General features: G+C 62.4%; 58 protein-coding genes and 1 tRNA gene (2 of these 59 cut by a window edge). 25 read left to right on the top strand and 34 right to left on the bottom strand.

Annotated features, from left to right (window positions below):
* From ubiB to NIM87_RS06485, 5 genes are all read left to right on the top strand, one after another.
* Positions 1-1,092: the 3' portion of a 2-polyprenylphenol 6-hydroxylase gene (gene ubiB, locus NIM87_RS06505; protein ID WP_254673820.1), read on the top strand. 453 nt of this gene lie to the left of the window's left edge; only the last 1,092 of its 1,545 coding nucleotides appear in the window; its start codon lies off the left edge, out of view; its stop codon occupies positions 1,090-1,092.
* Positions 1,093-1,186: 94 nt separating this feature from the next.
* Positions 1,187-1,786 (top strand): hypothetical protein, encoded by a 600-nt coding sequence (locus NIM87_RS06500; protein ID WP_254673819.1) that lies wholly within the window; start codon positions 1,187-1,189, stop codon positions 1,784-1,786.
* Positions 1,783-2,235, top strand: a complete 453-nt coding sequence (dut, locus tag NIM87_RS06495) for a dUTP diphosphatase (RefSeq protein ID WP_254673818.1) — start codon at positions 1,783-1,785, stop codon at positions 2,233-2,235. The genes NIM87_RS06500 and dut overlap by 4 nt, the downstream gene beginning before the upstream one ends.
* Positions 2,180-2,932, top strand: a complete 753-nt coding sequence (locus NIM87_RS06490; protein WP_254673817.1) for a DUF2259 domain-containing protein — start codon at positions 2,180-2,182, stop codon at positions 2,930-2,932. Before dut ends, NIM87_RS06490 begins: the two co-directional genes overlap by 56 nt.
* On the top strand, positions 2,922-3,653 hold the full coding sequence (locus tag NIM87_RS06485) for a HesA/MoeB/ThiF family protein (RefSeq protein WP_254673816.1): 732 nt from the start codon (positions 2,922-2,924) through the stop codon (positions 3,651-3,653). The genes NIM87_RS06490 and NIM87_RS06485 overlap by 11 nt, the downstream gene beginning before the upstream one ends.
* A 32-nt stretch (positions 3,654-3,685) precedes the next feature.
* Here the strand turns inward: NIM87_RS06485 and fabB are convergent, their stop codons facing one another.
* Together fabB and fabA are read right to left on the bottom strand one after the other, a co-directional pair.
* Entirely contained in the window at positions 3,686-4,912 is a 1,227-nt protein-coding gene (fabB, locus tag NIM87_RS06480; protein ID WP_254673815.1) for a beta-ketoacyl-ACP synthase I, read from the bottom strand.
* Between the two features lie 112 nt (positions 4,913-5,024).
* A complete protein-coding gene (gene fabA / locus NIM87_RS06475; protein ID WP_254673814.1) occupies positions 5,025-5,531 on the bottom strand; it encodes a 3-hydroxyacyl-[acyl-carrier-protein] dehydratase FabA in 507 nt (168 codons plus the stop codon).
* A gap of 173 nt (positions 5,532-5,704) precedes the next feature.
* Here fabA and irrA point away from each other — a divergent pair, with 173 nt between their 5' ends.
* The 6 genes from irrA (at position 5,705) to NIM87_RS06445 (ending at position 9,434) form a co-directional block, all read left to right on the top strand.
* On the top strand, positions 5,705-6,151 hold the full coding sequence (gene irrA, locus NIM87_RS06470; RefSeq protein WP_269467930.1) for an iron response transcriptional regulator IrrA: 447 nt from the start codon (positions 5,705-5,707) through the stop codon (positions 6,149-6,151).
* Between the two features lie 97 nt (positions 6,152-6,248).
* Positions 6,249-7,085 carry an arylamine N-acetyltransferase family protein gene (locus NIM87_RS06465; RefSeq protein ID WP_254673813.1) on the top strand — a complete coding sequence of 279 codons (837 nt, stop codon included), beginning with the start codon at positions 6,249-6,251 and terminating at the stop codon, positions 7,083-7,085.
* A 3-nt stretch (positions 7,086-7,088) separates the two neighbouring features.
* The gene (locus NIM87_RS06460; protein ID WP_254673812.1) at positions 7,089-7,685 is read left to right on the top strand and encodes a YdeI/OmpD-associated family protein; all 597 of its coding nucleotides are present in this window, start codon (positions 7,089-7,091) and stop codon (positions 7,683-7,685) included.
* The gene (locus NIM87_RS06455) at positions 7,682-8,233 is read left to right on the top strand and encodes a DUF1697 domain-containing protein (RefSeq protein WP_254673811.1); all 552 of its coding nucleotides are present in this window, start codon (positions 7,682-7,684) and stop codon (positions 8,231-8,233) included. Before NIM87_RS06460 ends, NIM87_RS06455 begins: the two co-directional genes overlap by 4 nt.
* Positions 8,234-9,136, top strand: a complete 903-nt coding sequence (locus tag NIM87_RS06450; RefSeq protein ID WP_254673810.1) for a ribokinase — start codon at positions 8,234-8,236, stop codon at positions 9,134-9,136.
* 139 nt (positions 9,137-9,275) lie between these two features.
* Entirely contained in the window at positions 9,276-9,434 is a 159-nt protein-coding gene (locus tag NIM87_RS06445; RefSeq protein ID WP_254673809.1) for a hypothetical protein, read from the top strand.
* 26 nt (positions 9,435-9,460) lie between these two features.
* On the opposite strand, the gene NIM87_RS06440 is transcribed toward NIM87_RS06445, so the two are convergent.
* Entirely contained in the window at positions 9,461-10,429 is a 969-nt protein-coding gene (locus tag NIM87_RS06440; RefSeq protein WP_254673808.1) for a GlxA family transcriptional regulator, read from the bottom strand.
* Positions 10,430-10,544: 115 nt separating this feature from the next.
* Between NIM87_RS06440 and NIM87_RS06435 the strand changes: the two genes are divergently transcribed.
* Entirely contained in the window at positions 10,545-11,348 is an 804-nt protein-coding gene (locus tag NIM87_RS06435) for an alpha/beta hydrolase (protein ID WP_254673807.1), read from the top strand.
* 42 nt (positions 11,349-11,390) lie between these two features.
* Here the strand turns inward: NIM87_RS06435 and NIM87_RS06430 are convergent, their stop codons facing one another.
* Positions 11,391-12,332: an SH3 domain-containing protein gene (locus NIM87_RS06430; RefSeq protein ID WP_254673806.1), complete on the bottom strand. Its 942-nt coding sequence runs from the start codon at positions 12,330-12,332 to the stop codon at positions 11,391-11,393.
* Between the two features lie 180 nt (positions 12,333-12,512).
* A complete protein-coding gene (infC, locus tag NIM87_RS06425; RefSeq protein ID WP_254674082.1) occupies positions 12,513-13,049 on the bottom strand; it encodes a translation initiation factor IF-3 in 537 nt (178 codons plus the stop codon).
* Positions 13,050-13,203: 154 nt separating this feature from the next.
* Between infC and NIM87_RS06420 the strand changes: the two genes are divergently transcribed.
* Entirely contained in the window at positions 13,204-13,965 is a 762-nt protein-coding gene (locus NIM87_RS06420) for an alpha/beta hydrolase (protein ID WP_254673805.1), read from the top strand.
* On the opposite strand, the gene NIM87_RS06415 is transcribed toward NIM87_RS06420, so the two are convergent.
* The 4 genes from NIM87_RS06415 to NIM87_RS06400 are packed head-to-tail and all read right to left on the bottom strand — an operon-like array spanning position 13,962 to position 17,300.
* Positions 13,962-14,615: a GNAT family N-acetyltransferase gene (locus tag NIM87_RS06415; RefSeq protein WP_254673804.1), complete on the bottom strand. Its 654-nt coding sequence runs from the start codon at positions 14,613-14,615 to the stop codon at positions 13,962-13,964. The two genes, NIM87_RS06420 and NIM87_RS06415, sit on opposite strands and share 4 nt — an antisense overlap.
* Positions 14,612-15,478 carry an SDR family oxidoreductase gene (locus NIM87_RS06410; protein ID WP_254673803.1) on the bottom strand — a complete coding sequence of 289 codons (867 nt, stop codon included), beginning with the start codon at positions 15,476-15,478 and terminating at the stop codon, positions 14,612-14,614. Before NIM87_RS06410 ends, NIM87_RS06415 begins: the two co-directional genes overlap by 4 nt.
* A complete protein-coding gene (gene queG / locus NIM87_RS06405) occupies positions 15,478-16,605 on the bottom strand; it encodes a tRNA epoxyqueuosine(34) reductase QueG (RefSeq protein ID WP_254673802.1) in 1,128 nt (375 codons plus the stop codon). The genes NIM87_RS06410 and queG overlap by 1 nt, the downstream gene beginning before the upstream one ends.
* Before the next feature lie 14 nt (positions 16,606-16,619).
* Complete coding sequence (locus NIM87_RS06400) at positions 16,620-17,300, bottom strand: glutathione S-transferase family protein (RefSeq protein WP_254673801.1); 681 nt, start codon at positions 17,298-17,300, stop codon at positions 16,620-16,622.
* Positions 17,301-17,417: 117 nt separating this feature from the next.
* On the opposite strand from NIM87_RS06400, the gene NIM87_RS06395 reads away from it, so the two are divergent.
* On the top strand, positions 17,418-18,230 hold the full coding sequence (locus tag NIM87_RS06395) for an undecaprenyl-diphosphate phosphatase (protein ID WP_254673800.1): 813 nt from the start codon (positions 17,418-17,420) through the stop codon (positions 18,228-18,230).
* A 6-nt stretch (positions 18,231-18,236) separates the two neighbouring features.
* On the opposite strand, the gene NIM87_RS06390 is transcribed toward NIM87_RS06395, so the two are convergent.
* From NIM87_RS06390 to NIM87_RS06345, 10 genes are all read right to left on the bottom strand, one after another.
* The gene (locus NIM87_RS06390; RefSeq protein ID WP_254673799.1) at positions 18,237-18,506 is read right to left on the bottom strand and encodes a BrnA antitoxin family protein; all 270 of its coding nucleotides are present in this window, start codon (positions 18,504-18,506) and stop codon (positions 18,237-18,239) included.
* Positions 18,490-18,774, bottom strand: coding sequence for a BrnT family toxin (locus tag NIM87_RS06385; protein WP_254674081.1), 285 nt, complete (start codon positions 18,772-18,774; stop codon positions 18,490-18,492). The genes NIM87_RS06390 and NIM87_RS06385 overlap by 17 nt, the downstream gene beginning before the upstream one ends.
* Before the next feature lie 17 nt (positions 18,775-18,791).
* Complete coding sequence (locus tag NIM87_RS06380) at positions 18,792-19,421, bottom strand: LolA family protein (RefSeq protein WP_254673798.1); 630 nt, start codon at positions 19,419-19,421, stop codon at positions 18,792-18,794.
* A 131-nt stretch (positions 19,422-19,552) separates the two neighbouring features.
* Entirely contained in the window at positions 19,553-19,951 is a 399-nt protein-coding gene (locus NIM87_RS06375; RefSeq protein ID WP_254673797.1) for a hypothetical protein, read from the bottom strand.
* Between the two features lie 36 nt (positions 19,952-19,987).
* Entirely contained in the window at positions 19,988-20,536 is a 549-nt protein-coding gene (locus tag NIM87_RS06370; RefSeq protein ID WP_254673796.1) for an ATP-dependent Clp protease proteolytic subunit, read from the bottom strand.
* Positions 20,537-20,674: 138 nt separating this feature from the next.
* Positions 20,675-23,380 (bottom strand): DNA translocase FtsK, encoded by a 2,706-nt coding sequence (locus NIM87_RS06365; protein ID WP_254673795.1) that lies wholly within the window; start codon positions 23,378-23,380, stop codon positions 20,675-20,677.
* Between the two features lie 173 nt (positions 23,381-23,553).
* Positions 23,554-24,912 carry an ammonium transporter gene (locus tag NIM87_RS06360; RefSeq protein WP_254673794.1) on the bottom strand — a complete coding sequence of 453 codons (1,359 nt, stop codon included), beginning with the start codon at positions 24,910-24,912 and terminating at the stop codon, positions 23,554-23,556.
* Between the two features lie 20 nt (positions 24,913-24,932).
* The gene (locus NIM87_RS06355) at positions 24,933-25,271 is read right to left on the bottom strand and encodes a P-II family nitrogen regulator (protein ID WP_254673793.1); all 339 of its coding nucleotides are present in this window, start codon (positions 25,269-25,271) and stop codon (positions 24,933-24,935) included.
* Between the two features lie 326 nt (positions 25,272-25,597).
* Complete coding sequence (locus tag NIM87_RS06350; RefSeq protein WP_254673792.1) at positions 25,598-26,977, bottom strand: ammonium transporter family protein; 1,380 nt, start codon at positions 26,975-26,977, stop codon at positions 25,598-25,600.
* A gap of 28 nt (positions 26,978-27,005) precedes the next feature.
* Positions 27,006-27,344, bottom strand: coding sequence for a P-II family nitrogen regulator (locus NIM87_RS06345; RefSeq protein ID WP_220305464.1), 339 nt, complete (start codon positions 27,342-27,344; stop codon positions 27,006-27,008).
* Positions 27,345-27,634: 290 nt separating this feature from the next.
* Here NIM87_RS06345 and NIM87_RS06340 point away from each other — a divergent pair, with 290 nt between their 5' ends.
* The gene (locus NIM87_RS06340; protein ID WP_254673791.1) at positions 27,635-28,855 is read left to right on the top strand and encodes an FAD-dependent monooxygenase; all 1,221 of its coding nucleotides are present in this window, start codon (positions 27,635-27,637) and stop codon (positions 28,853-28,855) included.
* A 112-nt stretch (positions 28,856-28,967) separates the two neighbouring features.
* On the top strand, positions 28,968-29,507 hold the full coding sequence (locus NIM87_RS06335) for a hypothetical protein (protein ID WP_254673790.1): 540 nt from the start codon (positions 28,968-28,970) through the stop codon (positions 29,505-29,507).
* 10 nt (positions 29,508-29,517) lie between these two features.
* Here the strand turns inward: NIM87_RS06335 and NIM87_RS06330 are convergent, their stop codons facing one another.
* Genes NIM87_RS06330 through NIM87_RS06320 form a run of 3 tightly spaced genes read right to left on the bottom strand, consistent with a single transcriptional unit; the run spans position 29,518 to position 31,363 of the window.
* Positions 29,518-29,742 carry a Trm112 family protein gene (locus NIM87_RS06330; protein ID WP_254673789.1) on the bottom strand — a complete coding sequence of 75 codons (225 nt, stop codon included), beginning with the start codon at positions 29,740-29,742 and terminating at the stop codon, positions 29,518-29,520.
* Positions 29,742-30,410, bottom strand: coding sequence for an LON peptidase substrate-binding domain-containing protein (locus tag NIM87_RS06325; protein WP_254673788.1), 669 nt, complete (start codon positions 30,408-30,410; stop codon positions 29,742-29,744). Before NIM87_RS06325 ends, NIM87_RS06330 begins: the two co-directional genes overlap by 1 nt.
* An 11-nt stretch (positions 30,411-30,421) precedes the next feature.
* A complete protein-coding gene (locus NIM87_RS06320) occupies positions 30,422-31,363 on the bottom strand; it encodes a thioredoxin family protein (RefSeq protein ID WP_254673787.1) in 942 nt (313 codons plus the stop codon).
* Between the two features lie 196 nt (positions 31,364-31,559).
* Here NIM87_RS06320 and NIM87_RS06315 point away from each other — a divergent pair.
* A tRNA-Gly gene (locus NIM87_RS06315) sits at positions 31,560-31,634 on the top strand.
* Positions 31,635-31,808: 174 nt separating this feature from the next.
* Entirely contained in the window at positions 31,809-33,326 is a 1,518-nt protein-coding gene (locus tag NIM87_RS06310; RefSeq protein ID WP_254673786.1) for an alkaline phosphatase D family protein, read from the top strand.
* A gap of 44 nt (positions 33,327-33,370) precedes the next feature.
* Here the strand turns inward: NIM87_RS06310 and NIM87_RS06305 are convergent, their stop codons facing one another.
* From NIM87_RS06305 to NIM87_RS06280, 6 genes are all read right to left on the bottom strand, one after another.
* Positions 33,371-34,426: an ABC transporter ATP-binding protein gene (locus tag NIM87_RS06305; RefSeq protein ID WP_254673785.1), complete on the bottom strand. Its 1,056-nt coding sequence runs from the start codon at positions 34,424-34,426 to the stop codon at positions 33,371-33,373.
* A gap of 12 nt (positions 34,427-34,438) precedes the next feature.
* Positions 34,439-35,518: a Gfo/Idh/MocA family protein gene (locus NIM87_RS06300; RefSeq protein ID WP_254673784.1), complete on the bottom strand. Its 1,080-nt coding sequence runs from the start codon at positions 35,516-35,518 to the stop codon at positions 34,439-34,441.
* Complete coding sequence (locus NIM87_RS06295; RefSeq protein ID WP_254673783.1) at positions 35,515-36,534, bottom strand: Gfo/Idh/MocA family protein; 1,020 nt, start codon at positions 36,532-36,534, stop codon at positions 35,515-35,517. Before NIM87_RS06295 ends, NIM87_RS06300 begins: the two co-directional genes overlap by 4 nt.
* A 4-nt stretch (positions 36,535-36,538) precedes the next feature.
* Positions 36,539-37,312: a carbohydrate ABC transporter permease gene (locus NIM87_RS06290; RefSeq protein WP_408640057.1), complete on the bottom strand. Its 774-nt coding sequence runs from the start codon at positions 37,310-37,312 to the stop codon at positions 36,539-36,541.
* A 112-nt stretch (positions 37,313-37,424) separates the two neighbouring features.
* Entirely contained in the window at positions 37,425-38,366 is a 942-nt protein-coding gene (locus NIM87_RS06285) for a carbohydrate ABC transporter permease (protein ID WP_254673781.1), read from the bottom strand.
* Between the two features lie 3 nt (positions 38,367-38,369).
* Positions 38,370-39,647: an ABC transporter substrate-binding protein gene (locus tag NIM87_RS06280; protein ID WP_254673780.1), complete on the bottom strand. Its 1,278-nt coding sequence runs from the start codon at positions 39,645-39,647 to the stop codon at positions 38,370-38,372.
* Between the two features lie 432 nt (positions 39,648-40,079).
* On the opposite strand from NIM87_RS06280, the gene NIM87_RS06275 reads away from it, so the two are divergent.
* Both NIM87_RS06275 and NIM87_RS06270 read left to right on the top strand, forming a co-directional pair.
* On the top strand, positions 40,080-41,030 hold the full coding sequence (locus tag NIM87_RS06275; RefSeq protein WP_254673779.1) for a LysR family transcriptional regulator: 951 nt from the start codon (positions 40,080-40,082) through the stop codon (positions 41,028-41,030).
* Between the two features lie 74 nt (positions 41,031-41,104).
* Positions 41,105-44,020 carry an FAD-binding and (Fe-S)-binding domain-containing protein gene (locus tag NIM87_RS06270; protein ID WP_254673778.1) on the top strand — a complete coding sequence of 972 codons (2,916 nt, stop codon included), beginning with the start codon at positions 41,105-41,107 and terminating at the stop codon, positions 44,018-44,020.
* A 194-nt stretch (positions 44,021-44,214) separates the two neighbouring features.
* On the opposite strand, the gene NIM87_RS06265 is transcribed toward NIM87_RS06270, so the two are convergent.
* The 4 genes from NIM87_RS06265 to miaB form a co-directional block, all read right to left on the bottom strand.
* Positions 44,215-45,135: a hemolysin family protein gene (locus NIM87_RS06265; protein ID WP_254673777.1), complete on the bottom strand. Its 921-nt coding sequence runs from the start codon at positions 45,133-45,135 to the stop codon at positions 44,215-44,217.
* A 201-nt stretch (positions 45,136-45,336) separates the two neighbouring features.
* Complete coding sequence (ybeY, locus tag NIM87_RS06260; protein ID WP_254673776.1) at positions 45,337-45,825, bottom strand: rRNA maturation RNase YbeY; 489 nt, start codon at positions 45,823-45,825, stop codon at positions 45,337-45,339.
* An 11-nt stretch (positions 45,826-45,836) separates the two neighbouring features.
* Positions 45,837-46,898, bottom strand: coding sequence for a PhoH family protein (locus NIM87_RS06255; protein WP_254673775.1), 1,062 nt, complete (start codon positions 46,896-46,898; stop codon positions 45,837-45,839).
* A 196-nt stretch (positions 46,899-47,094) separates the two neighbouring features.
* On the bottom strand, positions 47,095-48,504 hold the full coding sequence (gene miaB, locus NIM87_RS06250) for a tRNA (N6-isopentenyl adenosine(37)-C2)-methylthiotransferase MiaB (protein WP_254673774.1): 1,410 nt from the start codon (positions 48,502-48,504) through the stop codon (positions 47,095-47,097).
* A 93-nt stretch (positions 48,505-48,597) separates the two neighbouring features.
* Here miaB and NIM87_RS06245 point away from each other — a divergent pair, with 93 nt between their 5' ends.
* The 5 genes from NIM87_RS06245 (at position 48,598) to NIM87_RS06225 (ending at position 54,367) form a co-directional block, all read left to right on the top strand.
* On the top strand, positions 48,598-48,798 hold the full coding sequence (locus tag NIM87_RS06245; RefSeq protein WP_254673773.1) for a hypothetical protein: 201 nt from the start codon (positions 48,598-48,600) through the stop codon (positions 48,796-48,798).
* A gap of 51 nt (positions 48,799-48,849) precedes the next feature.
* Positions 48,850-50,556 carry a sensor histidine kinase gene (locus tag NIM87_RS06240; RefSeq protein ID WP_254673772.1) on the top strand — a complete coding sequence of 569 codons (1,707 nt, stop codon included), beginning with the start codon at positions 48,850-48,852 and terminating at the stop codon, positions 50,554-50,556.
* An 80-nt stretch (positions 50,557-50,636) separates the two neighbouring features.
* A complete protein-coding gene (rpsO, locus tag NIM87_RS06235; RefSeq protein WP_254674080.1) occupies positions 50,637-50,984 on the top strand; it encodes a 30S ribosomal protein S15 in 348 nt (115 codons plus the stop codon).
* Between the two features lie 324 nt (positions 50,985-51,308).
* On the top strand, positions 51,309-53,450 hold the full coding sequence (gene pnp / locus NIM87_RS06230) for a polyribonucleotide nucleotidyltransferase (RefSeq protein WP_254673771.1): 2,142 nt from the start codon (positions 51,309-51,311) through the stop codon (positions 53,448-53,450).
* A 218-nt stretch (positions 53,451-53,668) separates the two neighbouring features.
* On the top strand, positions 53,669-54,367 hold the full coding sequence (locus NIM87_RS06225; protein ID WP_254673770.1) for a L,D-transpeptidase: 699 nt from the start codon (positions 53,669-53,671) through the stop codon (positions 54,365-54,367).
* Between the two features lie 178 nt (positions 54,368-54,545).
* Here NIM87_RS06225 and NIM87_RS06220 read toward each other — a convergent pair whose 3' ends face one another.
* Positions 54,546-55,103, bottom strand: coding sequence for a hypothetical protein (locus tag NIM87_RS06220; RefSeq protein ID WP_254673769.1), 558 nt, complete (start codon positions 55,101-55,103; stop codon positions 54,546-54,548).
* A gap of 225 nt (positions 55,104-55,328) precedes the next feature.
* Positions 55,329-55,934, bottom strand: the end of a protein-coding gene (gene infB, locus NIM87_RS06215) for a translation initiation factor IF-2 (protein WP_254673768.1). It continues 2,178 nt past the right edge of the window; only the last 606 of its 2,784 coding nucleotides appear in the window; its start codon lies off the right edge, out of view; it ends in the stop codon at positions 55,329-55,331.

The raw sequence follows: 55,934 nt of genomic DNA, 5'->3' as shown, positions 1-55,934 counted from the left end.
GCGGTCAAGGTCTTGCGTCCCGGCGTTTCCGAGCGCTTCCACGCCGATACCGACAGCCTTTATGCGGGCGCCCGGCTGGCCGAAACCTTTTCGCCCGCCAGCCGCCGCCTCCGCCCCACCGAGATTGTCCGCACGCTCGATCATTCCATGCGGCTTGAACTCGACCTGCGACTGGAAGCGGCCGCCATTTCGGAAATGGCCGAGAATATTGCCAATGACACAGGCTTTGTGATCCCCGAAGTTCATTGGGATCATGTGGCCCAGAACGTGCTCGTCACCAGCTGGATGCATGGCATTCCCATTCGTGATCATGCCGCGATTGATGCCGCTGGTATTGACCGCAAGGCGCTGGCCACCAAGCTGATGCAGTCCTTCCTGCGCCACGCCATTCGCGACGGCTATTTCCACGCCGACATGCACCCGGGCAATCTGTTTGCCGACCCCAAGACCGGCGACGTCATTGCCGTGGATTTCGGCATCATGGGCCGCATCGGCAAGCCGGAACGCCGCTTCCTCGCCGATATCCTGTTTGGCTTCATCACCCGCAATTATCGCCTCGTGGCGCAGCGCCATTTCGACATCGGCTATGTGCCCAAGCACCAGTCGGTCGATGATTTTGCCCTGGCCATTCGCTCGATTGGCGAGCCTTTGCATGGCCGGACCGCTGCGGAAATTTCCATGGCCAAGGTGCTGGGCCAGCTGTTTTCCGTTACCGACCTCTTTGACATGCAGACGCGGCCCGAACTGGTGCTGCTGCAAAAGTCCATGGTGCTGGTGGAAGGCGTCGCGCGCACACTCGACCCCGAGCTCGACATCTGGACGGTGGCCGAACCGGTTGTGGGCGAGTGGCTGAGGCGCGAAGAAGGCCCTATCGGTCGCCTCGAAGACCTGGCGGGGCATCTCTCCCGGCTTGGCGAAGCGGCAGGCCGCGTGCCCGCATTGATTGCCCAGGCCGAGCTGGCGCTGGCCGAGCACCGGGCCATGGTCAACCGGCCACGGGACGGGCTGATGCGCAATGTCGTGCTGGCGGTCCTTCTGGCCTCACTGGCCTTGCTGGGCGTCCTGATCTGGCGAGCCCTGGGGCTTGGCTGATCGGGCGAGGCGTCGAACGGCTTGTCCGGCGCGGTGAACCAAACATAGAGTGCAGCATCGGGCGGTGCGCGCCGCCCAACACGGGAGAACCGGAATGAGCGTCAAATTTCTGGGCAAGCTGGCGGCGACGACGCTGCTGGCCGCCGGACTTGCAGGCTGCATTGACGTCAATATCGACGTCGCCATCACCAGCCCCACCACCGCCAAGGCAACGATGACCCAGGTCATGAACGCCGATGTCTACGGGATGGTCAAGATGAGCGCCGAGGGTGAAGGAGCCCAGGAAGACGGGTTCTGCGCCGAGGGCACGCTCAACGAGAATGCCGATGGCAGCGCAACCTGCGTGATCGTTGAAGAAGGCAATTTTGCCGATCTCGATCTCGGTCAGGATGAAGGCGGCATGACTTTTACCGAAGCCGGGCCGGGCCTTGTCCGCGTCGCCCTGCCGACCGCCGACATACAGGCCGAGCTGGGCGCCGAAGACGACATGGATGAAGAGACCCGCCAGATGGTCGAGGCCTTCTTTGAAGGCCGCACCATGACCATCGCCATTTCGGGCGCCGAGGTGGTCGACACCAATATGACCCGGACTGCCGATGGCAAACGCGCCGAACAGGTTATTCCGCTGCTCGATTTGATCAATGGCGCTGCCAATCTACCGGCGGAAATCTACGCGGTGGTCCGCGCGCCGTGACGGTCAGGATTGCCCTCAATTGGCTTGCGCATGGCGCGGGCCTGCCCCTGCCGCGCCAGCAGACTGCGGGCGCGGCGGGCCTTGATCTGGCGGCGGCCATTGCCGATGACGCGGTGCTGACCATCGCGCCGGGCGACTATGCCATGGTGCCGACCGGGCTTGCCATTGCCTTGCCCGAGGGCTTCGAGGCGCAGATCCGGCCCCGGTCCGGCCTCGCTGCCCGACATGGGGTGACCGTGCTCAATGCCCCCGGCACCGTCGATGCCGACTATCGTGGGGAAGTCAAAGTGCTGCTGATCAATCATGGCAAGGCGCCATTCCAATTGCGTCGTGGCGAGCGGATTGCTCAGATGGTAGTGGCGCGCGTCAGCGCCGTGGAACTGGTAGAAGTTGATGAACTGGATGCAACTGAGCGTGGAACGGGTGGTCATGGGTCGACTGGCCGCTAGTGCGTTCGCCTTGCTGGCCATGGCCATGCCCGCCCTGGCTGGGGATCGGGCGCTGATCGACTATGTCGGGTTTTCGCAGGACTTCCGCTATTTCGCTTTCGAGGAATTCGGCATTCAGGATGGATCGGGCTTTGCCTATTCCAGCCTTTATGTCGTGGACCTGGACACTGACAGTTGGGTGGTTGGCACGCCCGTGCGCTTCCAGGCCGAAACCGAGGAGACCAGCCTTCAGGCTGTGCGCGACACCGTTGTCGAGAAGGCCTTGGGGCATATGGCCGAGTTCAAGATCGACGTGCCGGTCGAGATTGCCGCGATGATTGGCGACGGCGCGTCGGACACCGATGGCAAGACCATCAAGTTCGGCGCCCCCAGCTATCTGCCCGGCGCCGTCTCGGGCAATTACACGTTGGGACTGACCAGTTTCCCCACCGTGGCCACCAGCCCCTGCGCCGAATGGTTTGACGTTGCTCCCATGGGCTATGAGTTGACCATTGCCGATAGCGGCACCTCGCGCCTGGTGCATCGCGACCAGAACCTGCCGCGCTCGCGTGGCTGTCCGATGGAGTATCGCATCCACAGCGTGGTCATGCCCTTCCAGGGTGCGACATTGAGCAATGCGGTCGCCATCATCTCGGTCTACCCGGGCGGCTTTGAAGGGCCGGACCGTCGCTTCCTGGCCGTTCCCCTTGGCCTCTGACACCCCGCTCAGCCCCGAGGAAACCCGGCGCTATGCGCGCCATCTGGTGCTTAAGGGTTTTGGCGGCGCCGGTCAGCAGCAGTTGAAGGCGGCCCGGGTACTGGTGGTGGGCGCCGGAGGGCTGGGCAGTCCCGCCATCGCCTATCTGGCCGCCGCGGGCATTGGCCAGCTCGGCATTGTCGACCCGGACACAGTGTCGCTGTCGAACCTGCAGCGCCAGGTGATCCACGCCACCGCATCCACGGGCACGAGCAAGGCAGAAAGCGCAGGTCGTTTCGCCAGCGCGCTCAATCCGCATGTCGTGCTGGATCTGCATGCCGAAGCGGTCACCACCGCCAATGCCGAGGCGCTGATCGGGCAATACGATCTCGTGCTGGACGGCACCGACAATCTCGTCACCCGCCGCGCGGTGGCGACCGCGGCACAGTCGCTCGGCAAGCCGCTTGTGTCAGGCGCGGTCTCGATGTTTTCCGGCCAGGTGACGGTGTTTGCGCCGCATCTGGGCGGGCCCAGCCATGACGCACTCTATCCGCCCGAGGCCAGCGACGACGCGCTGCCCTCCTGCGAGCTCAACGGCATCCTGGGACCGGTTACAGGGGTCATCGGCACGCTGATGGCCATGGAGGCGATCAAGCTTATCACCGGACTGGGCAAACCCCTGGTGGGGCGGCTGCTGGTCTATGATGCACGGGACGCGAGCTTTTCGGAGTTGTCGTACTAGCCTCTTTGCTCTCCCTTTCGGGAACAATCCGATCAGGCGTCCGGGTGCTTGAACACCAGGGCGGCATTGGTGCCGCCGAAGCCGAACGAGTTCGACAGCACATAACCCAGATCAACGTCGTCACGGCGCTGGCGCAGGATCGGCATGTCCTCAAAGGCTGGATCGAGCGTTTCGATATTGGCGCTCTCGGCGATGAAGCGGTGCTTCATCATCAGGATCGAATAGATCGATTCATGCACGCCAGTGGCGCCCTGGCTGTGCCCGGTCAGCGACTTGGTGGCCGAGATGGGCGGGCATTTGTCTTCATTGCCGAAGACGGCGCGCAGGGCTTCGATTTCGCGCAGATCCCCCACCGGGGTCGAGGTGGCGTGCGGATTGACATAGTCGATGGGCGCCTTGATGTTTTTGAGCGCCATGCGCATGCAGCGCTCGGCGCCTTCGCCCGATGGAGCGACCATGTCGAGCCCGTCGGAGGTGGCGCCATAGCCCACCAGCTCGGCCCAGATCTTGGCGCCACGCGCCTTGGCGTGTTCCAGCTCTTCGAGCACCAGCACCCCGGCGCCACCGGAAATCACGAAGCCATCGCGGGCCGCGTCATAGGCGCGGCTGGCCTTTTCGGGTGTGTCGTTGAAGTCCGAACTCATGGCGCCCATGGCGTCAAACAGGTCGCTCAAGGTCCAGTCGAGGTCCTCGTGACCGCCGGCAAAAACGATGTCCTGCTTGCCCAGCATGATCTGTTCCATGGCATTGCCGATGCAATGCTTGGACGTCGCGCAGGCGGCAGTGATGGTATAATTGATGCCCTTGATGCCAAAGGGGGTCGCCAGCGTTGCAGAGGCGGTTGAGCCCATGGCCTTGGGCACGGCCAGCGGCCCGATGCGCTTGGGCGACAGGTTCTTGCGGGTAATGTCGGCGGCTTCAACGATGGTGCGGGTGGAGGCGCCGCCCGAACCCATGACGATGCCGGTCATGGGGTTGGAAATGTCGCTCTCTTCAAGCCCCGCATCGGCGATGGCCTGCTGCATTGCCAGGTAGTTCCAGGCTGCGCCCTTGCCCATGAAGCGGGTGACACGGCGGTCGAGCACCTCGAACGGGTCCAGGCGTGGATCGCCCTTGACCTGGCTGCGAAAGCCCAGTTCGGCCTGGTCCGGGGCAAACACGATGCCGGGCTTGGCTAGGCGCAGGCTCTCGGTCACCGCATCGAGCGAGTTCCCGATCGAGGAAATGATACCCATGCCGGTTACGACAACTCGTCTCATCGTGTCCTCGCTTTTAGTCGTTTTGTTCGGTCGCCCTTGGGGCCGGGCGCTTCACTATATAGGTTTGTTTCGTCCGGCATTAAGGCCGAACACGTATTGTTTGTTGCAGTGGTCAGGCGTCTGTGAACAGACCGACGCGCAAATCCTTGGCTTCGTAGATCACCTTGCCGTCGGCCTTGACCCAGCCATCGGCGATGCCGAGCGTCAGCCGGCCCTTCAGGACGCGTTTGAGATCAATGCCATATTCGACCAGCTTGACGTCATCGGTCACCTGGCCGGTGAACTTGATCTCGCCGCCCAATGCCCGGCCCTTGCCGGGCTGGCCGATCCAGGAGAGGAAGAAGCCGGTCATCTGCCAGATCGCATCGAGGCCGAGGCAGCCGGGCATCACCGGATCGCCGATGAAGTGGCATTTGAAGAACCACAGGTCGGGATTGACGTCGAGTTCGGCCCGAACCATGCCCTTGCCATAGGTGCCGCCAGCTTCGTCGATCTGGGTGATACGGTCGAACATGAGCATCGGCGGAGCCGGCAGGCGGGCGTCGCCCTGGCCCGGAAGTTCGCCGCGGCCATGGGCCAGCAATTCTTCGTAGTTAAATGCGTGTTGCCGCTCGGCCATGGACGCTCCCCGATCTCGCTCAAGCCCCGTGTCGTATAGACGAGCCGGGATAGGGTCAAGCCAGCCATAGGGCTCAGGCCTTTGCCCGTAACCGCGCCGCGCTTGTATCGCGGCGTGGGCGCCAGTATAAGAATCCTTCAAAATCGGACCTAATCGACGAGACTTACTCGCCAATGCACGACCGCGACACTGCCGCCCGACCGCTTCCCTCCCGCAAGCCCTGCCTCACTGCGGTGCTGCGGATGGCAGGCCTTCGACCGACCCGGCAGCGCGTTGCGCTGGCCGAACTGCTGTTCGGCGGCCCGCACCGCCATGTCAGCGCCGAGCAATTGCATGGCGAGGCCGACACGGCCAATGTCAATGTGTCACTGGCCACGATCTACAATACGCTGCACCAGTTCCACGAAGCGGGCCTCCTGCGCGAAGTGGCGATTGACGCCTCGCGCTCCTATTTCGACACCGACACCTCGGACCATCATCACTTCTACGTCGAAGACGAGCAGCGCATGATCGATATCCCCGCCGAGTCGGTCGAGTTCAAGGCGCTGCCCAAGGCGCCCGAGGGCATGGAAGTGTCCCATGTGGACGTGGTCATCCGCGTGCGCCGGGCGTCCGCCTGACTTTCTTGCGATCCGATGGTGGGGTCCGGCCAAGAGGTGACAAAGCCTTGGGGCTTGATCATAGTGTGCTCGATTTCAACAGCGATGTGGATGGCTGATGCCCGAAAAGGTCAATCTCAAAGGCTATTTCGAGCGAATCGGCTTTGCCGGTTCGATTGCGCCAACCCTGGCCACGCTTGATCTGCTGCATGCGCTGCACCCTGCGGCCATTGCCTTTGAAAACCTCAATCCGCTGCTGGGCCTGCCGGTGCTGCTCGACCAGCCAAGTCTTGAGCGCAAGCTGCTGACAGACAAGCGCGGCGGCTATTGCTTTGAACACAATCTGTTGTTCATGCGCATGCTCCAGGACCTCGATTTCAACGTGCGCCCGCTCCTGGCGCGAGTGGTCTGGACCAATCCCGAAGGCGTATCCCAACCGCCCAGCCACCTGTTGCTGCTGGTCGAAATCAATGGACAGAACCATATCGCCGATGTCGGCTTTGGCGGCCTGACGTTGACCACTCCGCTCCGATTACGGGCCGATACCGAGCAATCGACACCGCACGAGACATTCCGCCTCACCGGTGGCGACCCGGACTGGACGCTTGAAGTGCGGATCGGGGAGAACTGGCTGCCAGTCTATGTCTTTACCCTCGATACGGTTACCGAGGCCGACATCGCCCCCATCAATTTGGCGCTTTCGAGCGATCCGGCCTCGCCCTTCACCCGGGAATTGCGGGTGGCCCTGGCGCCCAGCGGCAAGCGCCTCAAGCTGCGCAACGGGAGCCTTACCATCCAACCCATTGAGGGCGAGGCCGAGCAGCGCACCATCACCAGCATCGAGGCGCTGCGCGCCCTGTTGACCGGGGAATTCGGCATTACCCTGCCCAGCCACGAGCGGCTTGAACCCATGCTGGCGGCCCTGCTGCCGCCGCAGCCTGTGGCGACCGAGTAGGATATGGCGCCCGTCATCGTCCCGACGGACAAACTGCGCGAATTCGTTGATTTCGATGCGTTCTACGCCTGGCTGGCGGAGAACCATGACAGTGCCGACGAGATCTGGATTCGCATCTTCAAGAAGGCGACGGGCAAGCCGACCATCAGCCCGGTCGACGCCATTCAGGCGGTGCTGTGCTGGGGCTGGATCGACGCCATCAAGAAAAGCTGGGACGAGGAGAGCTTCGTCCAGCGCTATTGCCCGCGCCGCCCAAAGTCGGTGTGGAGCCAGGTCAATCGTGACAATGTCGCGCGCCTGGTCGAGCAGGGACTGATGACCGAACATGGTCTCGTCCATGTCGAGACCGCCAAGGCCGACGGCCGCTGGGACGCGGCCTACAAGACCACGCAAGAGGCTCCGCCGGACCTGCTGGCCGCAATAGCTGCCAGCCCGGCCGCGCAGGCCAAGTATGGCCAGCTCACGGCTCAAAACCGCTTTGCCCTGACGTTTCGCACTCTGTCCCTCAAGACAGAGGCGGCCCGGAAGAAGCGCATTGCCGAGTTTGTCGCCATGCTCGAGCGCGGCGAGACCATTTATCCGCAAAGGGACAAGCCATGAGCCAGGGTTCCTCCTCCGTCTGGGGCGTCTTCCTGCGCGGCATCAACCTGGGCAACCGGCGCATGAAGATGGCCGAGCTCAAGACCTGCCTTGAGGCGGCGGGCTGTTCGGAGGTCAAGACCGTGGCCGCCAGCGGCAATGCGCGGGTGGTCACCCAGGGCCAGCCCGAGGCGATCAAGGCGCGGGTGGAAAAGGCCATCGCGGGTCAGTTCGGCTTTGAAGTGGGCGTCATCCTGCGCGCCAAGGATGAGCTTCAGGCCATGCTCGACGACAATCCCTTCGGCAGCCTCGACCGCAAGGCCGACCTTACGCGCCATGTGCTGATGTTCGACCAGGACCTGCCCGCGGACATTGCTCTCGAGAGCCGGCCCGGCGACACTGAAATCCTGCGTATGGACCCGCGCGAGGTCTATATTGCCGCCTACAAGCAGCCCAATGGGCGCTATACCGAGCATGTGGAAGAGGTGCTCAAGCCGCTTTATGCGAAGCTGGGCAAGGGCAATCTCGACACCATGCGCAATTGGAACACCATCGAGAAGATGCTCTAGATGATCACCGTTTTCGGCTCCACCAATCTCGACCAGATCGGCACCGTCACCCGCCTGCCCAAGCCGGGCGAAACGGTTGCCGGGGGTACTTTTTCCATGGCGCCGGGCGGCAAGGGCGCCAACCAGGCGCTGGCCGCACGCCGCGCCGGAGCCGAGGTGCTGCATGTGTCGGCAGTGGGCGACGACGCCTTTGCCGATCTCGCGCTGGACTTGCTCGACAAGGGCGGGGTTGATCTCTCCCAGCTCCGCCGGGCCGACGCGGCGACTGGCATTGCCATGATCTTTGTCGATGCGGCGGGCGAAAATGTCATCGCCATCCTGCCCGGCGCCAATGGCACGGTCAGCCCGGAGGACGCCGACAAGGGGCTTGCGGGCCTTACCGCCCGTGACACCTTGCTGGTGCAGCAGGAGGTGCCGCAGGCAGCGACGCGACGGGCGCTGGAAATCGCCCGCGAGCGCGGTGCCCGCAGCGTGCTCAATACTGCGCCCTTCCTGCCCGACACGGCAAAACTGGCGCCCCTGGCCGATATCGTCATCGCCAATGAAACCGAGTTTTCCCTGCTCACCGGCCGCCCCATCGACCAGCTCGACGCCGCCATGCAGGATTGGGTCAACCAGACGGGGCGCACCATCGTCGTGACACTGGGCCCTGACGGCGCTCGCGCCCGCACGCCCGACGGCCCCATCGCCGTGCCCGCCCATAAGGTCAAGCCCGTCGACACGGTCGGCGCCGGCGACACTTTTTGCGGCTATCTCGCGGCCGGGCTTGATGCGGGCCATTCGCTCGAAGCCGCGCTTCGTCGCGCCGCCGTGGCCGGGAGCCTTGCCTGCCTCAACCCCGGCGCCCAGCCGGCGATCCCGACCAAGGCGGATGTGGACGCTGTCGGCTTCCAATTGATGTGACACATCCGGTCTGGCGACCAAATCTCCTTGGGTGTTAGGAGGAGGTCGCCATGCGGCATTTCCTGGCTGTCTACACCATGACCCGCGCGGATCTGGCAAAATTCCGCGCCACGCCGCATCCATCGTCAATCATGACGGCATGATCGCGTCGGCCACCAGTGACTTCTGCAGCCATCTGATTGTTGAAGCGGAATATGCCGAGGCAGCCGCTGCGCTCTTTGCCGACCATCCGCATATCAGCACCTTCCCCGGCGATGGCGTCAACATCATGCCCTTTCTTACGGGGCCAGATATCTAGGGTTTACGGGCCCCGGGCCCCCCGCTTCATGCACTCGCCGTGCTGAAGCGTTCGCGATAGGCACTTGCGGACAGTCCAGTCACCTTCTGGAACACCCGCCGGAAGGCCGAGGGGTCCTTGTAGCCAACGTTGAAGGCGATGCGCTCGACCGAGTCCCGGCTGAATTCGAGCTTTTCCCGTGCGTGCCCAATGCGGAGGGCCTGCACATATTCGGTGGGCTTAAGGCCCGTCGCCTTCTGGAAGCGCCGCAAAAATGTCCGTTGCTCCAACCCGGCCCGCCCCGCTAGGGCTGACACGTTGATCTCCTCGCCACTATGGGCCTGCAGCCAGTGCTGCACCTTGAGCACCGATGTATCGCCATGGGTCAGACGCGGCGCGAAGGTTGAGTAATGGCGCTGCTCACGCCCGGCGGGATCGACCAGCAGGAATTTTGCTGCCTCCGCCATCACCGTTGGTCCCAGAACCCGGTGGATCAGCCGCAATCCGAGATCGGTCCAGGCCAGCATGCCGCCGGCGGTGATGATGTCGCCATCCTCGACCACGATATCGCTGGGCGTCACTGACACGTCTGGAAACATGGCCTGGAAGGCATCTGCATAAAGCCAGTGCGTGGTGGCTCGCCGCCCATCGAGCAGGCCTGAATGACCCAGCATGAAGGCGCCGCCACAGACGGAGGCCAAAGTGGTCCCATGCGCGTGCTGCGCAATGAGCCAGGGCACGAAGTCTGCCACGTCGTCAGCCGTCAGTGGATCGGCAAGCCGCCCGGGGATCACCACATAATCAGGCGCGCCGTCGCCAGGCTGGCTGTCGAACACCCGGGCGAGGCCGCTTTCGCCATGCCGCCAATGGGTGGTGCGGATGCGCACCGGTCCACCATGCTGGTCGGCATATTGGTTGGCCACCTCGAAGGCGTCGGTGAGGCCATGGACCGAGGCCATGGCGCAGCCGGGGTAAATCAATAGTCCAATCTCGGTATAGCGAATGGGCTGAGCCATCTTTGTCACTTCCGGACCTGACAATGTCACTTGCAGCAATCGTCGTCTGCATGGGTCGATCCTATTCTTATCCCATCAAGACGAACAAGGGTTCGTCGAGCAAAGGAGATATGACATGACCAAGACCATCGTTCTCGTTCACGGCGCCTGGCTCAACAGCCTCTCGTTCGAACATGTAAAGGCCCGCTACGAAGCCCAGGGCTATACTGTAATCGTCCCCAACTGGCCGTTTGATGACCGCAGCCCCGCCCAATTGCGCGCCAATCCCAATCCGGCCCTGGCCAAGTCCGGCCAGCGCGACATCATCGCTCACTATGAGAAGATCATCCGGGCCCTGCCCGAACAGCCCATCCTCATCGGCCATTCGGCCGGCGGTGTCTTCGTGCAGCATCTGCTCGAACGTGGCCTGGGTGTTGCTGGGGTCGCCGTCAATCCGGCCCCGACTCCCGGCGTGCCGCTCGGTCCCCAGGCCATCATCTCGGCCCTGCCGGTCCTTGGCGATCTCTTCAGCCGCGGAAAGATCAAGCACATGTCGCCAAAGTTCTTCCGCACCCGCTTTGCCCAGACCATTCCGGCCGATCTCGTGGATGCTGAATATGAGCGCTATGTCGTGCCCACCGCCGGCCGCGTCTATTGGGATGGGATCATCAACCCCATCAAGATCGACTTCGCCGGCCAGACCCGCGCCCCGCTCCTCCTTATCGGCGGCGGCAAGGATCTTATTGCCGATGCCTCGATGACAAAGGCGATCTTCAGCAAGCAGAAGAAGGCCAAGGCCGTCACCGCGCTCAAGATCTTTGAAGACCGCTCGCATTGGACGCTGGGCGATGCCGGTTGGGAAGAAGTGGCCGACTATGCCCTCAACTGGGCCGTCGAAAACGCCATCGGCAAGGTGGTCGATTTCAAGTCCGTCGCCTGAACCGACGCAAATCGCAATACAAGGCGGGCCTTCGGGTCCGCCCTATCGTATGTCGGCTGGTCTCAAATAGCTGCTATGAACCCAGCCGGTTCTACCATCCTGAAGCAGGATTGCGTACCAGCCCCCAGAAACACCGGTTTGAACCACGACCGTCCCGCGCTCGAGTTGCGCAATGACCTTGGCCTTGTTGGAAGGCCCCGTCCTGACATTAAGTGCCAAGGCTGTAACCACAGACGCTGGAGGTGGCGCAAATTGCTGGCTTGTGACGGGAGGCGGGACATGTTGCTGGCGTGCGGCGGGCAGTGGAGAATGGTCGGCATGTCCCGTCAAAGCACATCCGACAGGCAAAAGGAGCAAGGATAGGGCCGCCGCCCAGACCTGCCATGGCCGAAGCCGTGGTTTGGGAGGGTAATATCTCACAGGAGATGTCGTAATCGGCCGAGCACGCTCGGATACTGTGCCCACGGGTTGCCGAAGCAGCGGCTGCAAATCGTCCAGCAACGTCGCCATGCCTCGCTGCCTCAATGCGGCGCGCCAAAGTTTCTTGCGCACGCCCTCAGGCTCAAGGTGCTGGTATCGTCCACCAGAGAATTTTGGCCAATCGATTGCTAGGCCCATACGGACCATCTCGGCCCCCAAATCCCGCCCATCGGGCAGGAAGCATTGGGCGACAACACGATCATAGGACATTTCAGGCTTGATATGGGCCGTTATTGTCTGGTTCCTACAAAGCTCCACCAGTGCCCATTTGGATTGTTTGCCATAGGGATGATCGAGCTCTGGAGCATCAATCCCCGCAAGGCGAATGTGCGTCTTTTCAATAATGATTGTGTCACCATCAACAACCCAGCACTGTCCGCGCAAGACTTGCACGGACAGCTCAGCGTGAATTGAAGCCACGGCCACAACACGCATCTCACGTGGAATTGGAGGCGAATACATCGGCTCGCGATCATCCGGCGGGATCAACGGCGCGGCCAGCAAACAGTACAGCTCATGCCCCTCCCCCGGACCTGAATAGACTTGCAGTAATGGAAGCAACCTTACTGCAATTACAGGACGCGGAAAGGGTCAATTGGGACGGGCATACGAGTAATCGTCGTCGCCCAATACAAAAAAGCGGGCCAATCGGCCCGCTTTTTCAATTCCAATGCTCGTGTCGCCTTACTTTGGCGCCAGGACCATGACCATCTGCCGGCCTTCGGAGCGCGGCTGGCTTTCGACCTTGGCCACGGCCTCGGTCTGTTCACGAACCTTGAGCAATAGCTGCATGCCAAGGTCCTGGTGAGCCATTTCGCGGCCACGGAAGCGCATCGTCACCTTGACGCGGTCGCCTTCGTCCAGGAAGCGCTGCACGGCCTTCATCTTGGTCTCATAGTCGTGCGTGTCGATGTTGGGACGCATCTGCACTTCCTTGACCTCGATCACCTTCTGCTTCTTGCGCGCTTCGGCCGCCTTCTTCTGGGCAGCGTATTTGTAGCGCCCGAGATCGAGCATCTTGGCGACGGGGGGCTGTGAATTGGCGGCGATCAGGACCAGGTCAAGACCTTGCTCCTGCGCTTCGGCCAGTGCTTCACGGGTGCCGACAATGCCGCGGTTTTCACCGCTCGCATCGATGAGCTGGACGTCAGGGCTGGTGATATCCTCGTTGGCAAGCGGCCCATCCTTCTGGGGCGCAACGGGTCTCATGGGACGACGAATGGCAAGCGTTCCTTGTGTAGTTGGTAGGAGGGCTGAAAATCGGCCCTAAAATCGTGGTAGTGGCAGGCAAAGTCAACTGCCGTCACCACTGAATTTCAGGCTGTTGCGCAGGGGTACGCCCTGCGCCACCAAGATGAAAGCCCTTTCTGCGCTCATGAGTTCCCCAACCGCTTTTCAGATCACCGTCGGCACCGGCGCCCAAAGCCGCGAAATCGCCGTCGAGCAGCGTCCGGGCGGCGCGCCGGGGCTGTTCTGGCTCAACGGGTTTCGCTCGGTGATGAGTGGCGCCAAGGCCATGACCCTCGATGCAATGGGCGCGGAGCGCGGCTGGGCCGTCACTCGTTTTGACTATTCCGGCCATGGCGTTTCCGGCGGGGATTTCGACCATGGCACGATCAGCCGCTGGCTTGAGGAGGCCGAGGCGGTGCTGGCCACGACCAGCGGGCCGCAGATCGTATGCGGCTCGTCCATGGGCGGCTGGATTGCCCTGTTGCTGGCGCGGCTGCAATTGCACAAGGGCACGCCGCTCAAGGGGCTGGTGCTGATCGCGCCGGCCACTGACGCCACGGTGCGGATTGCGGCGCGGATGACGCCAGACCAGCAGCGCGACCTGGACACTCTGGGATATTACGAGCGTGACAGCGCCTATGGCGACGGGTTTTATCGCTATACGCGCGGTCTGATCGAGGACGGCGCCAATCACCTGCTGTTCGGCTCGGTGATCGAAACCGGTTGTCCGGTGCATATCCTGCAAGGCGGGCTGGACCCGGACGTGCCCCCCGCCCATGCGCAAAAGCTGTTGAGCCACATTCTGCACGATCCCGTCACCTATACGCTCATTCCCGATGGCGACCATCGGCTGAGCCGGGAAGAGGATCTGGAACGGCTGCGGGCGGCCGTGCTGGCTATGATTTAGCCACGGGTCGCGAGCCGGGACTTCTGCTGCCCGTCCGCGTCGAAATTGTCCGGCGCCAGCCAGCGCTGATACTCAGCCCGCAGGGCGGGCCATTCACTATCGAGCATCGAGAACCAGGCCGTGTCGCGACTTTCGCCCTTGAGGATCATGTCCTGGCGGAAGATGCCCTCGAAGGTGAAACCAAAGCGGGTCGCGGCGGCCTTGGAGGGTTCGTTGGCATTGTTGCACTTCCACTCGAAGCGCCGGTAGCCCAGATCGTCAAAGGCGTGACGGGCGAAGAGATAGAGCGCCTCGGTGGCGAGGCGGCTGCGCGCCATGGGCAAGCCCCAATAGACGCCGCCGATTTCGATCGAGCCGTGTTCGGGGCGGATGCGCATCCAGCTCTGCTGGCCCAGGGCCTTGCCGGTGGACTTGTCGATGATGGCCACCGAAAGGTCAGACCCGGCGTTGGCCGCCGTGATGCGCGCCTGCATGTCGTCCAGCGAAGTCGGCGCATTGGAAAACAGCCAGCGATAGCGCTCAGCGCCGCCCTCCATGGTCGAGACCGCAAGCAGATCGGCGGCATGGCCCGGCTCCAGCGGTTCAAGGCGGACGTAGGCGCCCTCAAGAGCAATGCGCTGCGGGGCGGATTTGGCGGGCTGGGGCGTCATTGTTCGCTTTCAAGAATTTGGGCGAGGCCGTCGCGATAGGTGGGATAGAGCAATTCCACACCCAGCGCCGATTTGATCGCCCGATTGGAGACGCGCTTGTTGTCGCGATAAAAACTGCGCTGCATCGGCGTCATTTCGGCGGTTTCAAACGGCAGGTCGGGCGGCATATCAACGCCGATCAGGCCAGCCGCATGGGCGATGACGTCCTGGGGCGGCGCCGGTTCGTCGTCGGAGAGGTTGAAGGTGCCGGCGAGCCGCCGTTCGGCCGCCAGCGCCGTCACCCGCGCGATGTCGCCGACATGAATACGGTTGAAGACCTGGCCGGGCTTGATCACCCGTCGCGCCGTGCCGGCCCGCAGCTTGTCAAAACTGGAGCGCCCGGGGCCGTAGATGCCGGCGAGGCGCAGAATGCAGAGCGGCACGCCGCGCCCGGCCGCATAGTCGCGCCAATCCTGTTCGGCCAGCACGCGCCGGTCCGAGCGCATGTTGCGCGGCACCAGCGGCGCGGTTTCATCGATCCAGTCGCCGTCAAAATCGCCATAGACGCCGACCGTCGAATAATAGCACAGCCATTCCAATGCGGGCGCCGCGTCGAGATCGGCACGGTGATGGCGCAGCACCGGATCGCCCATTTCGTCGGGCGCGATGGAGAGCACGACATGGGTGGCCCCGGTCAGCGCGGCGCTGACATCCGCGCCCGGCGCGGTGCCGTCGAACACGACCGCGTCCAGACCAATTGCCCGCAGCCGCGCGGCCTTTTCGGCCTCACGCACCGTACCGCCGACGCTGGCAAAACCATTGGCACGCATGGCCATGGCGCTTTGCTGGGACGAAAAGCCCAGTCCGAAAAAAAATGCCCGCATCACAACACTCCAGCCCATTCGTCGCGCACGGAGCTATCGCCTTCCCGCGCCTGGCTGTCCAGCCGCAAGCTTTCGGCCCGCGCCGGATCCAGCCGCCGCAGCGCCCAGATGGCAGCGCCGCGCACCAGCGGCGAGGGATCGGTCAGCCGGGCAATTACGGCCGGCACGAGAGATGGATCACCCGAATTGCCGATGCCGATCAGCACATTGCGCAGGAACCTTGCATGACCGATGCGCTTGACCGGCGAGCCGGCAAAGAGGGTTCGAAAACCTTCGTCGTCCAGTTGCACCAGGTCGGCCAGGTTGGGCCGCTCCAATTCGGGGCGGCTGCGCAGCCGTGCCTCGCGGCTGACCGAGGCGAACTTGTTCCACGGGCAGACGGCCAGGCAATCATCGCAACCGTAGATGCGATTGGCCATGGGGGCGCGGAATTCGCGCGGGATCGGGCCTTTGTGCTCGACCGAATAATAGGCAAGGCATTTGCGGGCATCGAGGCGAAACGGCGCCGGGAAGGCGTTTGTGGGGCAGATATCGAGGCATTTGGTGCAAGACCCGCAGCTTTCGGGATGTGCTCGGTCGGCCGGCAAGTCGGCACTGGTGAGGATGGCCCCCAGAAACAGCCAGGAACCGAAGTCGCGGCTGACCAGCACGCTATGCTTGCCCTGCCAGCCCAGCCCCGCCGCCTCGGCCAGCGGCTTTTCCATCAGCGGCGCGGTATCGACAAAGACCTTCACTTCGGCGCCGGACCGCCGGGCCAGAAGCCCCGCCAGTTCCTTCAGCCGTCCCTTGATGATGTCGTGATAATCGCGATTGCGCGCATAGGCCGAAATGATCCCGACGCCGGGCTCGGCCAGCAGCGCCATGGGGTCGGTTTGAGGACCGTAATTGACGCCCAGGAGGATCACCGAGCGAGCGTCGGCCCAGAGCTGGCGCGGATCGCCGCGTCGCGCCTCCGTGTCGGCCATCCAATCCATGTCGGCGTGCCAGCCTGCGGCCAACGCGAGCCTAAGCTTTTCGGGCAGGTCGGGGCGGGCATCGGCCGGCGCAATGCCAAAGGCGTCAAAGCCCAACGCCGCAGCGCGGGCCTTCAATTCGGCTATGAGCTTTTCAGTGCCGGCTTCAGCCATGCGGGCAGATAGGCCTAAAAATCGAGATCCGCATAGCCCTTGCTCGGCGGCATGGCGACGACGCGGTCGTTGAGCAGGGTGCGGAAGGCCGGGCGCGACTTGATGCGCGAATACCAGTCGCGCGTTTCGGCGGGCACCTTGGCCCAGTCGATGTCGCCCATATAGTCGAGTGTTGAAAAATGCGCGGCCAGGGCAAAATCGGCCAGCGTCATGTCGTCGCCGCCCACCCAGCTGCGGCTGGCCAACAACCAATTGAAATAGAGCATGTGCTCGACAAAATTGGCCTTTGCGGCCCGTAGCACCGACGGCTCGGGCGTAGCGCCGCGCAGGTCGCGCTTGGCGATCTTTTCCTCGATCAGGTAGCGGGTGACCTCGTCGTTGAGCTTGATCAGCGCCCATTCGACCAGCCGCCACATCTCGGCCCGCTGCATCGGGTCGGTCGGAAACAAGCCGCCGACGGTGTCAGGCGCGTAGAGATCTTCGACGGCGTGCATCGTTGCCATGAGGCCGACAATCGATTGCTCGTTGTCGGTAAACAGGATCGGCAGGGTGGCGGCCGGGTTGATGGCCAGCAAGGCCTCGTCGCGCAGCCACGGCTTGATCTCCTCCAGATCCAGCGGCACGCCATATTCTGCACACATCAGTCGGATGAGACGCGAGGCGGGATCGAGGGGATGGTGCACGAGGCTCGGCATATAGGACGCTCTGAAATGTTACGGACCTGCCCTGCCCGACCCCGCCTTGGCGCCTTTGGCGAACACGGCTAAGAGGTTTGGACGAATACGGCCCTTGGAAACGAGTTAGGGGAACAAATGAACGCCGATCAAGGTCTTTTTGTGCCCCTGATTCTGGGAATTCTCGAAGGGCTTACCGAATTCCTTCCGGTCAGCTCCACGGGGCACCTGCTGCTGGCCGGACATTTCCTCGGCCTGGCGCAACCGGCCGCCTTTATCGTGCTGATCCAGCTCGGCGCCATCCTGGCGGTGATCACCGTTTACTTTGCCAGGCTAGGCGTGCTTATCCGGGATGCGCTGAGCGGCAAGGCCTATGCCTGGCGCTTCGCGCTGGCCGTCATTCTTGCCTGTCTGCCGGCGGTGGTCGTGGGTGTACTGGCGCGCGATTTCATCCAGCAGATCCTTTATGAAACACCGCTGGTCATCTGCATTTCGCTGCTGGTGGGCGGCATCATCCTGCTCATCGTCGACCGCATGCCGAAAAATGTGCGCCATGACGACATCTATCAGTTTCCCTGGCATCTGGCGCTGATCGTGGGGCTGTTCCAGATGCTCAGCCTCATCCCGGGCGTGTCGCGCTCGGGTTCGACCGTTGTGGGCGCCATGCTGTTCGGGGCCAGCAAGCGCGCAGCCGCCGAATTCACCTTCTTCATCGCCCTGCCGATCATGGCCGGGGCCTTTGGCTATGACCTCTACAAGAGCCGCGACTTGATCGACATGAGCCTTGGGCTCAACATCGCCATCGGCTTTGCCGCCTCATTCGTGGTTGGCGCGCTGGTGGTCAAATACCTGCTCGACTTCGTCTCGCGGCACGGTTTTGCCCCCTTCGCCTGGTGGCGCATCGTGGTGGGCGGCGCAGGGCTGATCGCCATATTGGCCTTCGGGCTCTGAGGCCGGCTATCTCTTGCTGTCGAGCTTTTCTGCCAGCCAGGTCTTGATCAGCGACTGGTAAGGCACGTCGCGCTTGTTCGCCGCAACCTTGATCTGCTCGAGCAAGCTGTTGGGCAGGCGGAGCGATATGGCGGTGGACGAGGGCTTGAGATGGGGAAGACGCACCCGCTCGGCCTTGCTCCAGTCAAGACGATCGACCGAGTCCTGGCTTTCCCAATAGGCGCGCTCTTCGGCTTCCGAGGTGAATTGCGGCAACGGCTTAGCGGTCTTGGTCATAGTAACTCCGCTCCCTGCGGCTCATGTCCCTCGCCGAAATCACGCGCAGCCTAGTGTGCTCATCCCGCAGGGTGAAGGTGATGTGCAGCATGCGGCTACCGTCAGTTCGGCCCAGCGCATGAAACCTAATTTCGAGTTCACAATGGACCGGGTCGGGCAAGGTGAGCAGCGGCTCATTGAAGAACACCTGCTCCGCCTCCGACTGAGAGACACCATGCTTGTCCGCGCTTTTGCGGGCGTTGCCCTCGTCCCAATCAAACCCGACTATGCAGGTCTATTCAGCAATTAGCGCGGCGGTTCCTTGCCTGAATAGGTGGCGGGGAAAGTGAAGAAATTGGGTGGGATCTCCACGTCTTTCTGCACATCATAGAGCGAGAAGGTCAGCTCCGATCCGTTCGGTTCGACCAGGGTCCACTGCGCCAGGTCCTTGGTTTCGGAGTCAAAGATCAGCGACACCTGCACTGTGCCGGCCACGGTATTGTCGATCACGGTTATGCTGACATAGCCATCGGTGGTGGTGATATCGACCACATTGGCGTTGAGCAGGTCGATCTGTTCGCCCAGGAACTGGCGGAGCGGGATCGAATCCTGCGGATAGGCGTAATAGGTCTCTTCGCGCCGGTCGATCACATAGAAGCCGCGGCCAATGGAGACGATTTCCTCGCGGCTGGGCGGGGCGTAGCGGAAGGCAATCTTGTTGGGGCGCTCGAGAAAGAACGTCCCTTCGGTCCGGCCACCCTGGCTATCGATCTGCAGAAAACGTCCCACCATCGTGCGAATGGCCGAATTGTGGGCGTTGATCTCGCTGATCAATTGCTGCTCTTCGGGCGTCACTGCGCGGCTCTGGGCCAGCGTGGGCAAAGCGGGCGAAAGGGCGGCGGCAAGGCCGAGCATCAAGGCGGTGCGGCGAATCATCGGCTGGATTTCCTCGCGGGATATTTGGTTGAACCTAACCTAGCCAGCAATTGCGGCAACAGGTGGAAAGTTCCCAGGTGCATTGGGGTGCAGCATCAAGCCGGTCTTGCGATCACTTTTCCATCCAGTCATCACTTTTGCGGAACGGAGGAGAATCCTGCCCATTTCTTCCGATACCGAGCAATCGGGCTCGGCAAACGGAGGAGACTGCTATGCAGGACCGTGACAACAATCAGAACAACCAGAACAACCAGAACAACCGCGATTCCCAGACCGACAAGAACCGCCAGGGCGGCATGGGCGGCCAGCAAAGCGGCCAGAACCAGCAGGGTCAGCAGGGGGGTCAGCAGAACCAGCAGAACGACCGCCAGCGCGATGACGAGTTCAATCGCCAGGGCAATCAGGGTGGTCAGCAGTCCGGCCAGCATCAGCAAGGCCAGCAGGGCGGTGATCTCCGCCGTGATCAGTCCGACAATAACCGGAACAATCAGAACCGCTAAAGCGGCACAACAAGCGGCGGGCAGCGTCACCCGCCGTCCGAGGAGGAATTATTGGACGAATCCCGCCTAGATCTGAACGATCTGATGCCCCTTTGGCAGCGAGAACTCGCGCACGGCATCGACAAAGCCGTAGTCGCGGGCCTGCGCGGGGGCAATGTGCACCTCACTGTGACGACGCCTCGCGAGAATATCAGCCGGAATGCGGCTCCGCTCACGCAGGATATCGTCCGTGCGATCATCATCGGCCAGTGCCGCGTCAAGCGTTGATTGCAACCGCCGCGCGCTCATTCCGTCCGAGTGTCCCATTGTCGTGGGATGGATCATGAACATGGCATGCGTCGAGCAATAGCGTTCCTGCGCCGCCAGAAACACCGAGACGGCAATCGAGCCGACCGATCCGGTATTGTAGATCACCAGGTGTAGCGGCAATGCTCTGATGTGATTGTAGAGATAGACGCCATCGGCCACATAGCCGCCGTTGGAACTGAAGGCGAGATGCACGCGCTCGACGCCTTCATTCACTGCTGAATTCAGCGCTCCGGCCAACCGGCTGACCCCGCTGGGCTCGATTGGGCCGGTAAAGCCGAAATAGGCCACTGCCTCAGATGCGATCATGCTTGCCTCCTCAGACAGGCAAACGACCCAAGCGCAAAATGGATGCCCTGGGCTCAAGAAAGCCCCTTGCCGAATGGGCGAGACCAGCAGGCATTTCGGCCAGCCCTGAGGTGGCCGGAACGCTCTTTGAACCTGCGATCAATAGCCGTCGGCGTTGTTGCCGACGAGGATTTCGCGTTTGCCGGCATGGTTGGCGGGGGAGATGACCCCTTCGCGTTCCATGCGCTCGATCAGGGTCGCGGCCTTGTTGTAGCCAATGGCCAGACGCCGCTGGATATAGGAGGTGGAGGCCTTCTTGTCGGTCATGACGATATGGACGGCCTTGTCGTAGAGTTCGTCGCCCGAGCCGGCATAGCCATCATCGCCCGCGCCCGCACCGTCCTCGCCATAGCCACCCTCTTCGTCGTCCTCGGTGATGTTGTCGAGATAGTCCGGCGCACCCTGGCTCTTGAGATGGGCCACAACGGCTTCGACTTCGGCATCGGACACGAAGGCGCCGTGCAGGCGCTTGGTGCGGCCGCCCGAGGCCATGTAGAGCATGTCGCCATTGCCCAGGAGCTGTTCGGCCCCCTGCTCACCCAGAATGGTTCGGCTGTCGATCTTGGATGTCACCATGAAGGAGATGCGGGTCGGGAAATTGGCCTTGATGGTGCCGGTGATAACGTCAACCGATGGGCGCTGGGTGGCGGTGACGATATGGATGCCGGCGGCGCGGGCCATCTGCGCCAGGCGCTGGATGGCGCCTTCGATGTCCTTGCCCGCGACCATCATCAGGTCGGCCATTTCGTCCACGATCACCACGATATAGGGCAAGGGCTCGAGATCGAATTCCTCGCTCTCAAAGATCGCCTCGCCGGTTTCGCGGTCAAAGCCGGTCTGCACCGTGCGGGTGATGGTCTTGCCTTCCTTGGCCGCTTCGGTGACGCGCTGGTTGAAGCCATCGATGTTGCGCACACCGATCTTGCTCATCTTGCGATAGCGGTCTTCCATCTCGCGCACCGCCCATTTGAGGGCGACGACGGCCTTTTGCGGATCGGTGACGACCGGGGTCAGCAGATGCGGAATGCCGTCATAGATCGAGAGCTCGAGCATCTTGGGGTCGATCATGATCATACGGCACTGCTCGGGCGTCATCTGGTAGAGCAGCGAGAGAATGAAGGTATTGATACCCACCGACTTGCCCGAGCCGGTCGTGCCGGCGATGAGCAGGTGGGGCATGCGCGCCAGGTCGGCAATCACGGGCTCGCCGCCAATGGTTTTGCCGAGGCAAATGGGCAGCTTGCCCTTCATCTTCTCAAAATCGGACGAGGCCAGCATTTCGCGGAAGAACACGGTCTCGCGCTGCTGGTTGGGCAGTTCGATGCCGATGGCATTGCGGCCCGGCACCACGGCAACGCGAGCGGAAATGGCGCTCATCGAGCGGGCAATGTCGTCGGCCAGCGAAATAACCCGGCTCGACTTGATGCCCGGCGCGGGCTCGAGTTCGAACAGGGTCACCACCGGGCCGGGGCGGACATTGATGATGTCGCCCTTAACGCCGAAATCCTGCAGCACCGCCTCGAGCTGTCGGGCCATGGCCTCGAGCCGTTCGGGCGCATGCTCTGGCGAAGGGCCGGAACGGCGCGGTTCGGCCAGAAGGCTCAGTTCAGGCAATTCAAAGCCGCTCGGCTCGTCGAGCAGAGACCCCTGCGCTTCGCGGAAGGAACGCTGGCCCTGAGCTGGGCGCGGGGCCGGGGCGGTAACGCGCGGCGCGGCCGGATCGACCGGGTGGAAGCGCGAATCGCCGCGCTGGGTGCGGGCAGGCACCGGCGCTTCGGGCACGAAGGGAATGTCGTCCTCGGGCTCGTCGGGATAGTCGACGGCGGTGTCGTCATAGGCAGGCTGCGCCATGATGCGGGCGGACGGCTCGAAATTGGGCTCGAAGCTCGGCTCGACATGATGGGCGGGCGCATGGATGCGCCGCTGGACGCTGGGCGCCGGCTCGGGCTGCACGGGGGGGGCGCGATGTCCGTCCATCGCGGGTTCGGTGTCGTGGCCGTAGTCCGGCAGGTCCTGGGCAGCGCGGCGTGCGGCCTGCTCGGCCTTGGCGCGGCGGAAGGCGGTGCGCAGCGAATAGCCCATGTGGACGACGGCGCCCATGGCCACTTCGACAATCGGGTTGGGCTCGCGCCCTTCGGCCTCTGCAGCCATGCGAGCGGCCGAATTTTTTTGCGGCTTGGCCGGGATGGTCGTGCCCAGGCCCATGGCGATCCAGAACAGGGCCAGCGCGGGCGCGGCAAGAATGATGGCAAAAAGCGAGGAGGTGACCGGCTGCGGGTCGGACCCGGCGATCAGGCCCGCGAGATTGGTGAACATCATGCCCGAAAGGCCACCCAGGCCCGTGGGCAGGGGCCAGGTCGCAGGCATGGCAACAAAGGAAAAGACGCCCGAGAACAGCACGGTCGCGCCCACCCAGGCGAGCAGGCGCAGGCCGGCGCGGCTGACGATGTGACGGCGCGCCATGGCCCAGCCCCAGAGCGCCAGCGGCACGACCATGACCAGGCCCGCCAGACCGAGGAACTGGAACACGAGGTCGGCGATCACCGCACCAGGATAGCCCAACCAATTGGCAGCGGCCTTGCTGGTGGCCAGTGACAGGGAGGGATCATCGACCGACCAGGAGGCGAGCGCGGCCAGAATCAGGGCGCACAGGCCCAGAATCAGCAGCCCGGCGACGCGCAACGGAATGCGAATGGCAATCGCCGGCGGCGGCATGGGCGCGGATGCGGAACGCCCGGAATTGCGGGGTGCGCGGGCTGGCAGGGTGCGAACTTCGTCGAGCGTGGGAACGGGATGGCTGGGCATGGATACGCGTTACTCGTTGCCGACCCGCAAACCATCAGAGTGGGCCGTAATGGCGTCATGCTAGCCTTGTGTGGTTAATCGCGTGCTAACCATCGGCTTTTGCCTGCCTGTCTGGCGCCAAAAAGAAAGGGCGGCGCCGTGGCGCCGCCCCAGGATTGGCCGATGAAGCCAGATCAGTTGTAGGCGCGCTCGCCATGGGTCGACAGATCGAGACCATCGCTTTCGGCGGCTTCGGCCACCTTGGCGCCCCCGAACAGGGCCTTGACGATCAACATGGCGATCAGCGCCACGACACCCGACCAGACGATGGCCACGATAACGCTGGTGAGCTGCACCATGAACTGGCCGCCCATGTCATAGCCATCGAGCGGATAGCCGCCGAAGGAGGGGTTGGCGACAATGGCCGTACCCAGGGCGCCGACAATGCCGCCAACGCCATGGATGCCGAAGACGTCAAGGCTGTCGTCGTATTTGAGCATGGGCTTGAGATTGACCACCGCCCAGAGGCAGACCACGCCGGCAATGGCACCGAGCACGATGGCGCCACCGACGCCGGAGAAGCCGGCAGCCGGGGTGATGGCAACCAGACCGGCAACAGCGCCGGACACGGCACCAAGGGCCGAGGCATGGCCACGGGTGATCTTTTCGCCCAATGCCCAGGCAAGAGCGCCAGCGGCGGGAGCCAGGACAGTGTTCATCAGCGCCACGGCGGTGAGCGCATTGGCTTCAAGGTTCGAGCCGGCATTGAAGCCGAACCAGCCGAACCAGAGGAGGCCAGCGCCGACATAGGTCAGCACCAGATTGTGGGGCGGGATCGGCTCCTTCATATAGCCCATGCGTGGCCCGAGAACGAGCGCGGCCACCAGTGCGGCGACACCGGAATTGATGTGCACGACCGTGCCACCGGCAAAGTCATAAGCGCCCATGCCGAACAGCAGGCCCGGACCCGACCAGACCATATGGGCCATGGGGATGTAGGAGAAGGTGAACCAGATGGCCAGGAACGCCATCAGCGCGCCGAACTTCATGCGCTCGGCAATGCCGCCCACGATCAGGGTCGAGGTGATGCAGGCGAAGGTGAGCTGGAAGACCACAAAAACCATTTCGGGCAGCTCGAAGCCGGCCGAGAAGGTTGCGGCGGTGGATTCGAGCGTCACGCCGGACAGGAAGAATTTGGAGAAGTCACCGACAAAGGCCGACAGACCGCCCTCGGTCGGGCCGGCAAAGGCCAGCGAATAGCCATAGGCCACCCAGAGAATGGCGATCATCGAGAAGCCGAGGAACACCTGGGTGAGGACGCTCAGGATGTTCTTGGCGCGCACGAGACCGCCATAGAACAGGGCAAGGCCAGGAATGGTCATGACGATGACAACCATGGTCGAGACCAGCATCCAGGCGACGTCACCCTTGTCGACGACTGCAGCGGCGGCCTCGGCCGCTGGCGCGGCGTCCTGCGCGAAGACGGGCAGTGCCGCCAGAAGGGAGGCCAATGCAGCGCCCCCCAGGACCTTGGATAGTTTCATTGAAGTCATCTCCAAATATGGGAAGCGGATCACAGCGCCGAAGCGCCGGTTTCACCGGTGCGGATACGGGTAACGGCGAGCAGGTCGAGCACGAAAATCTTGCCATCGCCGATCCGACCGGTCTGGGCCGCGTCGCGGATGGCGGTGCTGACCTGGTCGGCAATGCCATCATCCACGGCAATCTCGACCTTGAGCTTGGGTAGAAAATGCACCGCATACTCGGTGCCGCGGTAAATTTCGGAATGGCCCTTCTGCCGGCCATAGCCTTTCACCTCGGTCACGGTCATGCCGTGCACATCGAGCGAATTGAGTGCTTGTCGAACTTCTTCAAGCCGCGATGGCTTGATAATGGCAATCACCAGTTTCATCTGACCCCCTGGACGCCGTGACGGCGGTGCTGGAACGGTCACACAACAGTCAAACTGCGTGCCAAAAGGGCGGAGCGAAAATTGACCAACGTTTACAAACGCTTAAACGGCCGCATCGCAAGCAGACTCTAAATTGGGCAGAGTGATGCACAATTTTAGTGCAAAATCTGCCAACCCTGCTCACGAATTAAGCATCTTGCCAGGGGTGTGCAGTCCGCGCAGTTTGCGAGTGGGAAGCCTCTGTGGCGGGCCAAGAGGAACGCGGGCTGCACGCCGCTGGCAAGCGGCGGCCGGCCGGACCCAAAGGCCCGGCCAGCCAGAGCGAATTACCTGAACTCAGGATAGGCTTCGATACCGATCTCGGCCTTGTCCAGACCAAGGTCTTCGTCCTCGGCGGTTGGCCTGAGGCCAATGGTCGCCTTGAGGATGAACCAGATCACGAAGCTGACCACGAAGGTGAAGACACCCACGATGGCAATCGAGATCAGCTGACCGCCAAGGGTGGCGTCCGAGTTGGTGAAGATCACGGCGATGGTGCCCCAGATACCGGCAAGCAAATGGACCGGGATGGCGCCGACGACGTCGTCGATCTTGAGCTTGTCGAGCATGGGCACGGCAAACACCACGATCACGCCACCAACGGCACCGATCAGGGTGGCAGCGCCAAGGCCCGGGGTCAGCGGCTCGGCAGTGATCGAGACGAGGCCGGCCAGGGCACCGTTGATCACGAAGGTCAGGTCGAACTTCTTGTAGATGGCACCCGAGAGGATGAGGGCGGCCAGGGCGCCACCAACGGCACCGGCATTGGTATTGGCCATGATGCGACCAACATCGGCCACGTCACCCACCGAGCCCATGGCGAGCTGGGAAGCGCCGTTGAAGCCGAACCAACCGAGCCACAGGATGAACATGCCCAGGGTTGCCAGCGGCATGGAAGAGCCCGGCATGGCATTGACCGAACCATCGGCGTTGAACTTGCCCCTGCGCGCGCCGAGGAGGATGGCGCCGGCCAGAGCCGCCCAGCCGCCAACGGAGTGCACAACGGTGGAGCCAGCAAAGTCGAGGAAGCCGAACTGGGTGTCGAGGAAACCGCCGCCCCACTTCCAGGAACCGGCGATGGGGTAGATGAGACCCGTCAGAAGGACCGTAAAGATCAGGAAGGGTACCAGCTTGATGCGTTCAGCCAGCGTGCCCGACACAATCGAGGCGGCGGTGGCGCAGAACATCACCTGGAAGAAGAAGTCCGAGCTGGTGGCAGCATAGGAGAAGTCATCGGCGGTGTCGGCGGTGATGCCAACGGCTTCCAGCACGGCAATGCTGATAGCACCCAGGTAACCACCGGTCTCATCGGCGCCCATCAGCCAATTGCCCAGCGGATACATGAGATTGTAGCCGATGACATAGTACATGATGCAGGCGACCCCGAAGAGCGAGATGTTCTTCAGGAGCTGCATGGACACATTTTTGGTGCGGACCATGCCCGCCTCGACCATGGCAAAGCCGGCGGCCATGAAGAACACCAGAATGCCGCCAATGATCATCAGCAGCGAATTGAGGATGAACACCACGTCGGCGGAAACGCCTTCACTGACGGTTGCAGCGGCTTCAGCCGGAGTCGCGTCCTGCGCCAGGGCAGGCAGAGCGAGCAGAAGCGAGGCCAGTGCCACGCCGCCCGCAATCTTTAGGGGAGTCTTGAACCCTGTCATTGTTTTAGTTCTCCTGATTTCGGGGGCGTCAGAGCGCTGAGGCACCGGTTTCACCGGTGCGGATACGGGTGACAGCAAGCAGATCGAGCACGAAAATCTTGCCATCGCCGATACGACCGGTCTGGGCTGCGTCGCGGATGGCCGCGCTCACGGCGTCGGCAATGCCGTCATCGACAGCGATCTCGACCTTGAGCTTGGGCAGGAAGTGCACGGCATATTCGGTGCCGCGATAAATCTCGGAATGACCCTTTTGACGGCCATAACCCTTCACTTCGGTCACGGTCATGCCGTGGACGTCGAGTGAATTGAGCGCCTGCCGCACCTCCTCGAGCCGTGATGGTTTGATGATTGCTACCACCAGTTTCATGGATGCCCCTTTCTGCCTTGGGTGTTCGATGCACCCAAAGGACTCAAGAGCCGTGCCAACTTGCTGGCCGAAAGAGAAAACCCTTTATATTCAGAAGATTATCGCGACTCCCTGCGCCTGGAGTCGTTTGTGGCAACTCTGTGGCAACCGGTTGTTGCCTGTTTTTTAGACATCAACTTGCCCCTGCCGAATAAATGCACGGATTTTCATCATATTGCCACCGCGGCAATGCTGCACTTGCCTCGCGACCCCGGCAGACGGACAATAGCGCGAAGAAACAGGCTATGATCATGACCGCACCAGAACACCATGACGTCATCATTGTTGGCGCCGGCCCCGTTGGGCTGACCATGGCCCTGGCGCTGACACGCTCGGCGCCCGGCATGCGCGTGGCGCTGGTCGATAGGCGGCCGCTGAGCATTGCGCGCGACAACAGGGCCTCGGCCATTGCAGCCGGTGTGCGTCGCATTTTCGAGGCTCTGGGCGTCTGGGACCCGATGGCAGCAGCAAGCCAGCCCATCACGGCCATGCACATTACCGATTCGGGCACGGGCGACCTGGCCCGCCCCCTTTTTCTGCGCTTTGACGGCGATGTGGCCCCCGGCGAGCCCTTTGCCCATATGGTGCCCAATCAGGCCAGCGGGGCAGCGCTGCTGGCCGCGGTCGAAAATGAGATCACGGTCATAGCGCCCGCCGAGATCGTGGATTGGCACGGCGGCGATACGACCGCCCGGCTGAGCCTGGCCGATGGCCGCGTGCTCGCCGCCCCACTGATCATTGCCGCCGACGGCGCCCAGTCCAACCTGCGGCAGCGGGCCGGCATTGACACATTCGGCCATGATTATGGCCAGACGGGCCTTGTCGCCACCATCAGCCATGAACTGGCGCATGAGGGTGTGGCCTATGAGCATTTCCGGCCTGCCGGCCCCTTTGCCAGCCTGCCGCTGCCGGGCAACCGCTCGTCGCTGGTCTGGACCGAAGCCAGCGCCGAGGCGCCACGTTTCCTTGCCATGCCGAGCGAGGACCTGGCGTTGGAGATTGAGGCGGTGATGGGCTCGACGCTTGGCCAGGTTACCCTGGAAGACAAGCTGATGGGCTTTCCGCTGCGCCTGCAACTGGCCAGGAGTTTCATCGGCCCTCGCCTGGCCCTGATCGGCGACGCGGCCCATGTGGTGCATCCCATTGCCGGGCAGGGATTGAACCTGGGGCTCAAGGATGTTGCGGCGCTGGCCGAGGTCATTGTTGACGCCATGCGCCTTGGTCTCGATCACGGCGCTGCGGACGTTCTGGAGCGCTATCAGACCTGGCGCCGCCTCGACACCGCCTCGATGGCACTGGTGACGGACGGGATGAACCGTCTATTCTCCAATGACATCGCCCCCGTGCGGGCGCTGCGCGATTTCGGCCTAGGCCTCGTCGAGCGCGCCGGGCCGGTCAAAAAAACGCTGATCCGGGCCGCCTCCGGTATTGGCGGCAGCGCCCCAAAACTTTTGAGCGGCCTGCCGATCTAGGCACATGCTGGGGGCAGGCCCAACAAACACTCAAATTTCCTGCCTTATAAGAATTATTCCTTGCCAAAGAATTTGTATCTTATAAGATATAGGTCGATGTCAGGAGGCTGATATGCGCGATATCCAGATTGATCTTGATGTGCACCGCCGCATTGAGGCGGGAAGGCTGAGTTTTGAGGAGGATGAGAACCTCATCCTCAGGCGATTGCTCGGAATTGATCGCGCAAACCCTTCAAGCACACAGACCAGAGTGCGGGCGACACGCAGCAGCGGCGCCTATTCCACATTCATTGGGCGAACACCCGTTGAGGCCAATAACCTCAAAGAACTTCTTCGACGCAGCATCCTGATCGCAGAAAACATGCAGCCAGGCCTGATCGAACGGCTATCGAGGGAGGTCACTCCCAAAGGTCGGCATATTGTCGCAAAATCGCCGAACGCCCTTTACCCCAAGGCCCATTTGGTAGAATTCGCAGAGCGGCTGGATGACACTTGGTGGTTCGACTCCAATGTCGGGAAGAACCAAGTCGTTGCCTACCTGCGCAAGATCGCAAAGATTTTGATGCTCACCGATCTCCCGACTATCAGCAAAAGGTCCGAGAAGACGACCGTGAACCTGGACGATATCGAACTCGACTTGAGCGGAATCTGACAGTCTCAAGCTAACGCGAATGGCGCTGGATTTCCTCGAGGTCGACATTGCGGGCCTCATCCAGGCTCAAAAGCGGTACGCCCTTGACGATGGGGAAGGCCAGACGGGCGGCGACGGACACCAGTTCGGTGCGGTCCGCCGAAAGCGTCAGCCGCGTTTTGGTCAGCGGGCAAACCAGCATTTCAAGGGTCTGTGGATCGACCACGTGGCGCGGATCTGCGGGCGCTTCAGTCATCAGTTGAGCGGGGTCGCGCCATCGGAGCCGCCCCGTGCCATTTCATATTCGGTCATGGCGATCAGGGTTTCGGCCCGGGCTTCGAGCGTGGGCGCTTCGAGCAGCACCTGCTTTTCGGCCGCACCATAGGGCGAAACCATGCAGCAGAAATTGACGAGGTCAGCCGTGCCGGTCGATTCGATTTCTTCCCAGTTGAGCTCGAAATTGGCGAATTCGGCATAATCGCGCATCATCTTGACGAAGCGGGCGCGGTCCACGCGCTCTTCGCCATGATCGCGGGAAAAATCGGCTTCGTAATCTTCCGAGGAGATAACGCATTGCCGGTAGGGGGTCAGCACGGTCAACTCGTGCACCAGCTTGAAGCGCGCCACCCCTTCGAGGATGATGAAATAGCGCCCATCGCCATTTTCCTCGAAATGCGTCAGCCGCCCAAGGCAACCCACCTTTTGCAGCGGCGCCCGGCCCCTGGGGCTTTCCTCGCTGACATCCTCGGGCTGGATCAGCCCGATCAGCCGGTCGCCCCGCAGCGCGGCGTCGACCATTTCGATGTAGCGCGGCTCAAACACATTGAGCGGGCGATGCGAAAAGGGCAGCAGCAGCGCCCCGCTCAGCGGAAACACCGGAACGGACTTGGGCAGCTCGGCAGGGCTGGTTGGACGTTTGGGCATCAGATTTCCGGTTACGAGAACAAGACGGTCGAGAGCATGCGCCGCCCCTTGAGCGTTGCCGGGTCCTTGGGGCCCCAGGCCTCGAAAAATTCGAGCAGCTTCTTGCGCGCGGCGGCTTCGTTCCAGTCGCGATCCCGCTTGAAGCTGGCGATCAGGGCCTCGGCGGCCTCAAGGCGCTGGCCATCGGCATTGAGCACCACGGCCAGGTCCAGCCGGGCCTGGTGATTGTCGGGATCGGCGGCGATGGCGGCTTCCAGCGCCGAGGCTTCCGAGAGACCGGCGGCTTCCGCCTTGAGGCGGATGGCATTGACCAGAGCCATATAGACGTCACCGCTGCGCTGATCCTCGGGAACCAGGTCCAAAGTGGCCTTGCCCTGGTCCATCTCGCCGGCACCGATATAAATACCTGCCAGGCCAATCAGGGCCGGCGCATTGTCGGGCACATGCTGGAGGATCATGCCATAGATCTGGGCAGCCTGGCCCAGTTCGCCCGCCGCGGTGGCGGCTTCGGCGGCCTTGAGCGCGTCGGCAATCTGGGCTTCGAGACTATCGCCCTCGGGTTCGCCCGCTGGCGCGCCGGCAATCACCTTTTCGGCAAAACGGCGCACTTCGCCCTCGGGCATGGCGCCCATGAACCCGTCGACCGGTCGGCCACCGGCAAAGGCGAAAACCGCCGGAATCGACTGCACGCCAAGCTGACCGGCGAAATGGGGATGCTCGTCGATGTTGATTTTGACCAGTTTGATCTGGCCGGCCTTTTCAGCCACCACCTTCTCGATGGCCGGGCCAAGCTGGCGGCAGGGGCCGCACCAGGGTGCCCAGAAATCCACCAGCACAGGCACATCGCGCGAGGCATCGATGACATCGGCCTTGAAGCCTGCGTCGCTCCCCTCCCGGATCAGATCGGCGGGGATCGGGGCGGCGCCGGGTGCGCCATCGAAGGACAGGGTCATGGGTTTGAACTCTTCTTTAGGCGAGAAAACAGAGCATTGGCGGTCTTTTTGCGCCCGGCAGGGCGCTTGTGGCAAGTCCCGATTCCCACAGGTTTGGGCGAAGATGACAAAACAGCAAAATACCGGGTTGCAATCGGATCAGCGATTGGGCATATAGGCCCGCGTTGGGGCTCTGCCAAGGGCCGCGGCATGGAGTGCGGGTGTAGCTCAGGGGTAGAGCATAACCTTGCCAAGGTTAGGGTCGTGGGTTCGAATCCCATCGCCCGCTCCAATTTCCAAGGTGTGGCAACGCCTTGGTGACAAAGGGTCCTTCGGGGCCCTTTTTGTTTTTCCGGTCTTCACAATTGCCCTGCGGCGCTGGCCCGCGGCCTCCTGTCATGGAACAGTCACCGGCAATGCCGATAGGTGGCGCCGCTGTGGCAGCGGATTTTGGGGAGGCCGTTCATTGAGTCTTAGTCGCCGTCATTTTCTCGCTTCGGGCCTCGCCAGCGCTGCGGTGTGGCCGCTACTGGGCTCGGTGCGGGCCGCCCAGTTTGATGCCGACCCCTTTGCCCTTGGAGTGGCATCGGGATCGCCCACGGCGCAGAGCGTGGTGCTCTGGACCCGGCTGATCTTTGCCGATAGCGAACCGAGCGCTGCCGATGCCTTTTCCTTTGCCCCTGCCCCGCAGTATCCACCCATGGATGTCGCCTGGGAAATTGCCGAGGACGAAGGGTTTGCCCATGTCGTGCAATCGGGCATCGCGACGGCGCGGGAAGAGCTGGCCCATTCGGTGCATGTGCAGGTCGTGGGGCTGCTGCCCGAGCGCTGGTATTTCTATCGCTTCCGCTGCGGCCAGGCGCTGAGCCCGGTCGGCCGTACCCGCACTGCGCCGGCCGATGGCGCCGACAATGCCCGGTTCAGCCTTGCCTTGGCCGCCTGTCAGCAGTTCGAGCAGGGCTGGTATGCCGCTTATCGCGACATGGCGGGGCGCGATCTCGATCTGGTCGTACACCTGGGCGACTACATCTACGAAAAGAGCTATGGCGCCCAGCATGTGCGCTCGCATGGCACCGGGGCACCGTCGCTGCTGTTCGAATATCGCGACCGTTATGCGCTCTATAAATCCGACCCTGATTTGCAGGCCGCCCATGCGGCGTTTCCCTGGCTTTTCACCTGGGACGATCACGAGGTGGTGGACAATTATGGCGGCGACGCCTCGCCCACCGACCGGCACGCCCCGAGCTTTCTCAAGCGCCGGGCCGCGGCCTACCAGGCCTGGTATGAGCATATGCCGGTGCCGCCCCTGGCCGTTCCCGATTTCAACGATCTCCGCATCTATGGCAACCATCGCTTCGGGAACCTATTGGACATTACCCTTGTCGACGCGCGGCAATATCGCGATCCGGCACCAGAGGCGCCGCAACCGGCGGAGCTTGGCCGCTACACCATGCTGGGGGCCGAGCAGGAAGCCTGGTTCGACCAGACCATGGCGCAGGGCGCGGCGCGCTGGTCGATCATCGGCCAGCCGACGCTGCTCTCGTCCCGCGATCTTGAACTGGGGCCGGGAACGCGGTTCAGCGATGACGGCTGGGACCATTACCGATCGGGGCGGGACCGGCTGCTGGACAGTGTGCGCAAGGCGGAGCGGAGCAATCCGCTGGTGATCGGGGGAGATCTCCACGCCTGGTATGCTGCCGATGTGCATGCGGCGGACGGGGCGCTGGTGGCCAGCGAATTCGTCACCGGGTCGATCACCTCCAATCCGCCGGCCCGGGCGGCGTTCGAGGCGGTGATGGTCGAAAACCCGCATATCCGGTTCGGTGACGCCAGCCGACACGGCTATTCGGTCATGCGCCTGTCGCCCGACCAGGCGCGGGTGGAGCTGATCGCGGTCAGCGACCGAAAGGACCCCGATGCCAGCGCGGCAAAGTTCCAGGAGTTTGCGGTGCTCGACGGCATGCCGGGGGTGAACCGGGTCTGACCCTCCCCACAAGGGGAGGGTCAGATAATGGTCGCGTGGGCGACTTACCTTATGGCGTTGCCCTGGGCGTCAAACACATGGGCCTTGGCCGGGTCGGCATAGGCCGAGACCATGGAGCCGATGTCGACGATACGCTGGCCTTCGAGGACGATGTTGAGCGTCTGGCCGTCGGCGGTCGACGCATAGACCACCGTCTGGCCGCCGAGGTTTTCGACGAGGTCGACCTTGACCTCGGCAAACTTGATGCCCGAGCCTTCGGTGATGGTGATGTGTTCGGGACGAATGCCCAGCGTCGTGGCGCCGGTGACGTTGCGCCCGAGGTCGAGATTGAGACCGCCGGTCTTGAGCGTGCCGCCTTCGACGCTGGTGGTCATGAAATTCATCTTGGGCGAGCCGATGAAGCCGGCGACGAAGAGATTGCGCGGATTGTTATAGAGTTCGAGGGGCGCACCGGCCTGCTCGATGACACCGGCGCGCAGCACCACGATCTTGTCGGCCATGGTCATGGCTTCGACCTGGTCGTGGGTCACATAGATCATGGTGTTCCCCAGATCATTGTGCAGCTTGGCGATTTCGACGCGCATGGCGACGCGCAGTTCGGCATCGAGATTGGAGAGCGGCTCGTCAAAAAGGAAAATCTTGGGCTCGCGCACGATGGCGCGGCCAATGGCGACGCGCTGGCGCTGGCCGCCCGAAAGCTGCTTGGGCTTGCGCTGAAGCAGTGGCTCGATCTTGAGGATTTCGGCAGCCTTCTGCACCCGCTCGGCAATTTCGGCCTTCGGCATGCGGGCGGTTTCGAGCCCGAAGGCCAGGTTCTTGTAGACCGACATATGCGGATAAAGCGCATAGGACTGGAACACCATGGCGATGCCGCGCCCGGCAGCGGGCACATCGTTCATGCGCTGGCCGTCGATCAGCAGGTCGCCCCCGGTGATCGGCTCAAGCCCGGCGATCATGCGCAAAAGGGTGGACTTGCCGCAGCCCGACGGGCCGACGAAAACGGTGAAATCGCCCGGCTCGATGCTGAGGTCCACGCCGTGGATCACCGGCACATCGCCATAAGCCTTGTGGATCTGTCGCAACTCGATGGAGGTTGCCATGGTCAATGCTCCTTAGCGAAATTCGGCCGGCACCCAGCTCTGGTAGAGCGGGTGATCGGGACCGAGTGGCAGCGCGACTTCGGTATGGGTGGAAGAGGAGTGATAGAAGGCCGTCACCAGTTCCAGCGCGCGGCGGGAATCGGTGCTGGTCACGGGCAGCTCGCCCTTGCCGAAAATGGCGTCGTGAAAGCGCGACATCTGTGTCTGGAAGCGCGAGGGCACATCCTGCCAATTGGCGAGCAGGGCGTCGATCTTGCCCTTGATCTCGTCATTGCGCGGCAGGATTTTCCAGAGTTCCTTGCCCGGATTATAGGGGGCGTGGTCGCTTTCGAACGTCACGTTCTCGAATTGCAGGCGAATGCGGGTGATCTCGTCGACCGATCCCAGCGTGGCTGTGAGACTGGCCAGGGCACCGCTCTTCATTTCGAGCGAGGCGGAAATGGTGTCTTCGACTTCGATGGGATTGACCCGGGTGGCAACCCGACCGAAGACCTTGGCGATATCGCCCATGAGATAGGTGAAGATGTCGTGCGGATGGATGGCATGGCCCATGAGCACGCCGCCCAGTTCGGTCTTCCACTTGCCGCGCCAGGGCACGGCGTAATAGGGGGCTTCACGGCGCCACATGGTTTCCACCGTGCCACAATAGGCCTTGCCGGCCAGACCAGCATCGATAATGGCGCGGGCCTGTTCGATGCCATTGCCAAAGCGGTATTGGAATACCGGCATCAGCTTGCCCTTGGCCGACTTTTCGACCTCCATGATGGCGTCGACGGCTTCGAGCGAACCGACCAGCGGCTTTTCGCACACGACATGCTTGCCGGCGTTGAGGGCCGCCGTCACCATGGAAAAATGCGCGCCGGGCGGGGTGCAGACATCGATGATGTCGATGTCGTCCATGGCCAGCAGGTCATCAAAGTTGAGAATGCGGCGGGTGATGCCGAATTCATCGCCGATCTTGTCGAGGCGGGACTGGTCGAGGTCGCACAGCGCCAGCACCTTGAACTTGTCGGCATTGGGCAGATAGCCCTCGACAATGTGGGAGCGGCCAATGCCGCAACCGACGACAGCGACGTTCAATACACGGCTCATCGGGCCCACTCCGTACCCACCTCGGCCATCGCTTGCGCTGTCAGCGCCATTTTCATGGCATTGTAGCAGCGCTCCTGCGGCATGGCCGTCTCGGTGCGGTTGCGCACATCATCAAGGAACTGCCGGCCGAAGGGCAAGTCGACATTGGAGCAGTCGATATGCTGGACGCCCTTCTTGTCGACGAGGAAAAGGTGGTTCTCGCCCGGGCGACCGGCGATATCGACATATTTCCTGAGCTCGATATAGCCCTCGGTCCCCAGGATGGTCAGGCGACCATCGCCCCAGGTGGGCAGGCCTTCGGGGGTGAACCAGTCGACGCGGATATAGCCCGAGGATGTGGCGGTGCGCACATGGGCGTCGCCCACGTCCTGCAGGCCCGGCTTGTCGGCATGGCCGCGATTGGCGACGCTGGCCGAAACCACTTCACCATCCATGGCGCCCGAGAAGAACAGGAACTGCTCGAACTGGTGGCTGGCGATGTCGCAGAGGATGCCGCCATAGCGGTTGCGGGTGAAGAACCAGTCGGGACGGTTGTTGAGGCGCAGCGAATGGGGGCCGAGGCCCACCGTGTTGACCACCTGGCCGATGGCGCCGCTGGCAATCAGATTGCCCGCCTCAACAGCGGAGCGCACTTCGAAATGCTCGGAATAGAGCACCGAGAAGATGCGGCCGGTTTCCTTCTGCACGCGCTTGATCTCGTCGAGCTGCGCAAAGGTGGTCATGCCCGGCTTGTCGGTCAGAACATCCTTGCCGTGCCGCATGGCGGCCAGGCAAATGTCGGCCCGGTCGCCCGGAATGGCGGCGGTGACCACGACCCCAATCGAGGCGTCTTCAAAGATGGCGGCCGGGTCGGAGACCCGCCTGGCCTCGGGGAAGCGCTCGCCAAAGGTCTTGGCGAGATCATCCTCGATGGCGTGGAAGGCGACGAACTGGGCGCCGGCCCGCTTGAGACATTCCACCTGCCCATAGATGTGGGCGTGGTTGATGCCGATGGCGGCAAATTTGATATCGGACATAGGTCTAGCGTTTCATACCGGTGGTCGCGATGCCCTCGATGAGCAGGCGCTGGAAGAGAAGGAAGAAGACGAAAATGGGCACAATGGAGAGCACGCTCATCGCAAACAGTCCGCCAAAGTCGCTCTCGCCGGTGGAGTCCACGAAGGTCCGAAGGCCGAGCATGACGGTATAGTCCTGCATGCGATTGAGGTAGATCAGCGGTGCGAAGAAATCGTCCCAGGTCCAGATGAACGTGAAGATGGCAGCCGTCACCAGAACGGGGATGGAGAGCGGCAGCATGATCTTCCAATAGATGCGCCAGGGACCGGCGCCGTCCATCATCGCGGCCTCGTCCAGCTCGCGCGGAATGCCGCGGAAGAACTGCACCATAAGGAACACAAAGAAGGCGTCGACGGCGAGGAACTTTGGCGCCACCAGCGGCAAGATGGTGTTGACCCAGCCCAGGTCGCGGAACAGCACATATTGCGGGATCAGCGTCACCTGGCCGGGCAGCATCAGCGTCATCAGCATCATGGCGAACCAGAAGTTGCGACCCTTGAACTGGAGGCGCGCAAAGGCATAGGCGGCCATGGAACAGGCAATCAGATTGCCCACCACGCAGAGGAAGGCGATGACGAAGGAGTTCATGAAGAACACCGAAAAACTCACCCGCATGGCGTTCCAGCCACGGAAGTAGGATTCGATGTCCCAGCTGATGCTCGGCCAGATGCCGGACATGAAGATTTCATTTTCCGGCTTGAACGAGGCAGCCAGCAGCCAGAGCAGCGGATAGAGCATCAGGATCGATGCGCCGATCAGCAGGGCATGGGCCAGCACCGAGAAAACGCGCTTGCGCAGGCGTGCAGCGGGGTCGTTCTCGGCCCCGGTGACCACGGTCAGCTTGTGTGCATCAATCGTCATAGTGCACCCAATATTTGCTGGTGAGGAAGGAGAATGCGGTAAAGCACCCGATCAGCAACAACAGGAACCAGGCCAGCGCCGAAGCATAGCCCATGCGGAAATAGCTGAAGGCCTCGTTGTAGAGATAGAGCGTGTAGAACAGCGTCGAATTGATCGGCGAGCCGGTGCCGTTGGAGATGATGAAGGCCGGGGTGAAGCTCTTGAAGGCTTCAATGGTCTGGATGATGGCGTTGAAGAACACCACGGGCGTCAGCAGCGGCAGGGTGATTTTCCAGAACTGGCGCCATTTGCTGGCGCCATCCAGACTGGCGGCCTCATACATGTCCTGCGGGATCTGGCGCAGGCCGGCGAGGAAAATGATCATCGGCGATCCGAACTGCCAGACCGAAAGAATGATCAGCGTCCAGAGCGAATAGCGCGGATTGGATATCCAGCTGGGGCCATCAATGCCGAAATTGGCAAGGAACTGGTTGACCAGGCCGTCGCCGGCGAAAATCTGCCGCCACAGGATGGCGATGGCCACCGAGGCGCCCAGGAGGCTGGGCAGATAAAACACGGCGCGATAGAGCGGCAGGCCCTTCATGCCCCGATTGAGCAGAATGGCGATGGCCAGCGCGAAGGCGAGCTTCAGCGGCACCGAGAACAGCACGAAGGTGAAGGTGACCTGCATGGACTGGGCAAAGGCGCGGTCAGCGGTGAACATGCGCACATAATTGGCCGTGCCCACCCATTCGGGTGAGGTCAGAAGGTCAAAGTCGGTGAAGCTGAGATAAAAAGAAGAGATGATCGGCCCGATGGTGAGACCGAAAAACCCGATGAACCACGGCAACAGGAAGAGGTAGCCGGGGGCGTGGCTTTGCCACGCCCTCGACCATTTCGTTGTGCCGGATGCGGCAGTGTGCACAGCCGCGTCTGCCGCATTCACAGCCATTTATCAGCTTGCCGCCCGGTTCAGGATGGCAGTGGCTTCGTCGACGAAGTACTGGCCGGCGTCTTCCGGGGAGCGAGCACCAAAGGCTACTTCCTGGCTGATGACACGGAGCAGGTTGAGGTCGATTTCACCAGCAGCGGCCGGCGGGGACGGAGGCAGAGCGCCCACGAGGTCACCCAGGTTGGCCACGAAGTTCAGAGCGATCTGGCTCTGTGCGTCGAGGGTCGGCGTGATGGCTTCGCGCACAGCGGCGTTGCACGGAATGCCGCGCTCGACGCCGAGCACTGCACCGGCTTCGGGGTTGGTGACGAAGAAGTTGATGAAGGCCGCAGCGGCTTCCTTGTCGGCGGAGGACCCACCAACCGAGAAGAACATCGAGGGCTTGCGATAGTGACCACCACCAACGCCGGGCGCGATGCGCGGATAGGAGGTGATGGTCAGCTCGTCATCGTTGATCGACTGGTGGATCACCAGCTGATTGGAGTTGGAAGGCATCATGGCGGCCTTCTTCATCGCAACCATGCTCGATTCCGGTGCGCCGGTATCGAGGGCCTGGGTTTCCGCATCGACAATATAGCCCTTGTCGCGGAAGCCGTTCCACATGGTGAACCATTCGACCATGTCGTCGGCGGTAAAGCCGAGCTTGCCATCGGCAGTATAGAGAGACTTGCCGCGCTGGCGGACCCAGTTGTCGAGCATGGGTTCGGTGCCCGAACCATCGGAGAAGGCCACCATGCCGTTACCGGCCGCCTTGAAGGCTTCACCCAGACGCTCGAGATCAGCGTAGGTCCAGGAATTGTCCGGAACGGTTTCGCCGATTTCTTCGATCGCCTTCTTGTTGGCGAGCGTGGCCACCGAATTGGCGCCCAGCGAGATGCCATAGAGCTTGCCGTCGACCTTGCCGCCTTCGAGCTGGTCAGCATCGAATTCGCCGAGGTCGCCGATGATGTCGTCGATCGGGGCGATGGCGTTACGGGTCGCGTATTCAACGATGTAACGATAGTCCATCTGGATGATGTCGGGGGCAGTGCCGCCGGCGGTCTGGGTGGCCAACTTGGGCCAGTAGTCGTTCCAGCTCAGGAATTCGCTTTCGACGCCAGCATTGCCGGCGGCTTCGTAAAGGTCGGTCACTGCATAGGTGCGATCGGCGCGGGCCTGGCCGCCCCAGAAGATCAGCCGCAGGGCGCTTTGGGCCCAGGCCGGGCTGATGCCAGCCATACCAGCGGCCAGAAGTGCCGACGTTCCCATCAGGAACTGGCGGCGTCCGAGTTGAATTGTCATGTCTTTCCTCCCATGAACAGTTGCCGTTCCGCCTCGCGGAACGAAGAAGTGCCCAGCGACCTCCCCGTCGCTAAATCACCAACTGGTTACTACGTTAGGCCCTTTGATGAGGTTGTCAATCACCAAAGACGCCGGATTTCTTGGCGAAGACGGCAACGCCTGAGCACAAATAACCAGCCAGTTACGCCTTACCATACAAGCCGCGCCGACGGCAACAAACTTGTATGGAAGTTAATCCTCCGCACTGATGCGCCAATAGGTCGATAAGACCGCAGGATGGCTAAAATGGGGTTGTCGCGTGCTGGCCGTTCTCCTCAGACGGCTGCCTTCTCCTCTACCCAGGACACTGGCGCAAAAAAGCCGATTGGAAAATTACGAAATTTCGGTGCTATTATAGAAAAATTCTATGGACCGGGGAGCGGAGGTCGACCCATGGACAAGCTCTTGACGCAATTTCTCGCGGTCGCCGATGCCGGCTCGCTCAGTGGCGCCGCCACTGCCCTGTTCATCACCCAACCCACGCTGAGCTTTAACATGAACAAGCTCGAGCAGACTGTGGGGGCTGCCCTGTTCGAGCGCTCATCGCGCGGGATGACGCTCACACGCTACGGCGAAACGCTTTACGAAAATGCGCGGCTGATGCAGCGCCTTTACGACAATACGCTCAATGCCATTGCCGATCAAAAACGCGGCACTGAACGCGGCATCTCCATTGGTTCGGGCTATTCGTGGTGGACCATGTTCCTGCGCGACATGGTGGTTGCCTATCAGCGCGAGTTTCCCAAGGCGCCCGTACAGATCAGCCTGGGCAACCAGCTTCGGCTGATGGATCAGATGCTTTCGGGTGATATCTCGATGTTCCTGGCCCATGAAATCGATGGGCTGAGCGGCGCCATTGGCACAGATTTCGTGCCGCTGACCCGGGTCTATAATGCCTTTTTCGTGCGCAAGGGCCATCCGCTGCTCGAGCGGGCGCAGACCCTGACCGAGATCGACGCCTATCCTATTGTCATCAGTTCGCTGGCCGAGAGCCGACATGAGCGGTTCTTTGATCCGGCGCGGCGACGGACGCGCGTTGAAACCGTTTTTGACCGCACCAGCGTCGCCTTTCGCACCAATTCGCTGGCGGCCTGCGTCGACTATGCGCTGGCGACCGATGCCGTGCTGGTTCACACTCATGTGATGCGCGAAGACTTCCGCAGTCGCGGGCTGATTGAGGTCGAACAGCGCGACGAGCCCCGGCGCGCCGTCACCGGCATCTATGTGCTCAAGGAGCGGCGCGGCGAAGACCGGGTCGAGGAGCTGATCACGCGCATCACCGCCGCTGCCCACGCCGCCCTGCCACCATTTCGGTCCGACGCCGATCCGGTCGCTGCCAGATAAAGCCCTGCCGCCGCGGCCGCGCGACCAATAGAAGGGCCTTCGCGGCTCACTACTAACATGTTAGTACTCGACGCATGCAGCACGCTTCCGACTATTCGATCCAACCCAAGGCGCCCACGCCCGAACGTCAGTCCGCCGGCGAGCGCGTTGCCGCCCGTCTCAAGGGGCAGGTGCGCGGGGCGATCCACACCGATCCACTGATGACCTATGCCTGGAGCGGCGACGCCAGCTCCTATCGGCTGATCCCGGCGGTGGTGGTCTTTGTCAATTCCGAAGACGATGTGCGCGCCGTGTTCAGGGCCGCCCGCGCCGAAGGTTTGCCAGTAACCTTTCGAGCCGCCGGCACCTCGCTTTCGGGACAGGCAGTGACCGATGGCGTGTTGGCGGTGCTCGGCGATGGCTGGCGCCGGCTCGATATTCATCCCGGTGCCGAGCAGATCACGCTCGGGCCGGCAATCATCGTGGCCGAAGCCAATCGGGCCTTGAAGCCGCATAACAAGAAAATCGGGCCCGATCCCGCCAGCCAGGCGACCTGCAAGATCGGCGGCGTGGTCAATAACAACTCGTCGGGCATGTGCTGCGGGGTGGCGCAGAACACCTATCACACCATGGCGCGCCTGAGGATCGTGCTGACCGACGGCACCATGCTCGACTCAGGCGATGCCGCCAGTTGCGACGCCTTCCGCATCAGCCATGCGCCGATGCTCGAAGAGCTGCACCGGCTGCATCACGAGATCATGGCCGATGCCGAGCTCGTGGCGCTGATCCGCAAGAAATACCGGATCAAGAACACCGTCGGCTATTCGCTCAATGCGCTGGTCGATTATCACGACCCGCTCGATATTCTCATTCACCTGATGGTCGGCTCCGAAGGCACCTTGGGCTTTGTTTCGGAGGTGACCTACAACACCGTGCCCGAGCATCCGTTCAAGGCCACCGGCCTTGTGCCCTTCCCCGATCCGCAATCGGCGGGCCGGGCCATTATCGAAATGGCCAATGGCGGGGTTCAGGTGACCACCGGCATTACCGCGGCCGAATATATCGAGCGGCGGGCGCTGGCGACGGTCGAGCACCTGCCGCCCATGGCCCCGCTCCTGCCCTGGCTGACCGAGAATTCGCCGGCAGTGTTGATCGATGTCACGGCGCCAGATGCGGCGACGCTGGCCAGCGAAGTCGCCAAGGCCGAGGATCTGCTGCGGCGCCATGGCGCCACCCATATTGACCTCTCGACCGACGAACATCGCAGCCATGCTCTTTGGGATATCCGCAAGGGCTTTTTCACCTCGGGGGGCGCGGCACGGCCCAAGGGCACCTCGATGCTGACAGAGGATGTGGCCGCGCCCATCGAGCAATTGGCAGAGTTTGTCGTCGACATGCGCAATCTGCTCGATGCCCATGGCTATGATGACGCGATCATCTTTGGCCACGCGCTGGCCGGAAATCTCCATTTCCAGATGAGCGACAATTTTGCCCAGGCCGGGGCGGCGGAAAAATTCGACGTCTTCAACCAGGAACTGTCCGCATTGGTGTCGGTGCGCTATGGCGGCTCGCTCAAGGCCGAGCATGGCACCGGGCGCGCCATCGCTGCCTTTGTCGAGGCCGAGTGGGGCAAGACCGCCTATGCGATCATGCATCGGATCAAGGCGCTGTTCGACCCCGAAAAGCTGCTGAACCCCGGCGTGCTGCTGAACGATGACCCGAAAATCCACGTCAAGAACTTGAAGATCATGCCGCTGGCCGACGAATTGGTCGACCTCTGCATCGAATGCGGGTTCTGCGAACCGGCCTGCCCCAGCCACCACATGACACTGACGCCACGCCAGCGCATTGCCGTGACGCGCGAACGGGCCCGGCTGCGCGAAACCGGCGAGGACCCGGCGCGGCTGGCGCGCATGGATCATGATTTCCAATATGCCGGCATGGACACCTGCGCGGCGTGCAATCTTTGTTCGTTGCGCTGCCCGGTGGGCATCGAGACAGGCACCATGATCCTTGGCGAACGCGCCCGGCGGCGCGGCGCTGGGGCGCATTCACTGGCCCGTTTTGCGGCTGACCATCGCGGTGCGGTCGAAACCATGATGCGCGGCGGCGTGGCAATGGCTGATGCTGCACGCACCATCATCCCCGCCCCGGCGGTGGAAGCCATCACCGACACGGCCCGGCGGCTGACGGGCGGCAAAGTGCCCCGTGTGTCGCGGGCCCTGCACCATGGCCCCGGCGCGCCCAGGGCGCGGAACAATCGGCAGGATCCGCGCACGTCTGGTTTTCCCGTGCCCATCGCCCAGTCGGGGCGAGCCCAGATTGTCTATTTTCCCGCCTGCCCCAGCCGCATGTTCGGCGCACCCAAGACTGCCCATGGCCTGCTCGATACTCCGGCAGCGATGGTGGCACTGCTCGAACGCGCCGGCTATGATGTGGTGGTGCCCGAGCATCTCAATGGCCAGTGCTGCGGCCAGCCGTTTCAGTCCAAGGGGTTTCCCGAGCAGGCCGGCGCAGTAGGCGATGCGCTGCGGGCCGAACTCTCAACGCTCTCCGATGGCGGCCGTCTGCCGGTCGTCACCGATGCCTCGACCTGCGCCAAGCATCTGAAGGAATTTCCGGGCGATGCGGTGGTGGCCGATTCGGCGCAGTTCCTTGCCACGCATGTGCTGCCGAAACTGACGATCACGCAGAGATTGCCGAGCGTGGCGGTGCACCACAATTGCTCGGCGCAGCGCCTCTTTGAGCAGCCGTTGACCGAGGCCATCGCCAGGGCCTGTGCCCAGAGCATAGAAGTGCTCGCCTCGATCACCTGTTGCGGCTATGCGGGGGACAAGGGCCTGTTCCTGCCCGAGCTCAATGAACACGCCACACGGCGCGTGGGCCAAGACATTCCCGAAGGATGCGAACTCGGCGTTTCGACGGTCTCCACCTGCGCGTCAGGGCTTTCCGAAAGGGCGGGCGTGCCCTTCGTGGGGCTGGCGAGCCTGCTGGAATGGGCGAGTAGATAGTCCGATCCCACCTTTGAGGACAGTCCGCAACCCCCACCCTTGATCCCTCCCCACAAGGGGGGAGGGAGACGATGAATACGGACACTGCGGCACTGCGCCGCCCTCCCCTTGATGGGGAGGGAATGAGGGTGGAGTGACGGGCAGGTGCCAGCGCTCAATGGGGGCGCTCGGCACTCTTTTGGTCGGGATTCCCCCTACTCGGCGGCCTGCTTTTCCAGCACGGCGCGCTGGTCGGTAATGGCCAATGGCTCGACGGCGACGATCTGGTCGCGCTTGCGATGGATGCGCAGCCGCTTGACGCGGCGGCTGTCGGCGGCCAGGACTTCAAACTCGAACCCGCTTATGCCGTTGATCCGCTCGCCACGCTTGGGGACGTGACCGGCAAGGTCGAACACCAGGCCACCAATGGTATCGACATCCTCGGCATGGTCGCCCGGATCGAAATCGGGGCCGATCATGGCCTGCACGTCTTCAAGCTCCGCGCGGGCATTGGCCACATAGGTATCCTCGCCGACCTTGCGGATCAGCGCGGCCTCGGTTTCATCGTGCTCGTCCTCGATCTCGCCGACCACCGCTTCAAGCAGGTCCTCGATGGTCACAAGACCATCGGTGCCGCCATATTCATCGACCACGATGGCCATATGGGTGCGGCTGGCGCGCATGGATTGGAGGAGATCAGCCGCCGGCATGAAGGTGGGCACGAACATGGCGGGCCGCATGATGCCGAGCTTGCCGATCTTCTGGCGCAGCGCTGTCGAGAGCAGTTTGACCGGCACGTCCTTTTCGGGGTCGGTCACCGGCTCGGTGATTTTGGAGAGAGCATCCTTGATGTGGATGAAGCCCATGATGTTGTCGAGCCCATCCTCATAGATGGGCAGGCGCGAATGTCCGACCTGGCGGAACTGGGCCAGCAGCGACCCAAGATTGGTGTCCGAGGGCACCGCCTGAATGTCGCTGCGCTCCACCATGACGTCGTCAATCGACACCTTGGAGAGCTTGAGCACATTTTGCAGGATCAGCCGTTCGCTTTCGGAAAAGTCGCCGGTTTCAGAGCCGCCGTCATCATCGAGCGCCACCTGCAGATCGTCGCGCAGCGAAACCGTGGTGCGGGCCATCAGCCCCCTGATACGGTTCCACAGGGTCGGCCCCCGCTGCGACGCGGGGGCGGGACTAGAAGGAGGTTCGGGGTTTTCGGCCACCCGTAGGGCCCTACTGTCGCTGTCGTTCATTCGTCTCTTGCCGCAAGGTGTGCGGCTTCTGTCTGTCCATCAGGACGGAAAATGCCCCTGATAGGCCGGGGTTCCCTGGCAGGAAGCTCAATCAGCATAGGGATCCTCGATCCCCAGCCCAGCCAGTATCCGAGTTTCCAGCCCCTCCATTTGAAGGGCCTCATCCTCGTCGAGGTGATCATAACCCAAAATGTGCAAAAATCCATGCACCATAAGATGGGTGAAATGATGGTCGAGGCTCTTGCCCAGATCGGCCGCCTCGCGCTCGAGGGTTTCGCGCGCCAGGGTGATGTCACCCAGTAGGCCCATCACCGGGTCGAAAGGCTCGATCTGGGGAAAGCTCAGCACATTGGTGGTGCTGTCCTTGCCCCGCCATTGGGCGTTCAGCTCGCGCTGCTCGGCGTCATCGGTGAGCAGCACCGAGATTTCGGCGGCGCCCTTGATCTTGATGCCCGCGTCGGCCCGCGCACCGGCGAGCGCCGCCAGCACCGCGGTTTCTGCCAGCGCATCAAAATGCTCGGGCCAGCCATCCGCATTGCGGATGACAGCGATTTCCAGAGGTGGCGTTGACGGCATGGGCGTTCGGTTCAGCTCCGGGGCGGGGCGCCCAATGTGCGCGCAAGACCTTCCCTGTCGCCATCCTTTTCGGAGAGGCGCCGCGCCGTGTCGGCTTCATAGGCCCGTACGATGCGGCCGACAAGCGCGTGGCGCACCACGTCCTTGTCGCCAAAGCGCGACACATGCACGCCCTCGACGCCATCGAGCAGTTTGACGGCCTCGACCAGCCCGGATTTCTCGCCGCGCGGCAGGTCAACCTGGGTGGGGTCGCCGGTGACGATCATCTTGGAGTTTTCGCCCAGGCGCGTCAAAAACATCTTCATCTGCATGGATGTGGTGTTCTGCGCCTCGTCGAGGATGACCACGGCATTGGACAGCGTGCGGCCACGCATGAAGGCGAGCGGGGCCACCTCGATTATGCCCGAAGTAATGCAGCGCTCGACGTTTTCGGCCTTCATCATGTCGTAGAGGGCGTCGTAGAGCGGGCGCAGATAGGGATCGACCTTTTCCTTCATGTCGCCAGGCAGGAACCCCAGGCGCTCGCCGGCTTCCACTGCCGGACGGGAAAGGATGATGCGGTTGATATCGCCGCGTTCGAGCAGGCTCGCGGCATGGGCCACGGCCAGATAGGTCTTGCCGGTGCCGGCCGGACCAATGCCGAACACCAATTCGCTGCGCTCCATGGCCCGCATATAGGCGTCCTGCGCCGGAGTGCGGGCCACAATAGTGGACTTGCGGGTGGCGATCTGGGCCATGCGCACCTTGCCCTTGCGCTCGAGCGTGGGCAGGGTCAGCTGGCTGTCTTCGGTCTCGATCATGCGGATCACCGCGTCGACATCGGCAATATCGATTGCCCGGCCCTCTTCAAGGCCGGCATAAAGCGATTCCAGCACCCGGCGCGCCTGATCGACCTTGGAAGCCGCGCCCTTCAACAGCACATGATTGCCGCGTGGCGTGGCCGACACGGCAAGGCGCTGTTCGATAAGGGCGAGGTTCTGGTCGAAATCGCCATAGAGCTGGGCAGCCAGGCGATTGTCTTCAAAGGCGAGTTCGAGTTGTGATGCGAGGGCGTTATCGGCGGTCGGTGACAAGTGCCTGCTCAAACTATCTCGGCTCCCGAAAGGGGGCGCCGCGGACTGCGTCGCCCATGCATAAACGAGGCTAGGCTGATTTGGGTTCGATGTCTGTAGCAATATTGTGACGCTGCAGCCCGGCCGCAAGGGCGCAAATCGCTCCTGTGGAGCGATTTGAGGCGGCAAGGCTATGAGGGCTAGGCTCGAGAACCGCTTAGGCCGCCACGGCCTGCTTCAGCCGTCCCACCAGCGAATTGGTGCTGGTGCCGACGATCTCGACCTCGTGGATCGCGCCGATCAGGTCGGTGCTGCCCTCGAGATGCACGGCCTGCAGATAGGGTGAGCGGCCGCCGACCTGGCCTGGCATGCGGCCGACACGCTCGATCAGCACCGGCATGGTCTTGCCCACGCAGGAGGCGTGGAAATCGGTGGTCTGCTGGTTGACCAGCTCCTGCAAGCGGTAAAGCCGCTCGGTCTTGACCTCTTCGGCAATCTGACCGGTGAGATTGGCGCCGGGGGTGCCGGGGCGGGTGGAATATTTGAAGGAATAGGCCGAGGCATAGCCGGTTTGCCGGATGATGCTCAGCGTATCCTCGAAATCCTGATCGGTTTCGCCGGGGAAGCCGACGATGAAATCGCCCGAAAGCGCCATATCAGGCCGCGCTGTCTTGATGCGCTCGATCAGGGCCAGGTACTCGGCCGCCGTGTGCTTGCGGTTCATCGCCTTGAGGATGCGATCCGAGCCCGACTGCACCGGCAGGTGCAAGTATGGCATCAACAAGGGCAGGTCGCGGTGGGCGGCGATCAGCGCGTCATCCATGTCGCGGGGATGGCTGGTGGTATAGCGCAAGCGCTCCAGCCCGGTGATCTCGGCCAGCAAATAGGCCAGTTCGCCCAGCCCGACGCTGCGACCGGCGGCATCGACACCGTGATAGGCGTTGACGTTCTGGCCGAGCAGCGTGATTTCCTTGACCCCGGCCTCGACGAGGCCCCGCGCCTCGGCCAGCACCTGGGCTACGGGCCGCGACACTTCGGCGCCGCGGGTATAGGGCACGACGCAGAACGAACAGAACTTGTCGCAGCCTTCCTGTACGGTGAGGAAAGCGGTCAGCCCGCGCTTGATGGTCACTTCTTTCTTTGCCGCCGGCAGGTGGGCAAATTTGTCCTCCTCGGGGAAGTCGGTGTCCACCACGGCCTTCTTGAGGCTGGGGTGGAGGTGCCGCTGCGCTTGGGCGCGCGCCAGCATATCGGGCAGGCGGTGATAGGCCTGCGGCCCGAAGACCATGTCGACCATGGGGGCGCGGCGGGCGATTTCCTCACCCTCGGCCTGCGCCACGCAGCCGGCCACGCCGATCATCATGTCGGCGCCCGCAGCGCGGCGTTCACCCTGCACTTCCTTGAGCCGACCAAGCTCGGAAAACACCTTTTCGCTCGCCTTCTCGCGAATGTGACAGGTGTTGAGCAAGACCAGATCGGCCTCACCCAATTCCTGGGTCGGCATATAGCCGTGCGGCGCCAGGGCATCGGCCATGCGGTCGCTGTCATAGACATTCATCTGACAGCCATAGGTCTTGATGAACACGCGCTTGGGCGCGTTCTGGGGCGCAATATCAGTCTTGGTCATGGGCGCTGTTTACCAGAGCGGCGCTTGTGATGGAATGCCCCTGCAACCGCGGCGCTTTTCGCGTGTTGTACCAGTTCAAAGGAATGTAGTGCCATGACGAAAACCAAGACCAAGCCAAAATCTAACGACGCCGCCGCGTTGCGCAACGGGCGCAAGCCGGGTCCCAATGAGTCTCCTGTGCAGGTCCGCGATGCCGGTCCCGAAGGCATGGCCGACAAGCCCGGCACCTGGGACGAAACCGACGAAGCGGTAGACGAAAGCTTTCCGGCCAGCGATTCTAGCGCCAAATATTGAGTACGCGGTCGCGGCAACTGACCGTGGCCAGATTAAGGAAAGCTGGGGCATATGGCGGATACCGACGTCCCAAATGGGACGGCATCACCGCAGGTTCGCGGAAGGCCGATTGCGGCCTATCTCATTGCATTGGTGCTCGCCATTCTCGTTCCGGCACTGGCGGTGGCGCTCGTGCTGCTGCACAGCACCAATGATTCCCAGCAAAAAGTGCTGGCCGCCCTGACCAATACCACTGTCCAGGCCATGGGCCAGACCATCGACCGGGAAATCACCGGCATGGCGACAACCCTGCGCGTCCTTTCCACCAGCCAGTCGCTGCACGATAGCGACCTGGCGACCTTTCACCAGCGGGCGCTGACGGCCTTGGCAGGCACCGGGTCCTATTTCATCGCCGTGGACGAAGAGTACCAGCAATTGCTCAACACCCGTGTCGACTATGGGACGGAACTTGGGCGCTCTTCCGATCCGCTCACCGCGCAACGAGCGATCGAGCGCGGCGTGGCGACGATCTCGCCCCTGTTCTATGGCAATGTGGCGCAAGCCTATGTGTTCAATGTCTGGCTGCCGGTGGATGACGCGGCCCCGGTGCGGCTGGTCAGCATGACGCAGAACGCGGGAAACCTGATGCCGGCGCTGCAATCGCGCGAATTGCCCGAGGGCTGGCACGCCGCGCTGGTCGACACCAATAATGCCGTTATTGCCTCGACCGCTGACTCCAAACTTGAAATCGGCTCCATCCTGCCGATCCGCCAGAACCTCGAAGGGGTGCCGGGCGATGTCTGGGCGCAGGAAGAATGGGGCGGCGACCGGGTCGTGACCGCCGAATGGCGCTCGGGCTATACCGGCTGGCGCATCATTGCCTGGGCCTCGGCGGCCCAGGTGCAGCAGCCCTTGCAGGAATCAGTGATAAAACTGGCTCTCTGGGGCGTCGTGATTGCGCTCCTGGCGTCGGGGATCGCCGCCATTATTGCCCGCCGCATTGGCGGATCGGTCCAGGGTCTGCAACTCGATGCCCGGCGGCTGGGGCGTGGCGAAGCGGTTTATCCGCGCACCTATCCGGTTGCCGAGATTGCCGATATTTCCCAGGCGCTGGCCGAAGCCTCCGAGCAGCGCATGACTGCGGACCGCGACATCCACTTCCTGATGCGCGAGCTGGCGCACCGCTCCAAGAACCAGATGGCGGTGATTGCCGCCATGGCCAAACAGACGGCGCGGGGTGCCAGCGACATCAACACCTATGTCGCGGCCCTTGAACGTCGCATCATGGGCCTGGCGCGCTCGACCGACCTGCTGCTGGCCCATGGCCGCGCCGGGGTCATGCTGGCCGATCTCGTCGACCAGCAGCTCGCCGCCTTCCGCCCGCCCGAGCCTGGGCGCCTCACCATCAGTGGGCCAGAGCTGCGCATCAACCCGCAGGGCGCCCAGATCCTGGGCATGGCGCTGCATGAACTGGCCACCAATGCCACCCGCTATGGCGCCTTTGCCGAGTCTGCGGGGCGGCTGGACCTGACCTGGACCATCGATGCCGACACCCTTTCCATGCGCTGGCGCGAACATCTGGGCCGCCCGCTGGTGGTGGGAGAACGCTCGGGCTTTGGCACCATCGTGTTGCGCACCATGGTGGGCGGGGCCCTGGGCGCTCAGGTTGATCGCGTCACCCATGCCGATGGGGTGGAATGGCAATTTGCGGTGCCGCTTGCAGCTCTTGATCCCGACTTTGCCGCCGAGCGGCCCGATGAGCCGGCGCCGAGCGCGTGAGCAGCCAATAAATTCTGGCTTTTCACCCTTGATTGCCTTATAGCAGCGCCAGCCGGTTTCCGGGCCTTTGCGCTCAGAGCCTGCCTTTACATGGCCCCACCTGGACGACATCCCGGCTGGGGCGGCCAACATCCTCCCTTTTCGAAAGGATATGCCCGATGTCGATTACTGCGGAACGCAAGACCCAGCTCATCAAGGAATATGCAACCACCACCAACGACACCGGCTCGCCGGAAGTCCAGGTTGCGATCCTTTCCGAGCGCATTGCCAACCTCACCGAGCACTTCAAGGGCCACAACAAGGATAACCATTCCCGCCGTGGCCTGCTGAAGCTGGTTTCGACCCGTCGTTCGCTGCTCGACTACCTCAAGAAGGTGGACGATGCCCGCTACAAGACGCTGATCGAAAAGCTCGGCCTGCGTCGCTAAGACGAAGACGTTTCCGGCGCGGGGGTCAGCCTCCGCGCCGGACGCCTTTTCGGGGTGCAACCGGGAAGGCAAGCCGGGCCGCAAAGCCCGGCGCCATAGGCCGGCGCTGCCGGGGCATGGCAGGATTATCGGCCTCTTCCGCCGTTGGAGAGGCTCATTGTCTTGTCCATGTTCTGTCTGTGCCAGACAGCAAACCGTGCCTGATTTTGAGCTGGTGCGCACATAGGGTGCGGCGCCAGTGCGGGCACACCGGAGGCGTTCGTGGGGCATGGCCTGGCCCCGCGTTCCCGCGCAGCCGGGCAGAATGGAAAGACGAAATCCAAGATGTCGATCAATTTTGATCACCACAAGGTCGAGCTCAACTGGGGCGGCCAGCCGCTCACGCTCGAAACCGGCAAGATGGCCCGCCAGGCCGATGGCGCAGTGCTCGCCACCCTGGGCGAAACCGTCGTGCTCGCCACTGTCGTTAGCGCCAAGTCGCCCAAGCCCGGCATCGACTTCTTCCCGCTGACCGTCAACTACCAGGAAAAATACTTCGCCGCCGGCAAGATCCCGGGTGGCTATTTCAAGCGCGAAGGCCGTCCGACCGAAAACGAGACGCTGACCAGCCGCCTCATCGACCGCCCGATCCGCCCGCTGTTCCCGGCTGGCTACAAGAATGAAACCCAGGTGATCATCACCGTTCTCCAGCACGACATGGAGAACAACCCGGACGTTCTGGCCATGGTCGCGGCTTCTGCTGCACTGACCATTTCGGGCGTACCGTTCATGGGTCCGATCGGCGCAGCCCGCGTCGGTTATGTGAACGGCGAATATGTGCTGAACCTGCCGGTCGACCGTCGCGCCGACAGCAAGCTCGACCTGGTCATGGCAGGCACCGAAGATGCCGTGCTGATGGTTGAATCGGAAGCCCACGAGCTTTCCGAAGAAGTCATGCTCGGCGCCGTGATGTTTGGCCATGGCGAAAGCCGCAAGGTCATCAACGCCATCATCCAGCTGGCCGAACTGGCCGCCAAGGAAGCCCGCGACTTCGAACCCGAAGATCATTCGGCTCTCGAAGCCGAAATGCTCGGCGTCATCGAAGCCGACCTGCGCGCTGCCTATAAGCTGACCAAGAAGGAAGAGCGCTACGCCGCCGTCGATGCCGTCAAGGCCACGGCCAAGAAGCACTTTGCCGACCGCGTTGAAGCCGGCGAAATCACCGCCGAGACCATTGGCGCTGTGTTCAAGTCGCTGCAGGCCAAGGTCGTGCGCTGGAACGTGCTCGACACCGGCAGCCGCATCGACGGCCGCGACCTCTCGACCGTTCGTCCGATTGTTTCGGAAGTGGGCATCCTGCCGCGCACCCACGGTTCCGCCGTGTTCACCCGTGGTGAAACCCAGGCGCTGGTGGTTGCCACTCTGGGCACCGCCGATGACGAGCAGTTCATCGACTCGCTCGAAGGCACCCGCAAGGAAAACTTCCTGCTGCACTACAACTTCCCTCCCTATTCGGTGGGTGAAGCTGGCCGCATGGGGTCGCCCGGTCGCCGCGAAATCGGCCATGGCAAGCTCGCATGGCGCGCCATCAATCCGATCCGTCCGACCATGGAAGAATTCCCCTATACGATCCGTGTCGTGTCCGAGATCACCGAGTCCAATGGCTCGAGCTCGATGGCAACCGTCTGCGGCACCTCGCTGGCGCTGATGGATGCCGGCGTGCCGATGAAGAAGCCGGTGGCTGGTATTGCCATGGGTCTGATCCTGGAAGGCGAAAAGTTCGCCGTCCTGTCGGACATCCTGGGTGACGAAGATCACCTGGGCGACATGGACTTCAAGGTGGCCGGCACCGACGCTGGCGTGACCTCGCTGCAGATGGACATCAAGATCGCCGGTATCACCGAAGAGATCATGAAGATCGCCCTGGCCCAGGCCAAGGACGGCCGCATCCACATCCTGGGTGAAATGGCCAAGGCGCTGTCGGCCTCGCGTGGCGAAGTGGGCGAGTTTGCGCCCCGCATCGAAACGCTCAAGATCCCGACCGACAAAATCCGTGAAGTGATCGGCACCGGCGGCAAGGTTATCCGCGAGATCGTGGAAAAGACCGGCGCCAAGGTGAACATCGAAGACGACGGCACCGTCAAGGTTTCGTCCTCGGATGGCTCGCAGATCGAAGCGGCGATCAAGTGGATCCGCTCGATCACCGACGAGCCGGAAGTGGGCACGATCTACCAGGGCACCGTGGTCAAGACCGCCGATTTCGGCGCGTTCGTGAACTTCTTCGGCGCCAAGGATGGCCTTGTGCACATCAGCCAGCTGGCCGAAGCCCGCGTTGCCAAGACCACCGATGTGGTCAAGGAAGGCGACAAGGTCTGGGTGAAGCTCCTCGGCTTTGACGAGCGCGGCAAGGTCCGCCTGTCCATGAAGATCGTCGACCAGGCTACCGGCAAGGAAGTTGCCGCCGCCAAGGACGACGCTGCCGAATAAGGCAGACGGTCTTTTTTAAAAAATTCGAGATGGCCGGGTTCGCCCGGCCATTTTTTTGGCTTAACCCGACAACCGTGCCAAATCTGCAACACCCATTGCCTCATCACATTGCGGCGAGGAACCGCCGCATTGGGGTCACGTTAAGGCCATGAAGCGTTACTCATTAGCGTGACCCGCATGGCGTCCGTCCGTCTTTCCCTGTGCCCGAGGTTTTTGTTTTGATTTCCCGCCGCCTGTTCCTGCTTGGCCTTTCGGCCACTGCGCTCTCGGCCTGCTCCACCACCCGCCAGCCGGTGGTCCAGGAGCCGGTCATCGACCCCTATTACCAGCGCATGTATGGCCCGGTCGCGGGCGAACCCTATATGGTGGCGGGCATGGACCTGCGCCGCGTCGATCCGAAATGGTGGCGCCAGGAAGTGCCCTATTTCACGTCCGAGCGTCCCGGCACGCTGGTTGTCGATACCCCGGCGCATTACCTCTATCTCGTGCTCGAGAACAACCGCGCCCTGCGCTATGGCATCGGCGTGGGCAAGGACGAGGCACTGGTGTTCCGGGGCGATGCCACCATTGGCCGCAAGGCCGCCTGGCCGCGCTGGACCCCGACCCAGTCGATGATTGCCCGCGAGCCGGATCGCTATGGCCCCTATGCGGGCGGCATGGGGCCGGGGCCGGAGAACCCGCTCGGTCCGCGCGCGCTTTATCTCTACAAGCAGGGCCGCGACACGCTGTTCCGCATTCACGGCACCACCGAGCCCTATACGATCGGCACCAATGTGTCCTCGGGCTGCGTGCGCCTGATGAACCAGGACATTATCGATCTCTATGCCCGCGTGCCCGTCGGCGCCCGCGTCACGGTCATCAACGCCGCCCCGGCCCCGGTCCTGGCCTCAACCACGAATTTTGGCTCGGTGTTTTAACGGGACAGAGCGGGCGGCCTCCTGCCCGATCACAGTTTAAAGAATTGCCCGTGGCGTTCGGTCCAGCCGTAGTCACCCGCCACCGGCGATACCCAGGCCCGCTTCCTGAACTGGAAGCGGGCCTTTTGTTTGGCTGGGCGCTGAGGGGATCAATGCGCAGACCGAGCACGATTGGCGATCAGTCAGAAAGCCTCAGAACCTTGCGCAGGGTCATCAGATACATTTTTCGGTCGATTGGCCCAACGGACTGTCGAGCTGCTGAGAGCCCAGGATTGTCCGCTTCGAGTTGATCCCACTTGATTAGGTGTGGGTGGACAGTTCCTACCAGCAGGAAATACTGCATCATTTGGCTAGGAATTTCATATCCGAGAGCCCGAAGCCCAACAACGTTGAACACAGTCTGCAGATCGTTGAGATGTCTAAGCTTGTCGACGTCCGGGCCCTCGTAAGTGCCATCTGGATCACGATCTGCATGTTTGAAAAAATTGTATGCCGCTCTCTTTCGGCGTCTCCATTCCGCCCGAAATTCCGAGCGAATATAGATGGCTGAGTCGTAAGGAAGCGAAATGTTCCGATGTTTCGCGAGCACCTCTATTAGCTCGTCCGCCGCCATAACGGGTAGCTGGATAGAATAAGGGGCCGCATCAATGGCAATCAGCTGAATTGATGTGGTCACGTGATGGGCGGCTATGTCCAATTTTGTTGGACCAGAATCAGATAGTTGCATCTTCTCCATCTCGCTTCATTCTTGGATGATGCTAAGTGGGGTACAATTTCCGTCAACCGCTACCCCTAAGGCGACGGATACCTCCTCCAGATCGCGTAAATCGCCTCCGGGTCTAGCGCTGACTGTGCGCTAGACAAAGCTGCCATCTTGAGCTGCAACGCCTTACGTCCAAATAAAACAAAGCGGGCGCGGATTGCTCCGCGCCCCTTCTCAATTTCTGATTGCGCCTGACGCCTAGAGCGTGCGCTGCACGGTCTCGACGCGGAAGCATTCGATGACGTCGCCGGCGCGGATGTCTTCGTAGTTCTCGAAGGCCATGCCGCATTCCTGGCCGGTCTGGACTTCCTTGACCTCGTCCTTGAAGCGCTTGAGCGTCTTGAGCTTGCCTTCGTGGATGACCACGTCGTCGCGCAGCAGGCGCACGCCGGCGCCGCGTTCCACGATACCTTCGGTGACCTGACAGCCGGCAACCTTGCCGACCTTGGTGATCTGGAAGACTTCGAGGATCTTTGCGTAGCCGATGAAGGTTTCGCGGCGTTCGGGCGCCAGGAGGCCGCTCATGGCATTCTTCACGTCATCCACGAGGTCGTAGATGATGTTGTAGTAGCGGATTTCGATGCCGTCCCGGGTGGCGAGATCGGCAGCCTGCTTGTTGGCGCGGACGTTAAAGCCGATGACAATGGCATTGGACGCCGAGGCCAGGGTGACGTCGCTTTCGGTGATGCCGCCCACGCCGCTCATCAGGATCTGGGCCGACACTTCATCGGTCGAGAGCTTGTTGAGCGAGGCATTGATGGCTTCCACCGAACCCTGCACGTCGCCCTTGATGATCAGCGGGAA

The sequence above is a fragment of the Devosia ureilytica genome (genome assembly GCF_024273195.1).
GTDB lineage: Bacteria > Pseudomonadota > Alphaproteobacteria > Rhizobiales > Devosiaceae > Devosia > Devosia ureilytica.
The sequence above is the reverse complement of the archived record's forward strand: the minus strand, read 5'-3'. Positions and strand labels throughout refer to the sequence as shown.

Excerpts from the sequence above, each read along its gene's own strand:
- NIM87_RS06500 (WP_254673819.1), top strand. The coding sequence starts at position 1,187 with ATGAGCGTCAAATTTCTGGGCAAGCTGGCGGCGACGACGCTGCTGGCC.
- NIM87_RS06490 (WP_254673817.1), top strand. The coding sequence starts at position 2,180 with ATGAACTGGATGCAACTGAGCGTGGAACGGGTGGTCATGGGTCGACTG.
- fabB (WP_254673815.1), bottom strand. The coding sequence starts at position 4,912 with ATGAGACGAGTTGTCGTAACCGGCATGGGTATCATTTCCTCGATCGGG.
- fabA (WP_254673814.1), bottom strand. The coding sequence starts at position 5,531 with ATGGCCGAGCGGCAACACGCATTTAACTACGAAGAATTGCTGGCCCAT.
- irrA (WP_269467930.1), top strand. The coding sequence starts at position 5,705 with ATGCACGACCGCGACACTGCCGCCCGACCGCTTCCCTCCCGCAAGCCC.
- NIM87_RS06465 (WP_254673813.1), top strand. The coding sequence starts at position 6,249 with ATGCCCGAAAAGGTCAATCTCAAAGGCTATTTCGAGCGAATCGGCTTT.
- NIM87_RS06460 (WP_254673812.1), top strand. The coding sequence starts at position 7,089 with ATGGCGCCCGTCATCGTCCCGACGGACAAACTGCGCGAATTCGTTGAT.
- NIM87_RS06455 (WP_254673811.1), top strand. The coding sequence starts at position 7,682 with ATGAGCCAGGGTTCCTCCTCCGTCTGGGGCGTCTTCCTGCGCGGCATC.
- NIM87_RS06450 (WP_254673810.1), top strand. The coding sequence starts at position 8,234 with ATGATCACCGTTTTCGGCTCCACCAATCTCGACCAGATCGGCACCGTC.
- NIM87_RS06445 (WP_254673809.1), top strand. The coding sequence starts at position 9,276 with ATGATCGCGTCGGCCACCAGTGACTTCTGCAGCCATCTGATTGTTGAA.
- NIM87_RS06440 (WP_254673808.1), bottom strand. The coding sequence starts at position 10,429 with ATGGCTCAGCCCATTCGCTATACCGAGATTGGACTATTGATTTACCCC.
- NIM87_RS06435 (WP_254673807.1), top strand. The coding sequence starts at position 10,545 with ATGACCAAGACCATCGTTCTCGTTCACGGCGCCTGGCTCAACAGCCTC.
- NIM87_RS06420 (WP_254673805.1), top strand. The coding sequence starts at position 13,204 with ATGAGTTCCCCAACCGCTTTTCAGATCACCGTCGGCACCGGCGCCCAA.
- NIM87_RS06415 (WP_254673804.1), bottom strand. The coding sequence starts at position 14,615 with ATGACGCCCCAGCCCGCCAAATCCGCCCCGCAGCGCATTGCTCTTGAG.
- NIM87_RS06410 (WP_254673803.1), bottom strand. The coding sequence starts at position 15,478 with ATGCGGGCATTTTTTTTCGGACTGGGCTTTTCGTCCCAGCAAAGCGCC.
- queG (WP_254673802.1), bottom strand. The coding sequence starts at position 16,605 with ATGGCTGAAGCCGGCACTGAAAAGCTCATAGCCGAATTGAAGGCCCGC.
- NIM87_RS06400 (WP_254673801.1), bottom strand. The coding sequence starts at position 17,300 with ATGCCGAGCCTCGTGCACCATCCCCTCGATCCCGCCTCGCGTCTCATC.
- NIM87_RS06395 (WP_254673800.1), top strand. The coding sequence starts at position 17,418 with ATGAACGCCGATCAAGGTCTTTTTGTGCCCCTGATTCTGGGAATTCTC.
- NIM87_RS06390 (WP_254673799.1), bottom strand. The coding sequence starts at position 18,506 with ATGACCAAGACCGCTAAGCCGTTGCCGCAATTCACCTCGGAAGCCGAA.
- NIM87_RS06380 (WP_254673798.1), bottom strand. The coding sequence starts at position 19,421 with ATGATTCGCCGCACCGCCTTGATGCTCGGCCTTGCCGCCGCCCTTTCG.
- NIM87_RS06370 (WP_254673796.1), bottom strand. The coding sequence starts at position 20,536 with ATGATCGCATCTGAGGCAGTGGCCTATTTCGGCTTTACCGGCCCAATC.
- NIM87_RS06365 (WP_254673795.1), bottom strand. The coding sequence starts at position 23,380 with ATGCCCAGCCATCCCGTTCCCACGCTCGACGAAGTTCGCACCCTGCCA.
- NIM87_RS06360 (WP_254673794.1), bottom strand. The coding sequence starts at position 24,912 with ATGACTTCAATGAAACTATCCAAGGTCCTGGGGGGCGCTGCATTGGCC.
- NIM87_RS06355 (WP_254673793.1), bottom strand. The coding sequence starts at position 25,271 with ATGAAACTGGTGATTGCCATTATCAAGCCATCGCGGCTTGAAGAAGTT.
- NIM87_RS06350 (WP_254673792.1), bottom strand. The coding sequence starts at position 26,977 with ATGACAGGGTTCAAGACTCCCCTAAAGATTGCGGGCGGCGTGGCACTG.
- NIM87_RS06345 (WP_220305464.1), bottom strand. The coding sequence starts at position 27,344 with ATGAAACTGGTGGTAGCAATCATCAAACCATCACGGCTCGAGGAGGTG.
- NIM87_RS06340 (WP_254673791.1), top strand. The coding sequence starts at position 27,635 with ATGACCGCACCAGAACACCATGACGTCATCATTGTTGGCGCCGGCCCC.
- NIM87_RS06335 (WP_254673790.1), top strand. The coding sequence starts at position 28,968 with ATGCGCGATATCCAGATTGATCTTGATGTGCACCGCCGCATTGAGGCG.
- NIM87_RS06330 (WP_254673789.1), bottom strand. The coding sequence starts at position 29,742 with ATGACTGAAGCGCCCGCAGATCCGCGCCACGTGGTCGATCCACAGACC.
- NIM87_RS06325 (WP_254673788.1), bottom strand. The coding sequence starts at position 30,410 with ATGCCCAAACGTCCAACCAGCCCTGCCGAGCTGCCCAAGTCCGTTCCG.
- NIM87_RS06320 (WP_254673787.1), bottom strand. The coding sequence starts at position 31,363 with ATGACCCTGTCCTTCGATGGCGCACCCGGCGCCGCCCCGATCCCCGCC.
- NIM87_RS06305 (WP_254673785.1), bottom strand. The coding sequence starts at position 34,426 with ATGGCAACCTCCATCGAGTTGCGACAGATCCACAAGGCTTATGGCGAT.
- NIM87_RS06300 (WP_254673784.1), bottom strand. The coding sequence starts at position 35,518 with ATGAGCCGTGTATTGAACGTCGCTGTCGTCGGTTGCGGCATTGGCCGC.
- NIM87_RS06295 (WP_254673783.1), bottom strand. The coding sequence starts at position 36,534 with ATGTCCGATATCAAATTTGCCGCCATCGGCATCAACCACGCCCACATC.
- NIM87_RS06290 (WP_408640057.1), bottom strand. The coding sequence starts at position 37,312 with ATGCTCTATCCGCTGCTCTGGCTGCTGGCTGCCTCGTTCAAGCCGGAA.
- NIM87_RS06285 (WP_254673781.1), bottom strand. The coding sequence starts at position 38,366 with ATGGCTGTGAATGCGGCAGACGCGGCTGTGCACACTGCCGCATCCGGC.
- NIM87_RS06280 (WP_254673780.1), bottom strand. The coding sequence starts at position 39,647 with ATGACAATTCAACTCGGACGCCGCCAGTTCCTGATGGGAACGTCGGCA.
- NIM87_RS06275 (WP_254673779.1), top strand. The coding sequence starts at position 40,080 with ATGGACAAGCTCTTGACGCAATTTCTCGCGGTCGCCGATGCCGGCTCG.
- NIM87_RS06270 (WP_254673778.1), top strand. The coding sequence starts at position 41,105 with ATGCAGCACGCTTCCGACTATTCGATCCAACCCAAGGCGCCCACGCCC.
- NIM87_RS06265 (WP_254673777.1), bottom strand. The coding sequence starts at position 45,135 with ATGGCCCGCACCACGGTTTCGCTGCGCGACGATCTGCAGGTGGCGCTC.
- ybeY (WP_254673776.1), bottom strand. The coding sequence starts at position 45,825 with ATGCCGTCAACGCCACCTCTGGAAATCGCTGTCATCCGCAATGCGGAT.
- miaB (WP_254673774.1), bottom strand. The coding sequence starts at position 48,504 with ATGACCAAGACTGATATTGCGCCCCAGAACGCGCCCAAGCGCGTGTTC.
- NIM87_RS06245 (WP_254673773.1), top strand. The coding sequence starts at position 48,598 with ATGACGAAAACCAAGACCAAGCCAAAATCTAACGACGCCGCCGCGTTG.
- NIM87_RS06240 (WP_254673772.1), top strand. The coding sequence starts at position 48,850 with ATGGCGGATACCGACGTCCCAAATGGGACGGCATCACCGCAGGTTCGC.
- pnp (WP_254673771.1), top strand. The coding sequence starts at position 51,309 with ATGTCGATCAATTTTGATCACCACAAGGTCGAGCTCAACTGGGGCGGC.
- NIM87_RS06220 (WP_254673769.1), bottom strand. The coding sequence starts at position 55,103 with ATGGAGAAGATGCAACTATCTGATTCTGGTCCAACAAAATTGGACATA.